The organism is Agrobacterium sp. a22-2 (assembly GCF_012276985.1).
Taxonomy (GTDB): domain Bacteria; phylum Pseudomonadota; class Alphaproteobacteria; order Rhizobiales; family Rhizobiaceae; genus Allorhizobium.
The window spans coordinates 1-40,576 of record NZ_JAAXMM010000024.1; the positions used below are offsets into that span (position 1 = coordinate 1).

35 protein-coding genes and 1 riboswitch are annotated in these 40,576 nt (G+C 62.3%); of the genes, 22 read left to right on the forward strand and 13 right to left on the reverse strand.

Annotation, left to right across the window (positions count from 1 at the left end; genetic code table 11):
* Window positions 1–265 precede the first annotated feature (265 nt).
* Window positions 266–766, forward strand: coding sequence for an SH3 domain-containing protein (locus HFC70_RS25060; RefSeq protein WP_210259440.1), 501 nt, complete (start codon window positions 266–268; stop codon window positions 764–766).
* Window positions 767–831: 65 nt separating this feature from the next.
* Here the strand turns inward: HFC70_RS25060 and HFC70_RS25065 are convergent, their stop codons facing one another.
* Both HFC70_RS25065 and HFC70_RS25070 read right to left on the reverse strand, forming a co-directional pair.
* The gene (locus HFC70_RS25065; RefSeq protein ID WP_168476045.1) at window positions 832–1,341 is read right to left on the reverse strand and encodes a hypothetical protein; all 510 of its coding nucleotides are present in this window, start codon (window positions 1,339–1,341) and stop codon (window positions 832–834) included.
* 97 nt (window positions 1,342–1,438) lie between these two features.
* Window positions 1,439–1,840 carry a thioesterase family protein gene (locus HFC70_RS25070; RefSeq protein ID WP_168476077.1) on the reverse strand — a complete coding sequence of 134 codons (402 nt, stop codon included), beginning with the start codon at window positions 1,838–1,840 and terminating at the stop codon, window positions 1,439–1,441.
* A gap of 182 nt (window positions 1,841–2,022) precedes the next feature.
* On the opposite strand from HFC70_RS25070, the gene HFC70_RS25075 reads away from it, so the two are divergent.
* The 10 genes from HFC70_RS25075 to dxs all read left to right on the forward strand — a co-directional run bounded on the left by HFC70_RS25075 (window position 2,023) and on the right by dxs (window position 11,359).
* Window positions 2,023–2,958 (forward strand): histone deacetylase family protein, encoded by a 936-nt coding sequence (locus HFC70_RS25075; RefSeq protein WP_168476046.1) that lies wholly within the window; start codon window positions 2,023–2,025, stop codon window positions 2,956–2,958.
* A 7-nt stretch (window positions 2,959–2,965) separates the two neighbouring features.
* A complete protein-coding gene (locus tag HFC70_RS25080) occupies window positions 2,966–3,220 on the forward strand; it encodes an exodeoxyribonuclease VII small subunit (RefSeq protein WP_168476047.1) in 255 nt (84 codons plus the stop codon).
* Between the two features lie 14 nt (window positions 3,221–3,234).
* On the forward strand, window positions 3,235–3,753 hold the full coding sequence (locus HFC70_RS25085) for a GrpB family protein (RefSeq protein ID WP_168476048.1): 519 nt from the start codon (window positions 3,235–3,237) through the stop codon (window positions 3,751–3,753).
* Window positions 3,754–3,899: 146 nt separating this feature from the next.
* Window positions 3,900–4,859: a TAXI family TRAP transporter solute-binding subunit gene (locus HFC70_RS25090; RefSeq protein WP_168476049.1), complete on the forward strand. Its 960-nt coding sequence runs from the start codon at window positions 3,900–3,902 to the stop codon at window positions 4,857–4,859.
* Between the two features lie 242 nt (window positions 4,860–5,101).
* The gene (locus HFC70_RS25095; RefSeq protein ID WP_168476050.1) at window positions 5,102–7,213 is read left to right on the forward strand and encodes a TRAP transporter permease; all 2,112 of its coding nucleotides are present in this window, start codon (window positions 5,102–5,104) and stop codon (window positions 7,211–7,213) included.
* Window positions 7,210–7,572: a DUF1850 domain-containing protein gene (locus HFC70_RS25100; RefSeq protein ID WP_168476051.1), complete on the forward strand. Its 363-nt coding sequence runs from the start codon at window positions 7,210–7,212 to the stop codon at window positions 7,570–7,572. Before HFC70_RS25095 ends, HFC70_RS25100 begins: the two co-directional genes overlap by 4 nt.
* A 42-nt stretch (window positions 7,573–7,614) precedes the next feature.
* Window positions 7,615–7,926, forward strand: coding sequence for a nucleotidyltransferase family protein (locus HFC70_RS25105; RefSeq protein WP_168476078.1), 312 nt, complete (start codon window positions 7,615–7,617; stop codon window positions 7,924–7,926).
* On the forward strand, window positions 7,916–8,278 hold the full coding sequence (locus tag HFC70_RS25110; RefSeq protein ID WP_168476052.1) for a DUF86 domain-containing protein: 363 nt from the start codon (window positions 7,916–7,918) through the stop codon (window positions 8,276–8,278). Before HFC70_RS25105 ends, HFC70_RS25110 begins: the two co-directional genes overlap by 11 nt.
* 115 nt (window positions 8,279–8,393) lie before the next feature.
* Window positions 8,394–9,320, forward strand: a complete 927-nt coding sequence (locus HFC70_RS25115; protein ID WP_168476053.1) for a pirin family protein — start codon at window positions 8,394–8,396, stop codon at window positions 9,318–9,320.
* 119 nt (window positions 9,321–9,439) lie between these two features.
* Complete coding sequence (dxs, locus tag HFC70_RS25120) at window positions 9,440–11,359, forward strand: 1-deoxy-D-xylulose-5-phosphate synthase (RefSeq protein ID WP_168476054.1); 1,920 nt, start codon at window positions 9,440–9,442, stop codon at window positions 11,357–11,359.
* Window positions 11,360–11,452: 93 nt separating this feature from the next.
* Here dxs and HFC70_RS25125 read toward each other — a convergent pair whose 3' ends face one another.
* The 4 genes from HFC70_RS25125 to HFC70_RS25140 all read right to left on the reverse strand — a co-directional run bounded on the left by HFC70_RS25125 (window position 11,453) and on the right by HFC70_RS25140 (window position 19,209).
* The gene (locus tag HFC70_RS25125; RefSeq protein WP_168476055.1) at window positions 11,453–13,318 is read right to left on the reverse strand and encodes a methyl-accepting chemotaxis protein; all 1,866 of its coding nucleotides are present in this window, start codon (window positions 13,316–13,318) and stop codon (window positions 11,453–11,455) included.
* A gap of 633 nt (window positions 13,319–13,951) precedes the next feature.
* On the reverse strand, window positions 13,952–15,883 hold the full coding sequence (locus HFC70_RS25130; RefSeq protein WP_168476056.1) for a methyl-accepting chemotaxis protein: 1,932 nt from the start codon (window positions 15,881–15,883) through the stop codon (window positions 13,952–13,954).
* Window positions 15,884–16,115: 232 nt separating this feature from the next.
* Window positions 16,116–17,114 carry a DUF4424 domain-containing protein gene (locus HFC70_RS25135; RefSeq protein ID WP_168476057.1) on the reverse strand — a complete coding sequence of 333 codons (999 nt, stop codon included), beginning with the start codon at window positions 17,112–17,114 and terminating at the stop codon, window positions 16,116–16,118.
* 181 nt (window positions 17,115–17,295) lie between these two features.
* Window positions 17,296–19,209, reverse strand: coding sequence for a methyl-accepting chemotaxis protein (locus tag HFC70_RS25140; protein ID WP_168476058.1), 1,914 nt, complete (start codon window positions 19,207–19,209; stop codon window positions 17,296–17,298).
* A gap of 360 nt (window positions 19,210–19,569) precedes the next feature.
* Here HFC70_RS25140 and HFC70_RS25145 point away from each other — a divergent pair, with 360 nt between their 5' ends.
* Both HFC70_RS25145 and HFC70_RS25150 read left to right on the forward strand, forming a co-directional pair.
* On the forward strand, window positions 19,570–20,334 hold the full coding sequence (locus HFC70_RS25145) for a TlyA family RNA methyltransferase (RefSeq protein WP_168476059.1): 765 nt from the start codon (window positions 19,570–19,572) through the stop codon (window positions 20,332–20,334).
* Window positions 20,331–21,584 (forward strand): class I SAM-dependent RNA methyltransferase, encoded by a 1,254-nt coding sequence (locus HFC70_RS25150; protein WP_168476060.1) that lies wholly within the window; start codon window positions 20,331–20,333, stop codon window positions 21,582–21,584. Before HFC70_RS25145 ends, HFC70_RS25150 begins: the two co-directional genes overlap by 4 nt.
* Before the next feature lie 57 nt (window positions 21,585–21,641).
* On the opposite strand, the gene HFC70_RS25155 is transcribed toward HFC70_RS25150, so the two are convergent.
* The 3 genes from HFC70_RS25155 to HFC70_RS25165 form a co-directional block, all read right to left on the reverse strand.
* Complete coding sequence (locus HFC70_RS25155; protein ID WP_168476061.1) at window positions 21,642–21,947, reverse strand: hypothetical protein; 306 nt, start codon at window positions 21,945–21,947, stop codon at window positions 21,642–21,644.
* 152 nt (window positions 21,948–22,099) lie between these two features.
* Complete coding sequence (locus HFC70_RS25160) at window positions 22,100–22,861, reverse strand: crotonase/enoyl-CoA hydratase family protein (RefSeq protein ID WP_168476062.1); 762 nt, start codon at window positions 22,859–22,861, stop codon at window positions 22,100–22,102.
* A 142-nt stretch (window positions 22,862–23,003) separates the two neighbouring features.
* Complete coding sequence (locus HFC70_RS25165; protein WP_168476063.1) at window positions 23,004–24,782, reverse strand: acyl-CoA dehydrogenase; 1,779 nt, start codon at window positions 24,780–24,782, stop codon at window positions 23,004–23,006.
* Between the two features lie 276 nt (window positions 24,783–25,058).
* Here HFC70_RS25165 and HFC70_RS25170 point away from each other — a divergent pair, with 276 nt between their 5' ends.
* The 4 genes from HFC70_RS25170 to HFC70_RS25185 all read left to right on the forward strand — a co-directional run bounded on the left by HFC70_RS25170 (window position 25,059) and on the right by HFC70_RS25185 (window position 30,562).
* Window positions 25,059–26,972 (forward strand): PhoX family phosphatase, encoded by a 1,914-nt coding sequence (locus HFC70_RS25170; RefSeq protein ID WP_168476064.1) that lies wholly within the window; start codon window positions 25,059–25,061, stop codon window positions 26,970–26,972.
* 245 nt (window positions 26,973–27,217) lie between these two features.
* Window positions 27,218–28,345, forward strand: coding sequence for a cache domain-containing protein (locus HFC70_RS25175; RefSeq protein WP_168476065.1), 1,128 nt, complete (start codon window positions 27,218–27,220; stop codon window positions 28,343–28,345).
* A complete protein-coding gene (locus tag HFC70_RS25180; protein WP_168476066.1) occupies window positions 28,342–29,457 on the forward strand; it encodes a neurotransmitter-gated ion-channel ligand-binding protein in 1,116 nt (371 codons plus the stop codon). The genes HFC70_RS25175 and HFC70_RS25180 overlap by 4 nt, the downstream gene beginning before the upstream one ends.
* 109 nt (window positions 29,458–29,566) lie before the next feature.
* Window positions 29,567–30,562 (forward strand): transporter, encoded by a 996-nt coding sequence (locus tag HFC70_RS25185; protein WP_168476067.1) that lies wholly within the window; start codon window positions 29,567–29,569, stop codon window positions 30,560–30,562.
* A 63-nt stretch (window positions 30,563–30,625) separates the two neighbouring features.
* On the opposite strand, the gene HFC70_RS25190 is transcribed toward HFC70_RS25185, so the two are convergent.
* Window positions 30,626–31,048, reverse strand: a complete 423-nt coding sequence (locus HFC70_RS25190; protein WP_168476068.1) for a BA14K family protein — start codon at window positions 31,046–31,048, stop codon at window positions 30,626–30,628.
* 211 nt (window positions 31,049–31,259) lie between these two features.
* Between HFC70_RS25190 and HFC70_RS25195 the strand changes: the two genes are divergently transcribed.
* The gene (locus tag HFC70_RS25195) at window positions 31,260–32,597 is read left to right on the forward strand and encodes a calcium-binding protein (protein WP_210259443.1); all 1,338 of its coding nucleotides are present in this window, start codon (window positions 31,260–31,262) and stop codon (window positions 32,595–32,597) included.
* Between the two features lie 56 nt (window positions 32,598–32,653).
* Here the strand turns inward: HFC70_RS25195 and HFC70_RS25200 are convergent, their stop codons facing one another.
* Window positions 32,654–33,736, reverse strand: coding sequence for a hybrid-cluster NAD(P)-dependent oxidoreductase (locus HFC70_RS25200; RefSeq protein WP_168476070.1), 1,083 nt, complete (start codon window positions 33,734–33,736; stop codon window positions 32,654–32,656).
* A gap of 1 nt (window position 33,737) precedes the next feature.
* Complete coding sequence (locus HFC70_RS25205; protein WP_168476071.1) at window positions 33,738–34,982, reverse strand: SRPBCC family protein; 1,245 nt, start codon at window positions 34,980–34,982, stop codon at window positions 33,738–33,740.
* A 103-nt stretch (window positions 34,983–35,085) separates the two neighbouring features.
* A riboswitch (cobalamin riboswitch) is annotated at window positions 35,086–35,289 on the reverse strand.
* Window positions 35,290–35,602: 313 nt separating this feature from the next.
* Between HFC70_RS25205 and HFC70_RS25210 the strand changes: the two genes are divergently transcribed.
* Window positions 35,603–36,208, forward strand: coding sequence for a DUF6656 family protein (locus tag HFC70_RS25210; protein ID WP_168476072.1), 606 nt, complete (start codon window positions 35,603–35,605; stop codon window positions 36,206–36,208).
* A gap of 30 nt (window positions 36,209–36,238) precedes the next feature.
* Here the strand turns inward: HFC70_RS25210 and HFC70_RS25215 are convergent, their stop codons facing one another.
* A complete protein-coding gene (locus HFC70_RS25215; RefSeq protein ID WP_168476073.1) occupies window positions 36,239–37,309 on the reverse strand; it encodes a GGDEF domain-containing protein in 1,071 nt (356 codons plus the stop codon).
* 208 nt (window positions 37,310–37,517) lie between these two features.
* On the opposite strand from HFC70_RS25215, the gene HFC70_RS25220 reads away from it, so the two are divergent.
* Genes HFC70_RS25220 through HFC70_RS25230 form a run of 3 tightly spaced genes read left to right on the forward strand, consistent with a single transcriptional unit; the run spans window position 37,518 to window position 40,356 of the window.
* Complete coding sequence (locus tag HFC70_RS25220; protein WP_168476074.1) at window positions 37,518–38,492, forward strand: L-threonylcarbamoyladenylate synthase; 975 nt, start codon at window positions 37,518–37,520, stop codon at window positions 38,490–38,492.
* Between the two features lie 26 nt (window positions 38,493–38,518).
* A complete protein-coding gene (locus HFC70_RS25225) occupies window positions 38,519–39,964 on the forward strand; it encodes an FAD-binding oxidoreductase (protein ID WP_168476075.1) in 1,446 nt (481 codons plus the stop codon).
* Window positions 39,961–40,356, forward strand: a complete 396-nt coding sequence (locus HFC70_RS25230) for a winged helix-turn-helix domain-containing protein (protein ID WP_168476076.1) — start codon at window positions 39,961–39,963, stop codon at window positions 40,354–40,356. The genes HFC70_RS25225 and HFC70_RS25230 overlap by 4 nt, the downstream gene beginning before the upstream one ends.
* The last annotated feature ends 220 nt before the right edge of the window (window positions 40,357–40,576 follow it).

Consider the following 40,576-nt stretch of genomic DNA (forward strand, 5'->3'; position numbering starts at 1 on the left):
GTCCCCTCCCCACCCTCCCCACAAGGGGGAGGGCTTAATCAAGTCCTGCCCTCTGCGGATTAAAGCGAGTGGTTTCCACGAGTCTTCTCCCCCCTTGTGGGGGAGATGGCCGGCAGGCCAGAGAGGGTGAATATTGGCAACGAAAACCCCAAAATAGCCCGTGCACCGGCCGGCGGACGCGATACCATGCGGACCAGAAAGCGGCCGGCCCTTGTGCCTGTTGCAAAAGCCCCGGGGAGACCTCATGTACGCCAAGACTAGACGAATGATCACCGTATCCACCCTACTGCTGTCAGGCGGCCTGGCCGCCCCCCTGCAGGCACAGGGGTTCGGGCAGGCCTGCGAGCAGGCGGTGGCAAAGCTCTGCCGCCCCGGCGAGATCGGCGCCTGTTTTGCCGACGAGGCGAAATGGACGCTTTTGCCGGAAGGCTGCACCGGCGACGTGCAGACCATGATCGAGATGGAGCGCGAGGCGAAAGCCGAACAGGACGCCACGCCGCTCGACCAGCTGACCGCCTTTTCCTATGGCGGCATCCTGCGCCAAGGCCCGAGCATGGACAGCGCCAAGAAGGCCAGCCTCAAGCCCGGCCAGCCGATCCAGATCATCGAGGACCCCGACATCTGGTTCGACGATTACAAATGGTACAAGGTCAAGACAAAATCCGGCATCGGCTACCACTGGGGCGGCATCTTCTGCACCCAGGGCGGGACAAAGCCGGACGGCGTGCTGTATGATTGTGGGGAATATCCGCCGGGGAGTTTTTGAGGATGAACCATCGGATTGCCTTTAAGCAGAACCGCTGAGTCCTTCTACTGCATCGGTTTTAGCTGCTAAACAACCACAGGGTCACTGGCATCTTTCTGCTTCAGACGATCAGGGTCGTAGCGGCGCGTGTATCGGATCCCGTTGAACGTGTGCGTGCAACAGGCGCATGCGGGATACATGTCGTTCACGGTCAAGCCCGGATCGACCAGGGCAAGCCGGTTTTCGTCATCCACGAACAGGCCGCTGAAGTAAGAGCTTTCGCCCAGTCGCACGACTGCCTTCTTCTGATGTTCGTGGCGCGCCACCATCCAGAAGATCGGATCCGCCCGATCCAGTCTGGCCGACGCTTCGCCATAGGTTTCATCCCAATCGCGCCCGACGCGGGAAATCAGAAACCTGAACAATGGCGTGTAATCAAGTCCGTGGCGATGATTGGGATGCATGGACCCTTGCAAGGTCTCGTCGCGGCCCGACGCCTTGCCGTTGCGTTGCCATCGCCATTCCCCACCGTTGCCATGGGTAACGCCATGAGTACGCGTATTGACCTTGCGATAGAGTGGTTTCTTGCGTTCCATGCCGGCTCCGAACCCCTAGCCCTCGCTGGATTGTTATATCGGTTTGGCATTGTCGAAAAGCCCGGCGGATGGCGTCGTCAATCCGCTCCGGCAGCCCTTACGGCAGATATTGATAGAGCCAGTCGCGGATGTCTTCCGGCAGGGCGATCGGGGCGGCGGTTTCGCGGTCGTGGGCAGTCCAGATCATTTCGATCTCCGCCATCTGGCGCTTGCTCTTGTCGACCGAGATGTTGAAGCCGATCGACTTGCCGCCGATCTTGTCGATGCGCACGGTGAAGCGCGCCACGTCATCGAGCTGCAGGGGCTGGTGCAGGCGGCATTCGATGCGCGAGGCGGAAAACAGCGGTTCGCCCTCCATCTGCGGACGATGGCGCCAGAAATGGGCAAGGGCAGCCTCGGCATGGGTGATATAGGCGGCGTTGTGCATGACCCCGGTCATGTCGATATCCCGGAAGGGAATGCGGATATCCAACACATCGGCGCGTTCGCTGCTCTTCATCTTCTCCCCAAGCCCCTGATCTTTCATGACATCGACCCTACTTAAGAGCATTCGGCAATACAGGACAAGCCATGGTCAAAATTGGTTCGTGGCCGGCCTTGTTGACAAATGTCAAGCACAGCATTTCCGCGGTGGTACATGACAGGGGCATTTCGTAAGCTATGGCGTAAAAGGATGGAACCATGACGACACGTCTTTACGAAAACGCCGTTTTCCTCGAACACCACACGCCGCCCGGCCATCCCGAGCGCGCCGATCGGCTGCGCTCGCTGAATATCGCGCTGGACCATCCCAATTTCGCAAGCCTTCAGCGGATCGAGGCAAAAATCGCCAACGAGGATGCGGTGCTGCTCGCCCATCCGGAAGAGCATCTGTTTTCAGTGATGCGGCAGATCCCGGAAGAGGACGGCGAGATCAACCAGATCGAGGCGGATACCTATGCCTCGCCGAAAAGCCTGCAGGCGGCCCTGACGGCAATCGGGGGAGCGATGGCGGCCGTCGACGACGTGATGACGGGCGTCGCCGACAATGCCTTCGTCGCCGGCCGGCCGCCCGGCCACCATGCCGAAAAGAACAAGGCCATGGGCTTCTGCTTCTTCAACACGGTGGCGATTGCCGCCCGCCATGCCCAGAAGGCGCATGGCGTGGAGCGCGTCGCGATCGTCGACTGGGACGTGCATCACGGCAATGGCACGCAGGACATTTTCTTCGACGACCCCTCGGTGCTGTTCTGCTCGACGCACCAGATGCCGCTTTATCCCGGCACCGGCGCCAAGGAAGAGACCGGCAGATACGGCAATATCGTCAACGCACCACTGTCGCCGAATGTCGGCTCGGACCACTTTCGCGAGGCCTTCAAGTCGCGGGTGCTGACGGCGCTCAACGATTTTTCGCCGGATCTCATTTTGATTTCGGCCGGCTTCGACGCCCATCACCGCGACCCGCTGGCGCAGATCAATCTGGTCGGCGAGGACTTTGACTGGGCGACCGGGCGGCTCCTTGAGGTGGCCGACAAATTCGCCCATAACCGGGTCGTCAGTCTTCTCGAAGGCGGTTATGATCTGGAAGGTCTGGCCGAATCGGCCGGCCTGCACATTCTGCGACTGATAAAGGGTTGAGTTGACGATGACCGAGAGCGCCGCTTCCACTGATCTGACCGGCTATTCCTTCGAAAAGGCCGTGGCCGAACTGGAAAGCATCGTCGCCCGGCTGGAGCGCGGCGACGTGGCGCTGGACGAATCCATCGCCATCTACGAGCGCGGCGAACTCCTGAAGAAGCATTGCGAAACGCTGCTATCGGCCGCCGAAAACCGCATCGAGAAGATCCGCCTCGACCGGGCCGGCAAACCGGCCGGCGTGGAGCCGCTCGACCGGGAATAACCGGAGAGACATCCGTGCTGGGCCTGAAACACAACACCAACATCCTCGTCGACTACGATCCGCAATGGGCGAACGAATTCGCCGCGGAACATGACCGGATCGCGGCGGCCCTGGGCGGCCTTGCCAAAGGGATCGAGCATTACGGCTCCACGGCCGTGCCGGGCATGCGGGCCAAGCCGATCCTCGATATTCTCATCGGCCTTTCGCCACTATCCGACTGGCAGGCCTGTCACGATCCGCTGCTGGCGCTTGGCTACGATTATGCCGCCCATGCAGGCGTTCCGGGTCACCATATCTTCGGGCGAGGACGGGATCTCAGCGAGAGAACCCATCTGGTGCATCTTGTGGATCTTGGCGGATACTCCTGGATCTCGAATCTGGCTTTGCGGGACGCGCTGCGGCGCGATCCGGCGCTTCGCGATTCCTATTCTGCCGTGAAGGAAAAAGCGGCGACCGAAGCCCCCGACAGCCGGCCGCGCTACAACGAATTGAAGCGGTCCTTTATCGATCGAATGAAGGCGGATCTGGAGTAACCTGCCGTTTCGAAACCGCCGCCGTTCGGTTGTTGGCGCGAACCGCAACGGCGCAATCGGCGGCACTCCTTGCAGATCAGCGGTTGACGCATTGGTTGCCGCTGCCCATGATGACTCCATCCATTGGCTTGTTTGGGAGGACAATCATGACGATATCACCACGGACTGCCGTTTTTGCCGGAGCGCTGGCGATCTCGACCGCGTTTTGCGGTACCACGGCCAAGGCTGCCGAATTCATCAACGTGCTGACCGGCGGAACCTCGGGCGTCTATTATCCGCTCGGCGTTGCGCTCTCGAAGATCTACGGCGACAATATCGCCGGGGTAACGACGCAGGTACAGGCCACCAAGGCCTCGGTGGAAAATCTCAACCTGCTGCAGGCCGGGCGCGGCGAGATCGGCTTCTCGCTGGGCGACAGTGTGCAGATGGCCTGGGAAGGCAACAAGGACGCGGGCTTTCCGGGCAAGCTGGACAAGCTGCGCGGCATTGCCGCCATCTATTCGAACTATATCCAGATCGTCGCCAGCCAGGAATCCGGCGTGAAAACGCTGGCCGACCTGAAGGGCAAGAGCCTTTCGGTCGGCGCGCCGAAATCCGGCACCGAACTCAATGCCCGCACCATCCTGACGGCCGCCGGCATGAGCTATGGCGATCTCGGCAAGGCGGAATATCTGCCCTTTGCCGAATCCGTCGAACTGATCAAGAACCGCCAGCTCGATGCGACGCTGCAATCGGCCGGCATGGGCGTCGCCTCGATCCGCGACCTTGCCACCTCGCTGAAGATCAACGTTGTCGCCGTGCCGAAGGCGGATGTGGAAAAGATCGGCGCGCCCTATCTGCCGGCGATCATTCCGGCCGGCACCTATGAGGGCCAGACCGAGGATGTGGAGACGGCAGCTGTCGGCAATTTCCTGATCACCCACGAAGGTGTGTCGGACGAAACCGCCTACCAGATGACCAAGCTGCTGTTTGAAAACCTGCCGGCACTGACGGCCGCCCATGCGGCCGCCAAGGCGATCAACGTGAAGAAGGCGATCGACGGCATGCCGGTGCCGCTGCATCCGGGTGCGGAACGGTATTACAAGGAAGTCGGCGTGCTGAAGTAGGGATTGGTTGACCAAAGCCCTCTCTGGCCTGCCGGCCATCTCCCCCACAAGGGGGGAGAAGACTCGTGGACCGGTCTCCGCGCTGGCCGCTACCGTTCAGCAGGCTGAGCCGTCTCCGTCGACCTTTCGGCCGGGTTAAGCCCTCCCCCTTGTGGGGAGGGTTTGGGAGGGGTTCTTTCAGCTATGCGGCAGGAATTCCGCTTGGGCTAGAAGGGTCTGACACGGCAATTGCAGGAGGAATAATGACCGAAACGACCATGCCGCAGGGCCAGACCATTGCCCCTTCCGCAGAAGAATCGATCGAAGGGCTGCCGTCTGGTTTCGGCAGCGGGGTTTCCGGAAAGGCGGCCTTCTGGATCGCCGTTGCCTTTGCCCTGTTCCAGCTGTGGACGGCCGCCTATGGCACGTTGCCGAGCCAGATCGTGCGGGCCATGCATGTCGGTTTCCTGCTGTTGCTCGGTTTTGCGCTGTTCGGCAATCTGGTGGCCAGGACCACGGCCGGCAAAGTCTGGTTCTGGGCGCTCGGGGTGCTCGGATTTGCCACCGGCCTCTACAACTGGGTCTTCTATGTCGAGCTGATCGACCGTTCCGGCTTTCTCAACACCCTGGACCTGACGGTCGGCACAGTGATGATCCTGCTGGTCTTCGAATGCGCGCGGCGGCTGATGGGCCTGCCCTTGACGATCATCGCGGCGATCTTTCTAGCCTACTGTTTCTTCGGCCAGTATCTGCCGGCACCCTTCATCCATCGCGGCTATGATTTCGAGCAGATCATCGAACATTTCGGCTATGGCACCGAAGGCATCTACGGCACGCCGATCTATGTCTCGGCCGCCTATATCTTTATTTTCGTGGTGTTTGCCGCCTTTCTGGAAAAGGCCGGCATGCTCAACCTGTTCAACGATTTCGCCCTTGGCCTGGTCGGCACCTGGCGCGGCGGGCCGGCGCAGGTCTGCATCCTGTCGTCGGCGCTGATGGGCACCATATCAGGCTCGGGTGTGGCCAATGTGGTGGCGAGCGGCCAGTTCACCATTCCGCTGATGAAGCGCTTTGGCTTCCGCTCGGCCTTTGCCGGCGGCGTGGAGGCGACCTCGTCGATGGGCGGGCAAATCATGCCGCCGGTCATGGGCGCCGTCGCCTTCATCATGGCCGAAACGCTGAACGTGCCCTATGCCGATATCGTCAAGGCGGCGCTGATCCCGGCCATGCTCTATTTCGGCGTGTGTTTTTGGATGGTCTATCTGGAGGCCGGCAAGGCGGGGCTGAAGGGCATGAACAAGGCGGACCTGCCGAACCCGTGGGCGGCCGTCAAAGAACACTGGCCGCTGGTTCTGCCGCTGGCAGCCCTCGTCTATCTGCTGTTTGCCGGCTTCACGCCGATCTTTGCCGGCACGATGGGCCTGGCGCTGGTGGTGGTGCTGATCCTCGGCACGCCGCTTGCCGCGCTGATCGGGCCGTTTGCCTTCCGGCTGGTGTTCTGGCTGGCACTGGGGCTCGCCTCGGCCGCCTTCCTGAAATTCGGCGTGAATATCCTCGTGCTGGTGATCGGCGCGCTGATCCTTGCCTGCGTGGTGTTCAAGGGCGGACGGCAGACGCTGGCGATCTGCCGCGATTCGCTGGCCGAAGGGGCCAAGAATGCCCTGCCGGTCGGCATTGCCTGCGCCATTGTCGGCATCGTCATCGGCACGCTGACGTTGACCGGCATCGCCTCGACCTTTATCGGCGCGATCATCGAGATCGGCCGCGACAATCTCTTCCTGTCGCTGGTGCTGACGATGATCACCTGCCTGGTGCTGGGTATGGGCATTCCGACCATCCCGAACTATATCATCACCTCGTCGCTGGCAGGCCCTGCCCTCCTGGAACTCGGCGTGCCATTGCTGGTCAGCCATATGTTCGTCTTCTATTTCGGCATCATGGCCGACCTGACGCCGCCGGTGGCGCTGGCCTGCTTTGCCGCCGCGCCGATGGCCAAGACCTCGGGCCTCAAGATCTCGCTGCAGGCGACCAAGCTTGCCACCGCCGGCTTCGTCGTGCCGTTCATGGCGGTCTATACGCCGGCGCTGATGCTGCAGGATGCCGGGCCGATGGCAGCGACCTGGGGTTATCCGGTGGAGGTCATCTATGTGGTGTTCAAGGCCTGTTTCGGCATTGCGCTGTGGGGCGTGGCCGTGGTCGGCTTCCTGTTCAAGCCGCTGTCGATCATCGAGCGGCTGCTCGCCTTCGTCGCCGGCTGCAGCGTCGTACTCGCCCTGCCCTGGACCGACGAGCTCGGCTTTGCGCTTGGAGCGCTGGTGATCGGCTTTCATTGGTGGCGCAGCCGTCAGGTCATCCAGCCGACGGCCGTGCCGTGAGCCTTTGCGTGGTTGCCGGCGGCAAGGTGCTGACGCTGGCGGTATCGCTGTTTTCGCTGACCTGGACCCATTCGGTGCAGAAAACGCAGTGGCGGGAAGACTGGGCGGTGACTCCGGCCGGGCTGGAACTGCGCCACGCCTATGTGAAAGGCTCCGGCGCCGGCATGGAGCCCGGGGACGGCGCCGTGCTGAAAGACGGCTGGTGGCAATGGCAACCGCAGCTGCCGGCGCTACCCACCCTGCGGCTCGCCGCCTCCGGCATGACGCCGGACGCCTGGACGCTGTGCCATGCAGGCGGCTGTGTCGATCTCGGCGCCAAGGCCGGCGATGATGCGGTGCTGCGGCCGTGCGGGGAGTGAGGCCACTCGACCGGAGCGGCAAAAGCGCCTATCTTGTCGGCCATGGACAAGGACGCCGTCATCGCCAAGCTGAGGGAACATCGCGACGAACTTTCGGCGATGGGGGTGGAGCATATTGCCATTTTTGGCTCGGTCGCTCGGGGAGACCAAAGCCCGGAGTCGGATCTTGACCTATTGGTCCACTTTTCCGAGCCAACCCTCAAGAGCGGCTTTGGCTTTTTCAGTCTGCTTGAGGACTTAACGGATCGCTTGAAGGAACTAACCGGAGCGCCGCAGATCGATGTCGTGATCGATCCCATCGAGAAGGAACGCGTGCGTCGATCCGTGGAAAAGGATCTCGTGAATGCCTTCTAAACGTCCCTTGTCTCGCCTGCGCGATATCAGGGACAATGCTCTCAGCATTCGCGAATATGTCGGCGAGTTGGACGAAGCGGCGTTTCTTTCAAACAGGCTAGTACGAGATGCCAGCGAACGCTGTCTTGCGAGGATGTCTGAAGCGGCTGTAAAAATGGGACCGGTCGCGGAAGAGCTGATACCTGACGAAGATTGGCGGGCACTGCGAAATCTTGGCAATATTCTTCGGCACGACTACAACAATGTCTCAGTGGTCATCGTGTGGGAGTTGATTTCCAACCGGCTGGAGCCGCTTCTTGCGCAAGTGGAGCAGGTCCTCTCCCGCTATCCTGAAGACCGTGAAGATCTTTAGGCGTCCGATGACGACTGCCTTTGCGCGACACACCGTTCTTGTTTCACTCCTATTCACCGAAGGGCACCCGCTATAATATCCGATCTCAAGAGATTTCAAACGTAAGCGAGGCCCCATGTCCTTCTTTCCCGGCAACGACCCCATGCCCGGCGACGGGTTCGCCTGTGATGCGATCGAGCATCTGATCATTCCGCGCACCAGCGATATCGGCGGGTTCTCGGTGCGCCGGGCGCTGCCGACGGCACGGCGGCGGCTGGTCGGGCCGTTCATCTTCTTCGACCGCATGGGGCCGGCGATCCTGAAAGCGGGCGATGCCATGGATGTGCGGCCGCATCCGCATATCGGGCTGTCGACCGTCACCTATCTGTTCGACGGCGAGATCAAGCATCGCGACAGTCTCGGCACCGAGCTTGTCATCAAGCCCGGCGACATCAACCTGATGACGGCGGGGCGCGGCATCGTACATTCGGAGCGTACGCCGGAAAACCTGCGCGGCGGGCCGCTGTCGATCTCCGGCCTGCAGACCTGGCTGGCGCTGCCCGATGACAAGGAAGAGATCGATCCGGCCTTTTCCCACACCGACAAGAGCGCCATGCCGCTGTTTGACGCCGATGGCGCCAGCGGCCGGGTGGTGATCGGCTCGATCTCCGGTTTGACCTCGCCGGTCCAGGTGTTTTCCGACACACTTTACGTGGACCTGACGCTCGAGCCGGGCCGCAGCTTTCCCTTCGATGCCGGCCACGAGGAACGCGCCGCCTATATCCTGTCGGGCGAGCTGGATGTCGCCGGAGACCTGTTTGCCGCCGACCAGCTGCTGGTGTTCAGGCCGGGCGATGCGATCACCCTGAAGGCCGGCGCGCAGGGCTGTCATGTCATGCTGTTCGGCGGTGCAGCGCTCAGTTCCAAGCGCCACATGTGGTGGAATTTCGTGTCGTCCTCGAAGGAACGCATCGAACAGGCCAAACAGGAGTGGAGAACCGGACGCTTCGATATCGTGCCGGGCGACGAGGAAGAGTTTATCCCTTTGCCGGACGGGCCGTAACGCCTATATAGATTGCTGGCGCCCGAATTAAACCGACCGCATGCTTTTGCCTCACTCCGATCTGAAGTAAAGGCGTATCTTGCGCCTTGTTAAGAATGCAAAAGAAGAGGCTGGAGCCTGTGACATCGAAGCCGAATACGCCGCTGCTGGATGCGGTTCATCTGCCTGCCGATCTTCGGGGCATGAATGATCGCGATATGCCGCAGCTGGCGCGCGAGCTGCGCGACGAGATGATCGACGCGGTGTCGGTCACCGGCGGGCACCTGGGCGCCGGTCTCGGCGTCGTCGAGCTGACCATCGCCATCCACAAGGTTTTCGACACCCCGAACGACCGGCTGATCTTCGATGTCGGCCACCAGTGTTATCCGCACAAGATCCTGACCGGCCGGCGCGACCGGATCCGCACGCTGCGCCAGGAAGGCGGCCTGTCCGGCTTTACCAAGCGGGCCGAGAGCGAATACGACCCCTTCGGTGCCGCCCATTCCTCAACCTCGATCTCGGCCGGCCTCGGCATGGCGGTGGCCGCAGAACTCGGCGAAACCGACCGCAAGGTGATCGCTGTGATCGGCGACGGCGCCATGTCGGCCGGCATGGCTTATGAGGCGCTCAACAATGCCGGCGCGCTCGACGCCCGGCTGATCGTCATTCTGAACGACAACGACATGTCGATCGCCCCGCCGACCGGCGCGATGAGCGCCTATCTGGCGCGGCTGGCGTCCGGCCGCACCTATATGGGCTTTCGCGATCTCGGCAAGAAACTGACGGCCTATCTCGGCAAGAATATCGACCGGGCCATCACCAGGGCCGTCGAACATGCGCGGGGTTACGTGACCGGCGGCACGATGTTCGAGGAGATGGGCTTCTATCATATCGGCCCGATCGACGGTCACTCGTTCGAACATCTGCTGCCGGTGCTGCGCAATGTGCGCGACAATGCCAAGGGTCCGGTACTGATCCATGTGGTGACGCAGAAGGGCAAGGGCTATGCGCCGGCCGAGGCCGCCGCCGACAAGTATCACGGCGTCAACAAGTTCGACGTCATCACCGGCGCCCAGGCCAAAGCCAAGCCGAACGCGCCGAGCTATACCGCCGTGTTCGGCGAGGCGTTGGTGCAGGAGGCGATGCTGGACGACAAGATCGTCGGCATCACCGCCGCCATGCCGTCCGGCACCGGGCTCGACAAGCTGGCCGAGATCTTCCCGAAGCGCACCTTCGATGTCGGCATTGCCGAGCAGCATGCGGTGACCTTTGCGGCGGGGCTGGCGACCGAAGGCTACAAGCCGTTCTGCGCGCTCTATTCCACCTTCCTGCAGCGGGCCTATGACCAGGTGGTGCATGACGTGGCGATCCAGGGGCTGCCGGTGCGTTTTCCGATCGATCGGGCCGGTTTCGTCGGCGCCGACGGGCCAACCCATGCCGGCTCTTTCGACACGGGGTTCCTTGCCTCCCTGCCCGGTTTCGTGGTGATGGCGGCGGCCGACGAGGCGGAGCTGAAGCACATGGTGCGCACGGCTGCTGCCTATGACGACGGCCCGATCTCGTTTCGCTATCCGCGCGGCGAAGGGGTGGGCGTGGCGCTACCGGAACGGGGCGAGATCCTGGAAATCGGCCGTGGCCGGATCGTCAAGGAAGGCACCAAGGTGGCGCTGCTGTCGTTCGGCACGCGGCTCGCCGATTGCCTGCTGGCGGCTGAAGATCTCGACGCCAGCGGCCTGTCGACGACGGTTGCCGATGCACGTTTTGCCAAGCCGCTCGACCATGATCTGATCCGCCGGCTGGCGCGCGAACATGCGGTTCTGGTGACGGTCGAGGAAGGGGCTGCCGGCGGCTTTGCCGCCCAGGTGCTGCAATTCCTGGCCACCGAAGGGCTGCTCGACAATGGCCTGAAAGTGCGGCCGCTGGTCCTGCCTGACTTCTGGATGGACCAGGCCAAGCCCGAAGTGATGTATGCCAAATCCGGCCTCGATGCCGCCGGCATCGTCTCGACGGTGTTCAAGGCGCTGGGCCAGACGCATCTTGGTGTCGGGGCGGCGGGCTGACCGTATCCTAAAGTCTAGCGCGTTGGAACCGGACATCGTGATTTTCGAATTGGTTTCGGCGGCTATAGTGCCGCCGAAACCCTGGGCGCTCGATCAGCGCATTGCCACCCGAGGCCGCGCCGCAGTGCCCCGCGGGGCATTGCGCGACTGATCGTTGGCAACCGAACCGGAGATGCCGGCAAGCTTGAAATGCCCGATCAGATCGCGAAGCTTGCTGCTTTCCGATGCCAGGTTCGTGCTGGCTGCATTCGATTCCTCGACCATCGCCGCATTGCGCTGGGTGACCTGGTCCATCTGGTTGACCGCAATGTTGACTTCCTTCAGTCCCGTGGCTTGCTCCCTGGCGGAGATGGCGATCGAGTTCATGTGCTCGTTGATGGTGACGATGTAGCTCTCGATGGTTTTCAACGCCTCGCCGGTGCCGCTGACCAGCCGCACGCCGCTTTCCACCTCGACCGCGGATTTCTGAATCAGGACCTTGATCTCCTTGGCAGCCTTTGCCGAGCGCTGCGCCAGCTCGCGCACTTCCTGGGCAACGACGGCAAAACCTCTCCCCGCCTCGCCGGCCCGCGCCGCCTCGACGCCGGCATTCAGCGCCAGGAGATTGGTCTGGAAGGCGATCTCGTCGATCACGCCGATGATGTTGGATATCTGCTTGGATGATTCCTCGATCCGGCTCATCGCCAGTACAGCCTCGGAGACCACGTCGCCCGACTTGCGGGCGCTATCGTTGGCCTTGGCGGCGACGAGCTGGGCTTCATCGGCCCGCTTTGTCGAATTGCCGACATTGACGGTGATCTGATCCAGAGCGGCTGCCGTTTGTTCCAGCGAGGCGGCCTGCTGCTCCGTTCGTTTGGCCAGATCATCGGCGCTGGAGGCAATTTCCTGGGTGCCATTGTCGATGGCGCCTGCCGCTGCAGCCACGCATAACAGGGTTTCGGAAAGCTGGAGAACCGCGGCGTTGAAATCCTTGCACAGAGAGGTGAAATCCTCCGACACGGTTTCGGTGATCTGGTAGCTGAGGTCGCCTGCGGCGAGGCGATTGAGGCCGTTCGCTAGGGCGCTCGTCGCCTCAAGAAGCTGGCGACGGGCCTCCTCGGCTGCAGCTTTGCGTAGCTCGTGGCGCTGCAGTTCGTTGTCGCGGCGCGCGGTCTCGGATTCCTCGGTCAGTCGGCGGTTGTCGATCGCCGCCTCGCGGAAGATTTCGACGGCCGCCGCCATGGCGCCGATCTCGTCGTTCCGTCCGGCAAAGGGGATCGTGTCGGCGCAATTGCCGGCCGCAAGATCCTTCATCGAGGCGGTGATTTTCTGTACGGGCTGCGCTATGCCTGTGATGGAATAGATGCCGGCGGCGATCAGGATCAGAAGACACAAGCCGGTGGCAACCTGGCTGATCACGACCGTCGTCGCAAACAGCTGCTGGCTCACCTGATAGGCTTCGAGAACCTTGGAAAGGTTGTGGTCAATGATTGCCACCAGCTCCGGCTTCACCAGAGCGATCTGCGGCAGCATCTCCTTGTTGAGGATCAGAGCGGCTTCGGCCGCGTTCTCTTTTCCAACCAGTTTCTTGATCTTGTCGCCGGGTACCCTGTAGCTCTCAACCCCCTTTTCGATATTGGTGAGGAGTTCCTTGTCCTTGGCTGAGGTGCTAATTGCCCGCACCGCGGCGAACGCATCTCCGAGTTCCTTGTCCCGCTCGGCCATAAAGGCGTCCGCCCCGGCGATGTCTTCCGGTGTTTCGGCGATGACGTGGCGCGCATAGCCGAAGTTCATGCGCGTAAACGCCATGCGGATATCCTGGGCGGCCATCAGCTTGGGGACCATGCTGTTGACGATCTCCCCGGATTGCTGGCTCATCTTGGTAATGCCCATATTCGTCACCCAGGCAAAACCACCAAACATCATGCCGATGAGAACGAAGGTGCTGATCAATACGGTCTTTATCTTAGGACGTGACATGTGCGCTCACTCTCTTCCAGAGGAACAACCGGAACGAGCGGCAATACCCCTTTTCAGAGCATACCTTCCACCACGCCGCCGACCATTGGGACTTGCCGCACACGATATATGCGCGTCATGAGAGCATTATGGGTTACTTTGTATTAACAAACAATTTTTTATCTTTTACTAATATCACTATCTTCGAGAGTTTTTTCGGCCACACACAACCGCACGTATCTCGCTTTTGTCTTATCGCAGGTTCTGGATGGAAGACTGTGGGACACCTTGCCCGAAACCTGCTGAGTGTTTCCCGCAGGGACGGCGCCTGCATCTCCATGTCCGGGTCGCCGGGGCACACAGCACGGCGGTGGTGCGGCAGGAAGGCCTAAGGCGCAGCCGACTGCTCTTTTTATGACGTCTCTCGGATGGGGGCCATGTCGGTACGCCAGGGACGAATGCTGATGCCAACCCGCGATGTCGAAATCGACGACGATCCAGACGATGGCCTTGCCGCCAGTAGAGCGGACGACACGCGGGCCCTGTGAGATGCCATCCAATTTTACGGCGAGAGACATCCATCTCTCGCCGCTTTTCTTTTGTAACCAGCCTCTTTGCCGGACAGGTGCGTTTATTCCTTTGGCGCGCGGACGATCAGAATTCCGACCATTCCTGCTTCACGGCCGCGGACGACGATGCGCCGCCGCCGAACGCCTTGGTGACGCGGGAGGCGAGAGCGCGGGCCGGCGAGGCTGCCGGGGCGGACGAACGGCTGGCGACTGCCACCTGACCGCCGCGACCTTCCTCGAAGGTGAACTGGCTCAGCAGGTTGTTGAGCGCTGCCGCTTCCGTTGCCAGCGAATGGCTGGCTGCCGTCTGCTCCTCGACCATGGCGGCATTTTGCTGGGTGCCCTGGTCCATGGCGTTGACGGCGGTGTTGATCTCCTGCAGGCCGGTCGACTGTTCGCGGCTGGCCGTGACGATTGCCGCAACATGGCCGCTGATCTCCTGCACGGCCGTGACGATCTTCTGCAGTTCGTGACCGGTTTCGCCGACCAGGGCGACGCCCGAGCCGACCTGTTTGCTGGAGGTCGAGATCAGCGCCTTGATTTCCTTGGCGGCATTGGCCGAACGCTGGGCCAGTTCGCGCACTTCCTGGGCGACGACCGCAAAGCCCTTGCCGGCATCACCGGCGCGGGCGGCTTCGACGCCGGCATTCAGCGCCAAAAGGTTGGTCTGGAAGGCGATATCCTCGATGACGCCGATGATATTGCCGATCTCGCCGGACGACTTTTCGATCTCGGTCATGGCGGAGACGGCATTGCGCACCACCTGGCCCGACCGCTCGGCACCATCGCGGGTGCTGGCGACCAGCTGGCCGACATCCTCGGCGCGCTTGGCGGTGTCCTTGACGGTTGTGGTGACCTGTTCGAGGGCAGCCGCGGTTTGCTCGACGGAGGCCGCCTGCTGCTCGGTGCGCTTGGCCAGATCGTCGGCCGAGGCGCGGATTTCGGCCGCGCCGGCATTGATGGCCGAGGCGTTGGCGCCGACAGACTGCAGGGCAGCCTGGAGCTTTTCGAGCGAGTCGTTGAAGTTGACGCGCAGCGCATCGAGACGCGGTGCGAAGCCCGCGCGGATGCGGAAGGCCACATTGCCATCGGCCAGCGCCGAAAGGCCAGAGGCCAGCTGGTTCATCGCAAAGCCGATTTCTTCGGCTTCCTGGGCCTTTTCGGCTTCGGCGGTGCGACGCTCTTCCTCGGACTTGCGGCGCATGGCGTCGGTTTCGCCGGACAGGCGCAGCTTTTCGATGGCTGCCTCCTTGAAGACGACGACGGCCTTGGCCATCTGGCCGACTTCGTCGGAGCGGTCGAGCGCCGGGACTTCGACATCGTGCTGGCCATCGGCCAGGCGGCCCATGGCCGTGGTCATGCCGACGATCGGCGTGACGATGGAGCGCGACAGCGCCCAGATCAGAATGACGGCCATGCCGCCGGCGATAGCGCCGCCAAGCAGAAGTGCCATTTCAAGATTGAAATGCGCGTTGGCCTGACCGGCCGAATTGGCCTCTATCTGCGCATTGACGGCCTGCTTGATGCTGGCCGATGCTTCGCGGAAGGCGTCGAGCTGACCCTTGGAGGCATTGCGGCCGATCTCGATCACTTCGGAGATTGGCGCTTCGGTGTTCTTGCGGGCGGCCAGCTGCGGTTCGGTCAGCTGGGTGTGGAAGACATCGGCGGCCGTCTTCATGCCATCGAGCAGGGTGATGAGATTGGCATCGCCGGCGGCATGGATCTTGGCGCTCTCAATCGCCTTCAGCATCTTTTCGCGTTGAGCGAAAACGTCCTTGTAGGTGCTTTCGCTGCGAAACAGCAGGAAGCCGCGCTGGTTGACGGCCTGCTCGAGCATGGCTTCAAGGGCGTTGTCGACTTCGGCCAGGATCTTTTCCGACTGCGCCTGCTCCTGCGAGGCGAGCTTGGCGGCATAGGCTTCCCAGAACACGACTGCAGAAGCGAAGAAGCAGCCTGCCATGATCCCACAGAAGGTCAGGATCAACTTTTTGTTGAGAGAGAGGTTCTTCAGGGACATCGATCATTCTTTCTCGCTTTGGGAGTGAAGCGAAACGCGACGCGACGCGGCTACGACCGGGCGTCGGCAAGGGAAGAAAACATGATCGGACTTCGCCGCAGCGCAGGCCATCATGGCTCGCTCGGACGTCGACGAATCTAACAATCGGGGCCATCTTGCCGGGATTGCCCTTACAATCCGTTAGCGTTTCCCGGAAATCGTCGGAAAAGCGACTCTTCGGAGCGTGCAGATTTTACTGGTTCGGACCGATCAGCAGGACATGCAGGTCCTTTTCCGGATAGAAGTCCTTAGCCGTCATCTGAAAGGTGGTGGGACCGATCTTCTTCACTCCCTGGCCGCAGAAGCTCACGAAATAAGCCGGATCGCCCTTGTCGACCGTCAGGGTGAAGGACTTGATCGGACCGTTCCAGTTGGCGCCCGTGGTCAGGATGTAGGACAGCCATTTTTCGATGAAGTACACGCCCTTGTCGTAGTCCTGCTGCTTTTCGAGCTTTGCAGCCGTCTTCATGAAGGCATCGTCGATGCAGTAGCGCTCCTTGTATTCGGCGAAATAATCGCTCGGCTTGCCGTCCTGGATGAAGGTCATCGCCACCGTGCCGCCGACGCTCGGGCGATAGCTGTGGTGGACCTTGACCTCCTTGCCGGCCGGAAAGGTGGTGCGCCACCAGAAGGCGGTGGTCAGCTTCCAGGTCGGGTAGAATTCCGGGTCGACGGGACTTTCCGGGCTATAGGCCATGTCGAGGATCAGGCCGCGGGTCTGCCAGTCCTTGAGGATATCGGCCGGCAGCTTGGCGATCGAAGCGCGCGTCGCGTCGCTGAGCGGCAGCAAGGAGACGCCCTGCCCGACGATGTCCTGCGTGACGTCGATGCCGTTGACATAGGCACGCTGCTGCAGGGTGGGCTCGATCGGCTTGCCGTCCTGGGAGACGGTGAAGCCCATGAAATTGTCATGCTCGACATCGTCAAGGCCGCCCATGAACTCCACGCCGCCGGAAATATCGGGCATCGGAAAGGCGACCATGGTCTCCAGATCCCTGTCCGCTTCGTTGCGGAAGACGTAGTCGACGCGGACCTCGCTTGGCGAGATGAACAGGTTTTCGCTCTCCATCGAAATGTCGTCCTGGCGGGTATAGACGAGCCCGCCGGCTTCCAGCACCGCTGTCGTGTCATTGGCGGCAGCGGGGGCTGCCAGCGTCATAACGCTCAGGAGTGTCGGGATCCATTTCGTCATCGCGGTCTATCCTCCGGTCCGGCCCCATATCGCAGGCACATCTGGCCAGCAGTTAGCGAGGAAACCGGCAGCCCGTCAATCGAGCGCATCGACCGTTTTTGGGCCGGCATGGCGATCCGAATTGGCCCACGGATCAAAATCCGAGGGGAAATCTCTGTGGTGCCCTATTGTCGTGTGGCGATCAGAACTCCGTCCACTCGTCGGTCTTGAGCGCCGCACCGCCATGGCTGGCATAGGACTGGCGGGCGGGTGCAGAGGGCCGGGGTTGGGACCGCCGCGCAGGGGCCGCGCTCTGGGGAGAGGCGAAGTTGCCACTTGCCAATGTGAAGCGCGCGATCAGTTCGCTGAGGCGGGAGCTTTCAACGGCGAGGCTGGCGCTTGCCGCATTGGATTCCTCGACCATGGCGGCATTCTGCTGGGTGACCTGGTCCATCTGGTTGACGGCGGTATTGACCTCGCCAAGACCGTTGGACTGTTCGCGTGCCGAGGTGGCAATCGCGTTCATATGCTCGTTGATCGTCAGAATGAGTTCTTCGATCTGCTTGAGCGCCGTGCCGGTCTGGCTGACCAGCTTTACGCCATTTTCCACCTGGGACGAAGAATTGCGGATCAGTTCCTTGATCTCCTTGGCCGCCTGGGCCGAGCGCTGCGCCAATTCCCTGACCTCCTGCGCCACGACCGCAAAGCCCTTGCCGGCCTCGCCGGCGCGAGCGGCTTCAACGCCGGCGTTCAGAGCCAGCAGATTGGTCTGGAACGCGATTTCGTCGATGACGCCGATGATGTTGGAAATCTGGTTGGAGGAGCCTTCGATGCGGCTCATCGCCGTCACGGTTTCCGCCACCACTTCGCCGGATTTCGTAGCACTCGACCTGGCTTGCTGCGCCACCTCGCGGGCTTCTTCGGCCCGCCTGGTGGAATTGGCGACATTGACGGTGATCTGGTCGAGGGCAGCGGCCGTTTCTTCCAGCGACGCTGCCTGCTGCTCGGTACGCTTGGAGAGGTCCTCGGTGCCGGAGGAGATTTCGCGCGTGCCATTGTCGATGGTGCGGGTGGCGCCGGCAACGGCGGTCAGCGTCTCGGCCAGTTGGGCGACGGAGGCATTGAAATCGTCGCGCAGGCCTTCGAAGTCCTCCGAGACCTGTTGCGTGATCTGATAGGTCAGATCGCCTGCGGCCAGTTTCTTCATGCCGATGGCGAGCGCGCTGGTGGCTTCGAGCAGCTTGCGGCGGGCATCCTCCTCAGCTCGCTGCTGCAGGACGACGCGCTGCTCCTCGGCGCTCTTGCGCTGGAACTCGGCGTCAGCGGTCAGGCGGTTGTTCTCGATGGCGGCCTGCCGGAAGATTTCGACCGCTGCGGCCATCGCTCCGATCTCGTCGGCGCGGCCGGCAAAGGGGATGGCATTGTCGACATCGCCATCGGCGAGCTGCTTCATCGAATCGGTGATGCGTTCGATCGGCTTGGCGACCGAACGCAGGGCATAGATGCCGGCACCGATGATAATGACCGCCAGGATCGCAATAATAATATAGGTCTCGTTCAAAGCGGATGTGAAAGCGGCCCCACCCGCCGTGACGGAGGTCTCTGCACCTTTCTCATTGATCGACACCAGTTCGTCGACGCTCGTCAGAACCGGCTGAATAAGCTCGCGCATGTGATCGAGCAGCACCGCCGCTTCGGCGTTCCGGTTGACACGCGACAAGGCCAGCATCTCTTCGCCGCGTTTTTCGTAGGCCTGGATGCCGTCGCCGATCTTTTTCAAAAGCGCCTGCTCGGCGTCGGAGGAGATCAGCGGTTCATAGCGTTTGAGGGCCTCCCGGAGCTGTTCCATTTCAGCGACGACCGCCTTGTCGGCCGCTTCGATCGCTTCCGGCGTCGTCGAGGTGATATGGTTCAGATAGGCGATGCGCAGTGCATAGGTCTCGAGCTTGATTTCCTCAACCGTCTTGACGCTTGGAAGCCAGTTTCTGGCAAGATCTTCAGCCGACGAGTTGACAGAGTTCAACGCGCTGACGGAAAGCCAGGCGAAACTCGCGGACACGACGGCAATCGTTGCGAAAATCGCGATCAGGGAGGCCTTGATGCTTAGGCGGGACATGCGCGTGGTTCCTCAGGGGCCGCCGCACGGATACGGCAAAGTCTGGCTGTCACGATTCATCGTCATGAGGATTGTGATGGGTTTGATCCGCAATCATTGCGGATGGCACAGAACAAGTGGCAATCACTATTGTTTTAGCTGTTCAAAATTAATAAATATCTAAACTGTTAACGCCGAACCCTTAAGCCTTGCAGTCCGGGACAGAACCGGGGCATGGGCTCCCGCAGACTGCGTCCTTTCCCAATGCAAACGTCCCGAAGGATCGCAGGCCAGTAAGATTGCCGGAGAATCAGCGGCTTCGACCGGGCGAGATGCAACAAAACGCTTGCCAGAGCACCCGCAGACCGCCATTGACTGGCCATGTCCAATCCTTCTGAAAATCAACGCCTCGACCAGTTGCTGGTTTCGCTCAATCTGTTTGCCAGCCGGTCGCGCGCCCGCGATGCCGTGCAGCGCGGCACCGTGCGCATCGACGGCAAGGTCGTCACCAAGCCGAGCCTGACCTTTGCGCCCGACGTGACGATCGAAATCGACGATCCGGCCCAGGATTTCGTGTCGCGCGCCGCCCTGAAACTGGTGGCAGGCCTCGACCATTTCGGCCTTGACCCGGCCGGGCAGGAATGTCTCGATATCGGCGCCTCGACCGGCGGCTTTACCGAAGTGTTGCTGATGCGCGGCGCGGCCCATGTGACGTCGATCGATGTCGGCCATGGCCAGTTCCATCCGCGGCTGGCGGCCGATCCGCGCGCCACCAATATCGAGGGGCTGAATGCCCGCTATCTGGAGCCGGAGGATATCGACAACCGGCCGATCACCTTCGTGGTCTCCGACGTGTCGTTCATCTCGCTGAAGCTTGCCATTGCGCCGGCCCTGGAGTTGGCCGAGCCCGGCGCCCATTGCCTGCTGCTGGTCAAGCCGCAGTTCGAGGCCGGGCGCGAGGCGATCAGCAAGGCCGGACTGCTGAAGGATCCGGACACCGCGCCTGCGGTGGCGGCCGAACTGGAGCGCTGGCTGGTCGAGGAGATGGGTTGGGCAAGCCTTGGCCTGATCCCCTCGCCGATTGCCGGCGGCGACGGCAATGCCGAGTTCCTGCTGGCCGGCAAGAAGCCCGAGGACGAAGCATGAGCGCGCAAACCGTTACGATCGACAGCCTCGGCGCCCAGGGCGACGGCATCGTGCATGGCGAAGACGGCCCGCTGTTCGTCGGCTTTGCCCTGCCCGGCGAGACGGTGGCGATCGCCCGCGTCAAGAACCAGGGCACGATCATGTCGATCACCGTGCCGTCGCCGGACCGGGTGGAGCCGCCCTGCCGGCATTTCGGACCGGACGGCAAGGGCGGCACTTGCGGCGGCTGTACGCTGCAGCATCTGGCCGGCCCCGCCTATCGCGACTACAAACGCTCGCTGGTTGTGGCGGCGCTGAAGTCGAAGAATATCGATGTGCCGGTCGGTGATCTGGTCGAGGCGCATCCCGGCGAACGGCGGCGGGTGGTGTTTGCGGCGCGGCGCACCGAGAAGGACCTGCTGATCGGCTTCAACCAGGCCGAAAGCCACCATATCGTCGCCATCGAGGAATGTCCCATCGCCTCCCCTGGCATTCTGGCCAGCCTGGAGGCTCTGCGGCGGATCGGCCTTGCGGCAGCCCTCGGTTCCGAGCCGTTCCGCATCGGCGTGCTGGAGACGCTCTCCGGCCTTGATGTGGCGATCGACGGCCTGAAATCGGTCGGCGACAAGCAGCGCCGGGCGATCACCGACACCATGGTCGGGCTGCGCGGCGTGGCGCGGGTGTCGCTGAACGGCGAAATCGTGCTGGAGCCGCGCCGGCCGCTGGTCGACTTTGGCGGCGTCAGCGTCTCTCCCCCGCCCGGTGCCTTTGCGCAGGCCACCATCCCCGCCGAGGAGGCCATGGCGCGGCTGACGATCGAGCATATCGGCAAGGCCAAGCGTATTGCCGACCTGTTTGCCGGAACCGGCACGTTTTCGCTCAGGCTGGCGCGCATCGGCCAGGTGCATGCCGTGGAATCGGAAGACAAGGCGGTCAAGGCCCTCGACCAGGCGGCCCGCAATACGCAAGGGCTGAAAGCCGTGACGGTCGAAAAGCGCGACCTGTTCCGCCGGCCGCTGATGGCCCAGGAGTTGAAGGTCTACGACGCCGTGGTGTTCGATCCGCCGCGGGCCGGCGCCGAGGCGCAGTGCAGGGAGCTTATCCGCTCCACCGTCAAGAAGATCGTGGCGATCAGCTGCAATCCGCTGACATTGGCCCGCGACCTGTCCATCCTGATCGAAGGCGGCTATCGCATTACCAGCGTAACGCCGATCGACCAGTTCCTGTGGACCTCGCATGTCGAAGTGGTGGCAACGCTGGTCAAGGGCTGAACCCTCGCCGCGGATCTTATACCAAGGGCCGCAGCGCGATCGCGTGCGGCCTTCTCCTTAGTAAGACAGCAGCGTTCCGCTGCCGACCGTGTTGGGGCAGCGGCAGCTGCCGCCGACGCGGCCCGGTTTGGCCGGGCAGGAATATTTGTAATCCGCCTTGGCGCTGTCGGGCGGATCGATGACGCAGACGAAGCGTTGCGGGCGCACGCCCGGAACCGGATTCTTGTTGCCGCTCTGGGTACTGATGCCGCCGCCGTAAATGACTTCGGCAAGCTGATAGGCGCCGTCGCCTGTTCCTTGCCCGGCATGACCTGCCGGTGCTGCGCAGAGGGCCACCATGAAACACAAGAACAATAGGCGCATGGCGCCAAGCCTCCCTTGATTCATTACCACCGCTTGACCGCGATGGGTGACGCTCCGTCCCCATCTGTCGCAAGCCCTTGAGCGCTGATCTAAACCCATGACCTCCTAAAGGCGGCTGAACGGCACGTTTAAGATGCCATCTTTCTGGCGATTCAGGCCTTCGAGCGCATGAAGGCCTCGAAGGCGGCGCGCGCTTCGCGGCTTTTCAGCTGGGCGACGAAGTGAACCAGTTCCTCGTCCATGCGGGAAAGCAGCACTGTCCGATCGCTGCGGATGAGATTACGGGCGATGCGCATGGCCTCCGGCGGCTTGGCGGCGAGCGAGGCGGCCAGCGCCAGGGTCTCCGTTTCGACGGCTGCCGGCTCGACGACCTTCCAGATCAGGCCAGCCTCGCGCGCCTGCTCGGCGGAAAAACCCTCGCTGGCGGCCAGAAGCGCAAAGGCGCGCTGGTGGCCGGTGATCTGTGGCACGAGCAGGCTGGAGCCTGCTTCCGGCACCAGGGCAAGATCAACGAAAGGCGTCTTGAACAGGCTGCGGCTCGAGGCAATGGTCATGTCGCAATGCAGATGAATGGTGGTGCCGATGCCGATCGCCAGACCGTCGACGCCGGAGACCAGCGGTTTCGAGGCGCCGGCGAGCGCCTTCAGGAAAGCAAAGGCGGCCGGTTCGCCCACCGCACCGGCCATGGCGAAGGCCAAAAAATCGGCCATGTCGTTGCCGGCCGAAAAACAGCCTTCCGTGCCGAGAAAGGCGATGGCGCGAATGGCGGCATCGGCCTCGGCCTCAAGCAGCCCCTCGGTCATGCGGCCATACATGGCTTGCGTGATGGCGTTCTTCTTTTCCGGACGATTGAAACGGATCACCAGCACGCCTTCATGGGCCTCTGGGCGTTCGATCAGGATGTGGTCGGTCATGAATGTCTCTCCTAGTTCCTATATCGCCCGTCGGAGGCGCCAATCATAAATGCCCCTCATCCCCCTGCCGGGACCTTCTCCCCGCAAGCGGGGAGAGGGTTGGGGTGAGGGGCAATTTCCTCGGCCGATCCCTTGAGGCCCCTTAAACCAAAACCGCCCGCGCCGCCGTCAGGCTGGCCTCGCCGTGGATGACGCGATCCTTCAGGGCTGCGGTTTCGGCGATCAGGTTTTCGGCGGCAAAGCGGCAAAGGGCGATGCGGGTATCGCGGCCGTGGTCCTCGTCGGCAAGGCCCCCCTTGGCGAGATAGCAGCCGGTCAAGACCAGGCCGAACAGGCGCTGATAGGGTGTGGCGCCGGAGAGGGCTGCGGTGGCATTGCCTTCGCCCAGCCGGGCCAGCAGCCAATCCGTGGCCTGTTCGAGGTCGGCAAGGCTCGTTTCCAGCCGGTCGGCCGTGGTGCCGAAACCATCACGATTGCAGGTGCGCACGTCGGCGGCAATGGCTTTGAGTTCGGCGATGAAGCCGCGCACGTGGGCGCCGTTCGACAGCGGCAGCTTGCGAGTGACCAGATCGATCGCCTGGATGCCATTTGTGCCTTCATAGATCGGCGCGATGCGGGCATCGCGCAGGTAGCGGGCCGCCCCCGTCTCCTCGATGAAGCCCATGCCGCCATGCACCTGGATGCCGAGCGAGGCAACCTCGACGCCGGCATCGGTGGCGAAACTTTTTGCGATCGGCGTCAGCAGTGCGGCGCGCTCGGCCCAGTGAGCGGCCTCCGTGCCGTCGGCGTGATGGGCCATGTCGGTGGCATGGGCGCAGGTGTAGCAGATGGCGCGCGAGCCCTGCGTCAGCGCCTTCATCGTCACCAGGGTACGGGCGATATCGGGATGCTCGATGATTGGTGACATGCCGGACCCGGTCCAGCCCGGCGCCTTGCCCTGGGTGCGGTCTTTGGCATACTGGATCGCCTTCTGGGTGGCCGCCTCGCAGATCGCCACGCCCTGCATGCCGACGGCGAGCCGCGCATTGTTCATCATCGTGAACATGCAAGCGAGGCCCTTGTTCTCCTCGCCGATCAGATAGCCGATGGCACCGGGCTCATCGCCGAACTTGCCGTCGCCATAAATCATCGTGCAGGTCGGCGAGCCGTGGATGCCGAGCTTGTGCTCCAGGGAATGGCAATGCAGGTCGTTGCGGGCGCCGATCGCGCCGTCGTCACCGACCAGATATTTCGGCACGAGGAACAGCGAGATGCCGCGCGTGCCGGCCGGCGCATCGGGCAGGCGGGCCAGCACAAGATGGATGATATTGTCGGTGACTTCGTGGTCGCCCCAGGTGATGAAGATCTTCTGGCCGAAGATGCGGTAGCTGCCGTCGTCGCGGCGCTCGGCGCGGCTTTTCATGACGCCGAGATCCGAGCCGGCATGGGGCTCGGTCAGGTTCATGGTGGCCATCCACTCGCCGGAGACCATCTTGTGCAGGAATCTCTGTTTCAGGGCATCGCTGCCATGGGTGGTGACGGCATCGACGGCGCCCATGGTGAGCGTCGGCCCGAGCGCAAAGGCCATCGATCCGGAATTCCACATTTCGAGCGCTGCGACGTTGAGCATATGCGGCAGTGCTTGGCCGCCGAAGTCTTCCGCCGCGGTCAGCGCGTTCCAGCCGCCTTCGGACCATTGCCGGTAAAGCTCGGTCCAGCCATCGGGCACGACGACCTTGCCGTCGACCATGCGGGCGCCCTGCTTATCGCCGATCTCGCCGAGCGGCGCCACTTCGTCGGTGGCAAAACGTCCGGCTTCCGATAGAATGGCATCGACGAGATCGTCGCTCAGATCGCCCAGGCGGCCGTTTTGCAGCGCCTCGGCCATTCCGGCCACATGTTTCAGGGTGAAAGCGATCTCCTCGACCGGCGCCTTGTACATCGGATGCTCCTCCTCGTCTTTTGTACCGCAGATCTGACCGCCCGCCGCCACCCCGGCACGCCTTCAGACCCGGATTCTGGCTAATTGATTTTTACGTAAACGTCAAATCTAATCTTGGTGGCCAGCGCACCGCAATGTCGGTCAATATCGCGCCGAATGTCGAGCCCAAGCAAATGAAGAGGGCTGTGGACATCGCCGCATATCGTCATTTTCCTGTTATGGGTGAGAGCTATCCCAGCTTTGGAAGCATTCTAATTCCAACCGTGGAGAACCGACATGACCGACAACAAAACGAATTACCTGTCCTGGGACGAATGGGATGAGTTGCAGAATCCGCCACCGGCCGTGACCGATTTTGACCGGGTCGTCGAATCCGCCCTGTCGCGCCGTGGCTTCCTCGGCGGCATCCTGGCCGTCGGCTCGGCTGCTGCTGCCATGGGCACGCTCGGCAACCTGATGTCCTCCACCTCGGCCCAGGCCCAGGACGCTGCCTCGCGCTTCTCGTTCAAGCCGATCGCGATTTCGACCGACAATACCGTCCACGTTCCGGAAGGTTACAACTGGAAGCCGCTCGCCAAATGGGGCCAGCCGCTGTTTTCAAACGTCCCGGATGTCGATCCGGCCAATGGCGTCAGCCTTGAGAATTCCGACAAGGTGTTCGGCGAGAACACCGACGGTATGGAACTGTTCATCATCGGCGAGCATCAGGTGATCGCCATCAACCACGAATACGTCAACCCGGAAATCAACCTTCCCCATAACGAGAAGGGCACTCCGAAAAGCGCCGACGACGTCAAGATCCTGCAGAACATGCAGGGCGTCACCGTGATGGAAGTGGCGGAGGGCGACAATGGCTGGGAGATCGTGCTCGACAGCCCGTTCAACCGCCGCATCCACCACAACACGCCGATGAAGATCTCGGGTCCGGCTGCCGGCACCGACCTTCTGAAGACCGAAGCCGATCCGAATGGCACCGACTGTCTCGGGACCTTCAACAATTGCGGCGCCGGCAAGACGCCGTGGGGCACGTATCTGACCTGCGAAGAAAACTTCAACGGCTATTTCGGCTCCACCGACGAGGCATTCGCGCTGCCGGCCGACTACAAGCGCTACGGCATCGCGGCCAAGTCGCAGTATTCCTACGAGAAGTTCGACGCCCGCTTCGACGTCTCGAAGAACCCCAACGAACCGCATCGCACCGGCTACATCGTCGAGATCGATCCGTCCGACGCCGCCTCGACGCCGATCAAGCGCACCGCGCTCGGCCGCTTCAAGCATGAAAATGCTGCTGTCGTGATTGCCCGCGACGGCCGCGTCGTGGTCTATCTCGGCGACGACGAACGGGGCGAATTCCTCTACAAATATGTCTCGAACGGCATCTACGTCCCGGGCGGCGACACGTCCAAGCTGCTCGACGAAGGCACGCTGTTCGTTGCCAAGTTCACCGACGAAGGCACCGGCGAATGGCTGGCCCTGACGCCTGAATCGACCGGCATGAAGGCGGACGAAATCTACGTCTTCACCCGCCAGGCCGCCTCCAAGGTCGGCGCAACCACCATGGACCGCCCGGAATGGGTCGCCGTCAACCCGGTCGCCATCGAAGCCTATTGCGCACTGACCAACAACAGCAACCGCGCCGTCATGAAGGACGGCAAGATGCGCACCAATGCCGGCGGCGACGTCATGGACGTCAGTGCCGTCAACCCGCGCGTCGGCAACGAATACGGCCAGATCGTGCGCTGGTATCCGGAAAACGACGACCATGCCGATGCGAAGTTCAAGTGGGACCTGTTCGTCATGGCCGGCAATCCGGATGTGCACAAGGGTGATGCCTATGCCGGCTCGTCCAACATCAACTCGGGCAACATGTTCAATTCTCCCGACGGCATGATGTTCGACTCGACCGGCCTCCTGTGGATCCAGACCGACGGCGAGGACAGCAACGAGGGCGAATTCCTCGGCCAGGGCAACAACCAGATGCTGGCCGGCGATCCGGCGACGGGACGCATCGAGCGCTTCCTCACCGCGCCGAAGGGTGCAGAAGTTACCGGCCAGACCTGGTCGGCCGACAAGCGCACCCATTTCGTCGGCATCCAGCACCCCGATGCGCCGTTCCCGGATGGCGAAGGCAAGCTGCCGCGTTCGACCGTCATTGCCGTCAAGCGCGATGACAACGCCCTGATCGGCTGATTGCCGAAACAGCGAGACAGGACAGCGCGCCGCAAGCCGGCGCGCTGTCTGCCCCCGATACAGGCCGATCGATCCGTACCCAAAACGCGATCGTATCCTTGGCCGATGCGGGCCGCACGCGCGCCGCAACCCCCGTGCCGCGCATGGGTCGACCGTCAATTGCCCCCAGTTTTGGCCGTTCCGCTCCACCGGTGAATCCCCTAGATTCTCTGGATCGCGTCATTTCTCAAATTGGTCCGGCATCCATGACATTGGACAGAACTCTGGCGATTACCACTGCGACGCTGCTCGCACTGGTACTGGCCATTTCATGCACGATCGTCGTTTCCAGCGGTCGCCAGAGGCTTGAGGAAAGCAAGGCGAGCGAAATGCAGACCACGGCGCTGCTGCTGACAACGGCGATGGCGCAAGCCGCCAGCCTGTCGCAGACCCATGCCGATCAGATCGCCCGCAGCCCGGACGTGGTGCGGCTGATGCGCAGCGGCGACCGGGCCGCCCTGCAAGCCCTGATACAGCCGATCTATGCCAATCTTTCCAGTATCGCCGGCGTCGACATGCTGCATTTCCACACCAGCGATATCCACTCCTTCCTGCGGGTGCAGGACCCCACCAATTTCGGACAGGATCTGTCCGGCTTCCGGCCGATGATCCTGGCCGCCAACCGCAGCCGGATTTCGCAGAAGGGGCTCGAGGTCGGTTTGGCGGGACTTAGCCTGCGCGCCGTCTCGGCGATCGTCGATGGCGACAGCGTGATCGGCACGGTGGAGGTCGGCGTCGAACTGAAATCGCTGCTGGATCTGGCGAAATCGGCATCCGGCGCCGATTTCGCCCTTTATCTCAGCCCGGCCATGGCCGATCTTGGCGGCGAGAACAAGCAGGCCGCACGGGGCGACACCAGCCTGGAGATCGAATCCTCCACGGATTCGGCGCTTTTCCAGTCGCTGTACCGGGATGGTCAGATCCGCCTGGCCCGCGAACCGGTGCAGGGTGCCGCGCGGATCAACGGCGAGGATCTCGGCATCTATGGCCAGCCACTGCTCGACTATAGCGGCCGGATGATCGGCACGATCATCATCGCCCGCAATTTCTCCGGCCTCGACAGCGGGCTCAACCGCTCGATCCTGACCGCCTGCGCGGTGGCGCTTGTCGGGCTGATGGTCGGCTTTGCCATCATCATGGTCAGCCTGCGCACCATGATCATCCGGCCGCTGGCTGACCTGACCGCCCATGCGCAAGGGCTTGCGACGGGCACCAGTAATCCAGACGCGCCGCTGACCAGCAGCCGTCCCGAAATCGCCGAGCTTCGCCGCGCCATCGACCGGCTCGCCGCCAGCCGGGATTCGGGCGCCGGACCTCACGGTATCCAGGCATGAGCAGCGGCGCGAAGCACTGGCCGGCCTTTCCCTTTGCGCGGTCAATGCTGCTCGCTCTGGCCTGCCTGCTGTTTGCCGGTCCTGTTGCCATGGCTGGCAGTGCCGCGCTGGCACAGCAGGTCGGGCAGTCCGTGCCCGTGCCCAGAGGTGTGCACCTGCCGATGCGCGTGCACCTCGCCATGCGCATCCTCAATGTCTCGAAGATCGATGAGCCGCTGCGCGAGGCCTCGCTCGTCGTCGAGGTGACACAACGCTGGAAGGACCCCGGCCAGGCCTTCGACGCACGGGCGACCGGCGTCGGGCGCCGGGACTATATCGGTGTGGACGCCGAGGCCTTGCTCTCGACGATCTGGACCCCGGGCGTCATCATCGAAAACCAGATCAGCGTGCCGCGTTCGCAAACGACGTCGATGTCGATCCGGGCGGATGGAACGGTCACGCTGATCAACCGGCTGGATGCCGATTTTCGCGTCGCCATCGACATGTCGACCTTCCCTTTCGACCGCCAGCGCCTGCAGCTCTCCGTCGTCTCGCCACGCTATTCCGCCGACGAGGTGATCTTCGTGATGACCGATCTCGACCGCGAACTGTCTTCGGTCGCCGAGACGCTGTCGGCCAGCAACTGGACGGCGCGGTCGATGCGGTTCGTCATGGAGCGGTTCCACGGCTGGAATGCGCGGCCCTTCGTGCGGGTCATCGCCTCTGCGGTGGTCGATCGGGAATGGAGCTACTATCTCTTACGCATCTTCATTCCGTTCGCAGCTGTCATGTCGGTTTCGGTCTTCATTCTCTGGGCGCCTGAAAAATTGCTCGGCGATAAGGTCCCCCTGACTTTTTCTGCCCTGATGGCGCTGGCGGCCTTAAGTTTCACCTATGAGGCCAGCTTTCCCGGCAGCATATCGATGAACTCGCCGATCGCCTTCATGACCTCGATCGGCTATCTCTACCTGACCGGCGTGCTGCTCGTGAATATTCTCCTGGTCTACGCACCGGTTGCAATCCGAGATCGTTATCCGCATCTGGAAACGGAGATCCGCCGCAACATCCGCTACACCATTCCTGCGGTCTTCCTGCTGACCTGCGTCTGCTCCGTGCTGCGTTCGATGGTCTGACGGCCGGGTACGAGGCAGACACGATCCACAATCGCACACGGAAGGCTTGATCGGATTTTCATATGTCGGGCATATGGGTGGCGAGTGGTCATTCCAGGAGTTCCCGCCGATGCATCCCCTGTCCACCATCGTTCCCGGCCTCGTCTGGGCCTATCATATCGACCCGGGCTCAGGCACCGCCCGGCGCCTGCCGGCGGATGTCGAGGCCTCGGCGCTCGATATCGACTGCGGTTTTCTCTGGCTGCATCTCAACCTGAGCGACACGCGGGTCAACGGCTTCCTGGAAGGGTTTGCCGGCCTGACGGAGCCGGCCCGCGCCGCGCTGACCACCCACGACACCCATGCCTCTCTCTCCGTCGACGACCAGATGTTCTACGGTACGTTGGTCGACTTCCAACGCAATTTCGACAGCGCCACCCGCGATATCGGCTGGCTGCATTTCGCGCTGTCCGACCGGTTCATCATCACCACGCGGCTGCAGCCGATCCGCTCGATCGACCTGTTGCGGGCGGCGGTGGAAAAGAATGCGGCGAAATTCACCGGCCCCATGCATGTCTTCGAGACACTGGTCGCCGAATTCCAGCGCGGCATCATCTCGCTGGTTCTGGAACTGACCGATGAGCTGAACGTCATCGAGGACATCGTCTACGACCATGAAACGCGCGACGAACGGCGGCGGCTGGCACCGGTGCGCCGTATCATCGTGCGCCTGCACCGGCATCTGCGCATCATGCTGGCGCTGATGCGCCGCACGGCGGCGGCCGATGACGACGAGATGCCGGCCGGCTTCGAGGACGTGGCCCAGCGGCTGACCAACCGGCTGGATGCCGCCGACCAGGACGTCTACGCGCTGCATGAGCGCGCCCGGCTGCTGCATGAGGAAATCGACTCCAAGCTGTCCTCGGAGACCAACCGGCACCTCTACATCCTGTCGCTGATGACGGCTTTCCTGCTGCCACCCTCGCTGGTGACCGGCTTTTTCGGCATGAACACCTCAAACCTGCCGTTTACCGAGGGGACCGGCGGGTCGCTGCTGGCCTTCGGCTTCATCGCCGGCTCCATCCTGGCTGCCTGGCTTCTGCTGCGGCGGACCGGCATTCTGTAAGAACAGACGCAAAACGCCCGGCCGAAGCCGGGCGTTTTGGATATTCGATATCAATCGCCGCGATCAGTAGTAAGGCGAGAAGCACTGCTGGCGGGGACCGCCATAGGGCTGGAAGGTGTTGCTATAGGCATCGTAGGACCGATAGCGAGCTTGGCACCATTCGTAGTGGCGCGGGTTGAGACCGCTGCCGCGATAGACCGGACGCGGTTGCGACATCACAGCGCCACCGATGATGGCACCTGCGGCAAAGGCTCCGAGCGGGAACCAGTAGCCGTTGCTGTGGCGACGGTAGCCCGGCCGGTAGTCACGGTAGCCGCGGTGGCCGCGATAGATCGGTGGTGGCGGACGATAGTCGACCGCTTCCACATTGGCCTGCGCCTTGACGGCCGGGGCGATCATCGGCATGGCCTGGCTGGGTACGAAACTGGTCATAACGACGGCGGCGGCCAGCCCCACGGCAGCCCAGCTTTTCATCATTCCTGTCATAGGACTCTCCATTTCCGCTATTGAACTTGCTATCGAAAGCCTCATTCCGCCTGCAGTGACAAGGGCACTCCAGCTGTTGGAAGCTGTCCGCACCTTAAAGAGGCCAGTATGAACCTGCGATTAACACAACAGAAGCGCGCGAAACGCGCGTAGGTTCCATCGGACATGAAATAATCTATAAAAATGCTGCGACGCACAAGCAGCAAGCCTAATGACACTTGGAAGTCTTCTTGCAAAAATTGACTTTTGTTTTTTTTGCAATTTAATTGTTTGGTATTGCCGCAGTTTTGGCGGCCAGTATTCAACTTGGATGGAGATGGCAATGGCACGACTAACCTACACAGCCAACGCACCCGAATATTTTTATGATTTCATTCCAGAAAACTACACAAGCTACCGGATGACGGTGAATGCCGCCAAGACAAAGATCACCGTTACGTATAACGGCGTCGAGAGCGGCTTTACCAAAAAGCTGGAATTCACCGGGACAGACCTGAAAATCGTCGACAATGAAATAGTCGGCGGAACGATAACCGCTCTGACGGCCTTCAATGCTTCGAACCAGACGCTCTTAACCGTCACGGGACTGTCAATCAAAGGCTATCTCCTTCAGGACAGCTGGGACAACAAGGGCCTGATACTGCAGGGCAACGACATCGTCACCGGTACGTCCAAGGCCGACGATCTGGCATCCGGAGCCGGTAACGACACGGTGAACGCCGGCGCCGGCGATGACTACATGCAGGACCATCTGGGCACCGATACCTATAACGGCGGCGCCGGCTCCGACATGGTCGACTTTTCCCAAGGCTATTACGATACTTGGTTTCCGTCCAAGGCCATCACCGTCGACCTCAATGCCCGGACGGCCACCGATGCCTGGGGCTACAGCAACACACTGAACAGCATCGAGGAGGTCCGTGGCACGATGTTTGCGGACAAGTTCTACGGGTCCAATTCGGCCGATGGCGACAGTTTCGAGGGGCTTGCTGGCAACGACTATTTTGACGGCCGCGGTGGCTCCGGCGGCGACCGGCTGGATTATCGTCGCGAGGACCGCTACGGCGGGTCGTCAGGCATCACCATCAATCTGGCGAGCGGAAAGGCAACCGACACGTTCGGCGATACCGACACCTTCAAGAATATAGAAAACGTGGCAGGGTCGGCATTCGCCGACAGTATTACCGGCAACGGATCCGCCAATATTCTGCGTGGCTCCTACGGAAACGACATCATCAAGGGCGCCGGCGGCGGCGACCGACTTGAAGGCGAAGCGGGAAACGACACTCTGTACGGCACCAATGGCAGTTCGGATGTCTTTGTCTTCCGTGACCGCTACGGCGACAACTTGGGCACCGACCGGATCGAAACCTTCAAAGACGGCGAGGACAGAATCGAATTCCGCGACATCGACGGGATCGATTCGCGCAGCGATCTCGATTTCACCCAGAGCGGCGCCAATGTCATCATCGATTTCGGTCTGGGCAAGATCATCGTCGAAAACATGACGATCGCCAAGCTGACGTCCGCCGACTTCCTGTTCGAGTAGTCTGGTTACCAGCCAAATCTGCCGGATGCCGGGGACATGCCCCCTGCCCGGTTCTTTTAGGCTTCGATCTCGACATCGCCTTTCGGGCGCGAGCAGCAGGCCAGGATATAGCCCTCGTCGATCTCGTCGTCGAGAATGCCGCCATTGTGATTCATTTCGACGTCGCCCGACAGCTTCATCACCCGGCAGGTGCCGCACAGGCCGGATTCGCAGGCCGCGCCGATCCGCACGCCGGCGGAGCGGGCCGCCTGCAGGATGGTGAAGCCGGGTTCGCACTGCGCCTGCTTGCCCGACATCGAAAAGCTGACGCGCACCGGCTTGGCATCGCCGGCATGCTCGGCAACCACGACAGGCAGTTCCGGCGCGACCGGCTGGAACGTTTCTTCATGGTATTGGGCCATGTCGAAGCCGGCACCGGAGAGCGATTCGCGAACCGTTGCCATGAAGGGTTCCGGACCGCAGCAGAACACCGTGCGCTCCAGGAAATCGGGTGCCAGCAACGCGATCTTCGCCTTGTCGATGCGGCCCTTGAGGCCCGACCACAGCTGACCGCGCCCCAACTGCTCGATGATGAAGCCGAGGGTGAAATGCGGCATGTCGCGCGCCTTGGCCTCAAGCTCCCAGCGGAAGATGATATCGTCCGGCGAGCGGGCGCAATGCAGGAAGGCGATATCGCTGTCGGGCGAACGGTCGCCCATGTCGCGGCTCATCGACATCATCGGCGTGATGCCGGAGCCGGCCGAAATGAACAGGTATTTGCGGCCGGGATGTTTCGCATAGGAGAAATCGCCGAGCGCACCGATGGCCTTGAGGGTCATGCCGGGCTTCAGGTTGTCGAACATCCAGCGGGTGCCGATCGAGTCCTTCTGCGCCTTGACCGTGACCGCGACCGTATAGGGCCGCGACGGGCTGGACGACAGCGTATAGGTGCGCAGCACCGGCTCCGGGCCGACCGGCAGTTCGAGCGTGACGAACTGGCCGGGCAGATAACGGAACCACAGGCCCGGACGATCGGGCCGGAAGGTGAAGGTCATCACATCAGGCGCCTCGGGCGTCACGGCGACGCATTCCAGCCGATGCTCCCGATCACTCCACGGGCGCATCTCGTCGACATGCTTGTAGGTCGCGGATTTCGTCATGTCAGGCCACGACCGAAAGGCGGGCCTTGTCGCCCTGCAGCCGGTCGATCATGAAATTCGAATACCATTCGACGAACTGCATGACGCCGCCCTCGTGATCTTTCGAATAGGGGCCGGGCTCATAGGCCGGGGAACGGATGCCGAAGGCATTTTCCTCGACGATGGAGCGGTCCTGGTCGTTGGTCATGTTCCAGACATGGGTCAGTTCGTCGAGATTGTAATCGACGCCTTCGACCGCATCCTTGTGCACCAGCCAGGTGGTGGTGACGGCGGTTTCCTCGGCGCTGATCGGCAGCACGCGGAAGGAGATGGCATGGTCGCCGAGCATGTGGTTCCAGGTGGTCGGGTAGTGGAACAGCAGCATGGTGCCGATCCTGTCGATGGTGACGTCATCCGACAGGCGCCGCTTGACGGCATTCTGGCCCGACATCGTGTAGCTCTCGACGCCTTCGATCAGCGGCATGCGGGCGACGCGGAACTGGCCGGCCGGATCCATGGCGAATTGGCTTGGCAGTCCGGCGGCCTGGCAACGGGCCCAGTGCTCCAGGATGACCGGATCGTCCATGGCGCCTTCGACGCCGGTGACGGTCGGCGCTTCGGGGAAGGTGCGGCACAGTTCCGGATGGTTGCCGGCGCAGTGGTAGCATTCGCGGTTGTTTTCCCAGACGAGCTTCCAGTTGCCCTTCTCGATGATGGTGTTGCGATGGGCGACCTTGGCCTCCAGCAAACGATGCGGCGCCATGTAAGGCTCGATGGTGGCGCGCACGGGCGCAAAATCCGGCGCCTCATTGGCCAGGCAGATGAAGATATAGCCGCCGACGCTCTCACAATGCACCGGCTTCAGGCCGAATTGCGCCTTGTCGAAATCCTCGCCCATCTGGCGGGCGAACAGCAGCGAGCCATCCAGTTCGTAGGTCCACTGGTGATAGGGACAGACGAGCTTGGCAGCGGCGCCGCGGTCCTGGGTGCAGACCCGGTGGCCGCGGTGGCGGCAGGTGTTGTGGAAGGCACGGATCTGGCCATCGCGGCCGCGCACGATGACGACGGGGTAATCGCCGATCTGCACGGTGAAATAGTTGCCGGCGCGCGGGATCTCGCAATCATGGCCCATGAACAGCCAGTCGCGATACCAGATCATCTCCATGTCGAGCTTGAAATAATCCTGATCGATATAAAAGGGCTGTTCCAGGCTGAAGCCGTCGCGGCGACCCTTCAACTGGCGCAATACGGAGTTCTGAAAATCCATCGTATCCTCGTTCCTTGACCAAAAGCGGTGGGACGCGAGGCAACGCGCGGCAAAGCCCCGAAGGCATAGCCGAACCTGCCCGCAGCCGCCCACCGCGACCCGCTTAAGACCTGTCTCCCATGGCTGGTTTCCGGGCTCAGGAGATGGACCGATCGGCCCGCGCCGGCGCCTTCCCAAGGTTTGAACCCCAGTGGCTTTTCGCCTTGCGCACTCTCCACTACCGTTGCGGGGGCAGCGCCGGAATTCGACCGGCTTCCCAATTCTCCATCTTCCCTAGCAAGACGGCACCTTGAGCTTGGACATCATCTAACCATAACCGCGCCTTCTGCGCTGCACTGCGATACGACACGGCCTTCAGCGATTGCGACATGAGCCGGATTTCTAACGTCGCATGACCAAATGCCTATTTTCTTTTAAATACAAAAAGATATCTGAATGCCGCCGCCACGCGGTGCCGTCCCATGGCGCAGAGAGACAAGTGGCACCATCGCCCGGCTGCCCGCAGGCACGCATGACAAGCCTCGGGAAACCGACGGCGGGCAAGGTGGTTCAATATATCGTTAATTTTTGTCGGGGTACACTTCATTAGTGCGCGGCAATATTGGGATTTGAGAGGCACCATGTCCAAGCTCAGATATTATGCAGCGAATGAAAAGAAGACGCCGGTGGCGGTTCTGCCTAGGGCGGTGCATACGGAGTTTCTCCGCACCGGCCGGATTTCCCGCAAGAACGAGGACTGGCTGCCCGACGAGCGGCGCTATCTGAGTTATGAAGAGGTGGCGGAGCGCACCGGACGGCGGCTGACGACGGCCGGCGAAACTACCCATCAGCGGATCAACAGCTTTCACCGCAGCATCCGCTTTCCCAAGCTGGTGTTCCACCAGACGCTGGAAAACAGTCCGCATCTGGGCTATTGCCACGTCACGGCAGCACGCTCCAACTTCGCCAAGTTCGCCGATGTGAAATGGGCCTTCTACATCGCCAATTTCTCGGCCGAGATCGGCGAAGGCGAGCATTTCTTCGAAGAGATCCGGCCTTACTATTCGCGCATGTATTTCGCTGTCGCCATGCAGCCGGATACCAAGACAAAGGCCATGACGATCGACCGGTCGATCCGCCCGGACGGGCTGCTGTTTCGCACCCACGATCCCAAGGAAGCGCTCAAGAACGTTCTCCTGCTCGGCGCCCGGTCGCAGGACCTGCGCAAGATCATCGAGAAGCTCTGAGCCTATTTAGCTTCAGATCCGGGACGCGTTTTACACGACCTGCTTCTTGTAGATCATCCAGTCCTTCGGCACATAGGACGGATCGTTGGCACCGTAGATGGTGACCATGTCGCCGCCCGATGCCTTCGACGAGGCAAGGGCGCGCTCGGCATAGCTCAAGAGATCGAAGGCATTCGGCGCCTGTTGCGACAGGCAGATGCCGAAGGACATCGACAGCGGTCCGGACGCCCCGCGCGAGGCCGGATTGACCACGGCGGTGGCGCGCAGCTTGGAGCGGACGAGTTCAACGATGCGGCTGATCTCGTCCTGGTCTGAGGTATAGAACAGCAGGCCGAAGCGGCTGCCGTCGAAGCGGCAGGCCAGGTCCTCGTTGCCGGCCACGGCATCGACGACCTTGGCGATCTGCTTGATGAAGCGGTCAGCGACCGTCGAGCCCATCTGCTCGGACAGCTTGGCAAACTCGTCGATTTCACCGACCGCCAGGCCACAGAGAACCGGCATGTCAGGCTTGGCATAGACCTTGGCCAGCGCCTTGTTGAAGGCACGGCGGCTGCCCATGCCGGTCAGCGGATCGACGAATTTGGCGACTTCGGCATGCTCGGCCTCGCGCTGTACGTCGGCGAGTGTCTCGGTATGACCGACGACAGTGCGCACCACGGTGCTGTTCTGGCTCGCCCGCTTCTCGGTGGCGGCCTTCAGCGCCTTGATGGACTGGCCAAGCTCGGTATGCTCGATGTCGCCATCGGTCAGAATGACCTTGGAGGCGTCGCCGATCAGCCGGCCGTAATCGGACAACGAGACCTTCTCCTCGTTGAGCAGGCTGATGAAGCTGCTCATTTCCGCCCGCACCTTGCTGTTGTGGCGGCTCAGCAGGCCGTCTTCGTGATGGTGCGGCAGATATTTGCGGCCGAGGGCATCCAGCGCTTCCTGGGTCTTGACTTTACCAAGCCCGATGAACTCGCGCACCAGTTCCGGATTGCTACCGGAATAGGCCTCGTAGACGAGTTCGTAGTTACGCGGCAGACCGTCGATACCCATCTGATGCATGGCGGAGGCCACACGAAGGGCGATGCTGGAGGCCGGATTCTTCGAAGGCTGCATGGACTTGCTTTCCCAGGCTATGACACGAAAATCGTTGACGCGGACCTTAGCGGAAACATCTCTTTCTTTCAGTTACAGCCATATCTAAACTTTTAACAGTCCTCACAAAGGGTCCCGAAAGGGTGCAAAAGACCGCTCTTTGGCGAAACAATTTGATCCTGCAGGCCAAGACGCGCTATGCACGGGCCAAGTCAGGGTTCAGGCAAGAATGGCACGGCAAATCTCCATCGACAGCGACAGGCAGGCAGCCATCGACGCAGCAATCGCCGAGTTATCCGCAGGCATGCCGATCGCCCTGCCGACCGAGACCGTCTATGGCCTGGCCGCCGACGCCACCAATCCGGCGGCGATCACCCGCATCTACGAGACCAAGGGCCGGCCGCGCTTCAATCCGCTGATCTGCCACATGGCCGATCTTGAGATGGCCGAGCGCTACGCGGTGTTCGACCCGCTGTCGCGCCGGCTGGCGGAACTGTTCTGGCCCGGCCCCCTCACCCTGATCCTGCCGCTGAAACAAGGTAGCGCCATCCATCCGCTGGCAAGTGCCGGGCTCGACACGGTCGGCATCCGCGTGCCGCGCGGCTTTGCGGCTAAGCTGATCGGCGTCTTCGACCGGCCGCTGGCAGCCCCCAGCGCCAACACGTCAGGCAAGATCAGCCCGACGAGTGCGGCCCATGTGGCCGCCGATCTCGGCGAGCGGATCGGGCTCATCCTCGACGGCGGCGCCTCGCCGGTGGGGGTGGAATCGACCATTCTGAAAGTGGAAGACGGCACGATCCGCATGCTGCGGCCGGGCGGGCTTTCGGCCGAGGAGATCGAGGCGGCAACCGGGCTTGCCGTCATCCGGCCGGTGGACAGCCATGCGACCATCGAGGCGCCGGGCATGCTCGCCTCCCATTACGCACCCGAGGCGACGGTGCGGCTCGATGCGGTGCACGTCCATCCGGGCGATGCGCTGATCACCTTTGCCGGCATGCAGCCAACCGGCTTCGAGGCGGCGCGGCTGGTGCTGGATCTGAGCCCCGCCGGCGACCTTTCCGAAGCGGCCGCCAATCTGTTTGACTATCTGAAGACGGCGGATGCCAGCGGCACGGGGCGCATTGCCGTCACGCCCATCCCGCAGACCGGGCTTGGCGAAGCGATCAACGACCGGCTGCAGCGCGCCGCCGCGCCAAGGCCGTAACGACGCAGCAATAACGAGGAGTGAGCATGAGCCAGGCCGGATATGCGCCAGAACTGATCGCGCGGTTCATCGCCATTGTCGGGGCGGCGAATGCCGTGACCCAGGCCTCCGAGATCGCTGCCTATCTCACCGAAAACCGCGGCCTCTATCACGGCGCCTCGCCGCTGGTGCTCAAACCGGCCTCAACGGCGGAAGTCTCGGCCATCCTTGCCCTTGCCAGCGAGACCGGCACGCCGATCGTGCCGGCCGGCGGACGCACCGGCCTGGTCGGCGGCCAGGTGCCGCGCGATGGCGGGCAGGACATCGTGCTGTCGCTGGAGCGCATGAACCGCATTCGCGAAGTGGATGCCGTGGCCAATGTGATCGTCGCCGATGGCGGCTGCATCCTCGCCGACATCCAGAAGGCGGCCGAAGGGATCGGAAGGCTGTTTCCGCTGTCGCTCGGATCGGAAGGCTCCTGCCGGATCGGCGGCAATCTGTCGACCAATGCCGGCGGAACGGCAGTGCTGGCCTATGGCAATGTGCGGCAATTGTGCCTGGGGCTGGAAGTGGTGCTGCCGACCGGCGAGATCTGGGACGGGTTGCGGCGGCTGAAGAAGGACAATAGCGGCTACGACCTGCGCGACCTGTTCATCGGCGCGGAAGGCACGCTCGGGGTGATCACCGGCGCCGTGCTGCGCCTGCATCCGCGGCCACTCGGCCATCAGGTGGCCTTTGCAGGCTTGAAATCGCCCGAAGATGCGCTGGCGCTGTTTCAGCGGGCCGCCAATCTCTGCGGCACGGCGCTGACCGGCTTCGAGCTGATGCCGCGCATCGGCGTGGAGTTCACCACGCGGCATATTCCCGGCGTGCGCGATCCGCTGGAAAAACCCCATGCCTGGTATGCGCTGATCGACATTTCCACTTCCGATTCGGCGGATACCGCATCGGTCATGGTGCAGGCGCTGCTGGAGCAGGGCTTTGAAGATGGATTGATCGAGGATGCGGTGATCGCCGCCTCGCAGACGCAGGCAGCGGCCCTCTGGCACATGCGCGAAAGCATGTCGGATGCGCAGAAACCAGAAGGCGGCTCGATCAAGCATGACGTGTCGGTGCCGGTCTCGGCCGTCCCGGCCTTCATGCGCGAGGCCGAGATCGCCGTGATGGCGGCCGTGCCGGGCGCGCGCATCTGCGGCTTCGGCCATCTCGGCGACGGCAATATCCACTATAATATCAGCCAGCCGGTCGGGGCCGACAAGGCGGAGTTCATCGGCCGCTGGCGCGAGGTGAACGCGATCGTCCATGCCATCGTGCACACATACAACGGCTCGATCTCCGCCGAACACGGCGTCGGCCAGCTGAAGCGCGACGAACTGATCGGCAGCCGGCCGGCCATCGAGACGGAGCTGATGAACCGCATCAAGCGAGCCTTCGACCCGGCCGGCATCATGAATCCCGGCAAGGTGATCGGCCAAGTGATCGACCAGCCATGACCAACAAGCCGACGCGGGTGACGCTCAGGATCGACTTTGCCAATGGCGTGCGGCTCGGGCCCGGCAAGATCGAGCTGTTGTCCGGGATTGCCGAACACGGCTCGATCCGGGCGGCCGGCGCCGCGCTTGGCATGTCCTATCGCCGCGCCTGGCTTTTGGCCGACGAGACCAACCGGATGTTCCTTGAGCCGTCGATCTTCACCCGGCATGGCGGCAAAAGCGGCGGCGGCGCCGGGCTCACCGAATTCGGCACCGCTCTGCTGGCCCGCGCCCGCCGCATGGAGGCCGAGAGCCGGCGCGTGCTGGAGGCCGATATCGCCTGGCTGGACGCCGCCATCGACATGTCCTTCCAGGCCGCGACGAAGGGGACGGATGGGGTGGATGGGGAGTAAAGTCTGAGAGGGTTCGGGCCAAAGGCTATTGATGCGAGAAAGACCCTCTCTGGCCTGCCGGCGTTTGTCACTGCAATCGATTCACTGGATCGATTGCTCCGCTGCGCGGACCGTTCCGCACCCCACCACAAGGGGGAGAAGACTCGTGGAAACCGCTCGCTTTCATCCGTCGAGGGTTCGGCTGGGTTAAGCCCTCCCCCTTGTGGGGAGGGTTTGGGAG

What these genes read in the sequence shown, in the direction of transcription:
- HFC70_RS25095 (WP_168476050.1), top strand. Translation starts at nt 5,102, where the DNA reads ATGACCGAAACGACCATGCCGCAGGGCCAGACCATTGCCCCTTCCGCA.
- HFC70_RS25110 (WP_168476052.1), top strand. Translation starts at nt 7,916, where the DNA reads ATGCCTTCTAAACGTCCCTTGTCTCGCCTGCGCGATATCAGGGACAAT.
- HFC70_RS25130 (WP_168476056.1), bottom strand. Translation starts at nt 15,883, where the DNA reads ATGTCCCTGAAGAACCTCTCTCTCAACAAAAAGTTGATCCTGACCTTC.
- HFC70_RS25205 (WP_168476071.1), bottom strand. Translation starts at nt 34,982, where the DNA reads ATGGATTTTCAGAACTCCGTATTGCGCCAGTTGAAGGGTCGCCGCGAC.
- HFC70_RS25165 (WP_168476063.1), bottom strand. Translation starts at nt 24,782, where the DNA reads ATGTACAAGGCGCCGGTCGAGGAGATCGCTTTCACCCTGAAACATGTG.
- HFC70_RS25080 (WP_168476047.1), top strand. Translation starts at nt 2,966, where the DNA reads ATGACCGAGAGCGCCGCTTCCACTGATCTGACCGGCTATTCCTTCGAA.
- HFC70_RS25090 (WP_168476049.1), top strand. Translation starts at nt 3,900, where the DNA reads ATGACGATATCACCACGGACTGCCGTTTTTGCCGGAGCGCTGGCGATC.
- HFC70_RS25060 (WP_210259440.1), top strand. Translation starts at nt 266, where the DNA reads ATGATCACCGTATCCACCCTACTGCTGTCAGGCGGCCTGGCCGCCCCC.
- HFC70_RS25215 (WP_168476073.1), bottom strand. Translation starts at nt 37,309, where the DNA reads ATGCAGCCTTCGAAGAATCCGGCCTCCAGCATCGCCCTTCGTGTGGCC.
- HFC70_RS25155 (WP_168476061.1), bottom strand. Translation starts at nt 21,947, where the DNA reads ATGCGCCTATTGTTCTTGTGTTTCATGGTGGCCCTCTGCGCAGCACCG.
- HFC70_RS25195 (WP_210259443.1), top strand. Translation starts at nt 31,260, where the DNA reads ATGACACTTGGAAGTCTTCTTGCAAAAATTGACTTTTGTTTTTTTTGC.
- HFC70_RS25160 (WP_168476062.1), bottom strand. Translation starts at nt 22,861, where the DNA reads ATGACCGACCACATCCTGATCGAACGCCCAGAGGCCCATGAAGGCGTG.
- HFC70_RS25065 (WP_168476045.1), bottom strand. Translation starts at nt 1,341, where the DNA reads ATGGAACGCAAGAAACCACTCTATCGCAAGGTCAATACGCGTACTCAT.
- HFC70_RS25175 (WP_168476065.1), top strand. Translation starts at nt 27,218, where the DNA reads ATGACATTGGACAGAACTCTGGCGATTACCACTGCGACGCTGCTCGCA.
- HFC70_RS25135 (WP_168476057.1), bottom strand. Translation starts at nt 17,114, where the DNA reads ATGACGAAATGGATCCCGACACTCCTGAGCGTTATGACGCTGGCAGCC.
- HFC70_RS25145 (WP_168476059.1), top strand. Translation starts at nt 19,570, where the DNA reads ATGTCCAATCCTTCTGAAAATCAACGCCTCGACCAGTTGCTGGTTTCG.
- HFC70_RS25140 (WP_168476058.1), bottom strand. Translation starts at nt 19,209, where the DNA reads ATGTCCCGCCTAAGCATCAAGGCCTCCCTGATCGCGATTTTCGCAACG.
- HFC70_RS25125 (WP_168476055.1), bottom strand. Translation starts at nt 13,318, where the DNA reads ATGTCACGTCCTAAGATAAAGACCGTATTGATCAGCACCTTCGTTCTC.
- HFC70_RS25170 (WP_168476064.1), top strand. Translation starts at nt 25,059, where the DNA reads ATGACCGACAACAAAACGAATTACCTGTCCTGGGACGAATGGGATGAG.
- HFC70_RS25105 (WP_168476078.1), top strand. Translation starts at nt 7,615, where the DNA reads ATGGACAAGGACGCCGTCATCGCCAAGCTGAGGGAACATCGCGACGAA.
- HFC70_RS25185 (WP_168476067.1), top strand. Translation starts at nt 29,567, where the DNA reads ATGCATCCCCTGTCCACCATCGTTCCCGGCCTCGTCTGGGCCTATCAT.
- HFC70_RS25225 (WP_168476075.1), top strand. Translation starts at nt 38,519, where the DNA reads ATGAGCCAGGCCGGATATGCGCCAGAACTGATCGCGCGGTTCATCGCC.
- HFC70_RS25210 (WP_168476072.1), top strand. Translation starts at nt 35,603, where the DNA reads ATGTCCAAGCTCAGATATTATGCAGCGAATGAAAAGAAGACGCCGGTG.
- HFC70_RS25075 (WP_168476046.1), top strand. Translation starts at nt 2,023, where the DNA reads ATGACGACACGTCTTTACGAAAACGCCGTTTTCCTCGAACACCACACG.
- HFC70_RS25180 (WP_168476066.1), top strand. Translation starts at nt 28,342, where the DNA reads ATGAGCAGCGGCGCGAAGCACTGGCCGGCCTTTCCCTTTGCGCGGTCA.
- HFC70_RS25190 (WP_168476068.1), bottom strand. Translation starts at nt 31,048, where the DNA reads ATGACAGGAATGATGAAAAGCTGGGCTGCCGTGGGGCTGGCCGCCGCC.
- HFC70_RS25070 (WP_168476077.1), bottom strand. Translation starts at nt 1,840, where the DNA reads ATGAAGAGCAGCGAACGCGCCGATGTGTTGGATATCCGCATTCCCTTC.
- HFC70_RS25200 (WP_168476070.1), bottom strand. Translation starts at nt 33,736, where the DNA reads ATGACGAAATCCGCGACCTACAAGCATGTCGACGAGATGCGCCCGTGG.
- HFC70_RS25115 (WP_168476053.1), top strand. Translation starts at nt 8,394, where the DNA reads ATGTCCTTCTTTCCCGGCAACGACCCCATGCCCGGCGACGGGTTCGCC.
- HFC70_RS25230 (WP_168476076.1), top strand. Translation starts at nt 39,961, where the DNA reads ATGACCAACAAGCCGACGCGGGTGACGCTCAGGATCGACTTTGCCAAT.
- HFC70_RS25220 (WP_168476074.1), top strand. Translation starts at nt 37,518, where the DNA reads ATGGCACGGCAAATCTCCATCGACAGCGACAGGCAGGCAGCCATCGAC.
- HFC70_RS25150 (WP_168476060.1), top strand. Translation starts at nt 20,331, where the DNA reads ATGAGCGCGCAAACCGTTACGATCGACAGCCTCGGCGCCCAGGGCGAC.